The organism is Marinicella pacifica, assembly GCF_014636635.1.
GTDB classification, from domain to species: Bacteria; Pseudomonadota; Gammaproteobacteria; order Xanthomonadales; family Marinicellaceae; genus Marinicella; species Marinicella pacifica.
Window position 1 is genome coordinate 1 of sequence record NZ_BMEO01000012.1, and the last position, 57,671, is coordinate 57,671.

A 57,671-nucleotide genomic window follows, 5' to 3' on the forward strand; every position below is an offset into this window, starting at 1 on the left:
TTACATAAAATAAATTTTAAAACAAAGTATACATATTTGGTATAGATAACATCATATGAATAAAAATGACTTTGTTGATACCTCGTGCCATGTATTTTTCCTGATTGAATTGCGGTTAATTATAGGTGGATTATTATAGCGCTTCAAGCGACAATCAACCATCTAATTAGTCGCTTTTATTGACAACTGTAAGAATTTATTGACATCGGTATCAGAAAATCACGGCAGAAAATATCAAGCCGGCCTTGCACAATACAGGCTCTTACCATCAATAAAGGGAGACTTTATGTCACATAAGCAAACAGGTATGACCCTGATAGAAATGGTCATTGCTCTGGCCGTTATCGGAATTTTAACCGGGTATGCGGTCCCCAATTACCAAACGTTTAAGCACAATAAAATGATGACCACTGAAATTAATCGCCTCATCAGCAGTCTTTATTTTGCGCGCAACCAAAGTATTATTTTGGGACACCATGTCATTCTGTGTCCGAGCCAATCATTGACAAGTTGTGACGCCTCCAGTCAGTGGCACAAAGGCTGGCTGGTGTTCAGGGATGACAACCAAAACAAAAAACTCGACAACAATGAAATTGTATTAACCACAGAACAAGCCATGCAAGGGACTTTGCAGGCGGTGGCTTCGGTGTACCGGCAAAAGATTCGTTATGACCGACTGGGTGCGTCGCCCGGAACTAATTTATCTATTCGGTTTTGTGATTTTCGTGGGGCTGAATTTGCCAAAGCCATTATTGTTAACAATGTAGGGCGCCCGAGGGTTGCGGACACAGGACACTGTTAAGTCCGACGGATAAAGTGGGTTAATTCGTGGTAAAACTCTCACCACAACCACAGGAACCGGTGGCGTTGGGGTTGTTATACACAAATATCTGGTTAATGCCCTGTTTTTCGTAATCAATGGTGGTGCCTTTGACTTTGTCCAGGTCTTGTTGTGGCACAATGAGGGAAATACCCTGATCTTCAAAAACGACATCATCCTTCTGTTTATCATGGGCAATGCTGACATCATATCCCCAGCCGGAGCAGCCCATTTTTTTTACTTTTACCCGAAAACCGATGGCATTGTTGTCTTGTTGTAAAAAATAGCGGATGCGATTGGCCGCTTGTTCAGTGAGTTTTAAGGACATTCTATTGTAAAAAATTAAACTGAGTTGAAGATGATGCTTATTGTAGCATTTTTCAAGTGTGATAATAGCCCGGCAAGGCATTCAGAATGAGAACTATTGAGGCCATTGTATAAAACAATTCCCAAAAGCAAAAAAAAAAACAGCAACCATCCCTGGTTACTGTTTTGGGGGACACGGTTAGAACCGTTGCAGCTGTTTAAGCTGACTTTTCTAATTTTTTGATTTCTTTGGTTAAGGCATCGATCTTTTGACTGAGTTTGTCCATGTCTTCGCCGGTTGGAATGTCCAACTTGTGCAAAGCATTTTCAACCCGGGCTTCGAATAACCTTTCGATTTTTTCAACTTGCTCGTTGGCATACGCTTTTAAGCCTTTGACTTTCTTTTCCGCCATTTCAGTGGTTTCATTGACTGATTTCTTGGATTTCTTTTCAAATTTTTTGCCTTCTTTGATCAGTTGATCATAGAATTTTTGGCTTTCTTTGCTGCCTTTTGTATATAATTTCACGGCTTCTTCCTGGGCCATTGATACGGCACCCATACCGGCTAAATAGATATTTTTGGCTGATTCTTTCACTTGGTTTGTTACTTCGTTTGTGTTCATTTTTTAGACCTCTCTTAATTGTGTTTTTCAGATTATGTGGGTATCATATCCAGATAAGTTAGAGCAAACACACTAAACAACAAAAAAATATGAAATTTAACGATTGGCACGACACAGACCCCGAATTTACCCTGTCTTTAAGTAAAGCTGACTTAAAAGACCGTTGGCAAGAACTGCATCAGGCTGATTTAGCACAATTGCCCTCCGGTGACTTACTGGATGCCTGGCTGGCATTTCACAATGGTGATTTTGCGAAAGCCGGCAAAATGGGACGTGGTCTGGGTATTAAGGGTCTGCCGGTGGTCCTCCGTTGTGTGGTGGCCTACACAGATTATGTGTGCGAAGATGATAAAGTATCCACTGAACTATTACATGATGCGTATTTATATGGTGTTAAACTCTGTGAAGACAGCCATTTTGATATGAACTGTGAATTCACCACCGCACTCACTATGGGACGTTATTCTCAGTCCATTTCAGTGACCAAAGCCCTGCACCAGGGTATGGGCGGTAAAATCAAATCACGTTTGACGGCGGTTCTTGAGCACCAACCGAAACACGCAGAAGCCCATGTGGCGATGGCGTTGTACCATGCCGAAATCATTAACAAGGTGGGTGCGACTTTGGGCGGAATCACCTATGGCGCCAAAACCAAATCAGCATTACAGCATATTGAACAGTCTTTGTCTTTAGCGCCAACCGCCATTAATCTCATTGAGGCCGGAAACGCCTATATTTTACTGAAAGAAAAAGATGCGGTGAGCAAAGCCACAGAGTTGTATCAACAAGCGGCGAATTTGAAGCCTCTGGATGCTTTACAGGCTATGGACATTGATTTTGCGAAATCACAACTGGATTGAGTAATACTAAACCGTCAGATACGCCGGTAACATGGCGGCGGGACGGTCTTTTTTGCCTTCAAAAGTAACGATTTCGTAAGCAGACTCATCTGCCAGCAAAGCCCGGGCCAACTCGTTGTTTAAGGCATGACCTGATTTATAACCGTGAAACTGTCCGATAATGGGGTGACCCAATTGATAAATATCCCCGATGGCATCCAACAGTTTATGCTTCACAAACTCAGATTCATAGCGCAATCCGTCATTATTTAGCACTCGGTAATCATCGAGAACAATGGCGTTGTCCATACTGCCACCCAGCCCCAGGTTATGGCTTCGCAAAGTTTCAATATCACGCATGAATCCGAAAGTACGGGCACGCGAAACTTCTTTAACAAAGGACTGACTGTTTAAATCGATTTCGGCATAACGGCAATGGTCTTCAAAAGCCGGATGATCGAATTCAATTTCAAATGAATAGTGGCTGCCGCTGCCGGGTTTAAGCACGGCATATTTATCATCGACAGTGATTTTGACTTCTTTTTTGATTTTTATAAATCGACGGGGGGCGTCCTGCTCCCGAATTCCCGCGGATTGAATCAAAAACACAAACGGTCCAGAAGAGCCATCCATCACCGGTACTTCAGAAGCACTCAGATCCACATAGCAATTATCAATATTCATACCGGCAAAAGCCGCCATTAAATGCTCAACGGTACCCACTTTGACACCATTTTTTACCAGTGTCGTAGACATACTGGTCTCGCCCACATTAAGCGCATTGGATGCAATGGTCACGGGTTGTTTGTAATCCACTCGCCGAAAAACGATGCCGGTATTCACCGGGGCAGGCTGTAAAGTGATAAAAACCTTTTGTCCCGAATGGATACCCACGCCGGTGGCGCGTACTGTGTTTTTAAGTGTTTGTTGTGCAATCATAAATGACTGATTTAAACCGTATTTGGTCAATTTTTGCCGATTGTATCACAAGTTTATGCCTAAACAAGGGTTTTGTTGTTTTTAAACAACGCTTGTGTCTTTTTTAAGACAGCCGGAAAATTAGGGGCGGCGGGAGGTTCGCCGCACCCTCTTTTCTTGATTTGACCGGTGTGATTGGCCGATCATGGTCACTTCGATTAATTAATCCAACTGGTTTCTTAAAAAAGTCGGAATGTCCAAATAATCATCGGCTTCCTGGGTTTTGTCATCACTTCTGAGCTGATTTATCACCGCACGGCCACTGTCTTTTTCATTCAAGCCTTCATCTCGACTGGCACGCAGTGGCTGATCAACTTGATTGTTGGTGGCTTCGCGCACAATTTCCACTGATTTAAATTGCTTTTTCTTGGCGCTTCGATTTAATCCGGTGGCCACCACAGTCACCCGGATTTCATCTTTCATCTCCATATCAATGGAGGTACCCACCACCACCGTGGCTTCGTCTGATGCGTATTCTTTGATCAGATCACCGATTTCATCATATTCCCCGATGGTTAAATCCATGCCGGCGGTGATGTTCACCAGGACACCGTTGGCACCATGCATATCAATGTCTTCAAGCAAAGGTGAATTCATCGCTAATTCAGTGGCGGCCGCGGCGCGGTCATCGCCTTTACCTGAACCAGAACCCATCATGGCCATACCCATTTCACTCATCACGGTGCGCACATCGGCAAAGTCAACATTCACCAGCCCCGGACAGGTAATCAGTTCAGCAATGCCTTGCACCGCACCCTGCAATACATCATTGGCGGCTTTAAAGGCATTTAATAATGTCACATCGCGGCCAAAATGGGTCAGTAATTTACCATTTGGAATGGTTATTAACGAGTCCACATGTTGCTCTAAATCCTGAATGCCCTTATTGGCCACATCCATCCGCCGTTTGCCCTCAAATGGAAATGGTTTGGTCACCACGGCTACGGTCAAAATACCCATTTCTTTGGCAATCTGGGCAATCACCGGTGCCGCACCGGTGCCGGTACCACCGCCCATACCGGCTGTGATAAACACCATGTCAGTATCCTGCAGGCTTTCTTTTAAACGTTCGGTATCTTCCAAAGCGGCCTGACGACCGACTTCGGGATTGGCACCGGCACCGAGGCCTTTGGTGACATTTTGGCCAATGCGGATTACATTTTTGCAATTGGTTTTTTCTAATGCCTGCATATCCGTATTGGCACATATAAATTCGACACCATCAATATTGGCATCAACCATCTGTTGGACGGTGTTGCCACCGCCGCCACCGACGCCAATCACCTTGATGACTGCGCCAATGCTGTCGTTTTCCATTAATTCAAACATATCAATATACCTCCAAAATAAAATCTCATTTCAGCGATCAATAATCGCCCAGAAACCACTTTTTAAATTTATGAAGCCAGGTTTCTGACTCCGTTAAATTATCGGCAACATAATCACTGTTGCTGCCGTATTGCAATAAACCGACGCCCGTGGCATGGACCGGATTATTGACAACCTCTTTTAAGCCGGTAACGCCCACCGGCACACCCAGACGAACGGGCACATGGAAGACCTCTTCGGCCAGTTCCACGGCGCCTTCCATTCGGGCGGCACCACCGGTTAATACGATACCGGCGGCAATTAAATCAATGTAGCCGCTGCGCTGCAGATCGGCCTGAACTAAACTGAACAATTCTTCATAACGCGGTTCCACCACTTCAGCCAGTGTTTGTCGCGCCAGACGCCGTGGCGAACGGTCACCTACACTGGGTACAGAAATGGTTTCTTCGGCTGACGCCAGTTGCCGTAAGGCACAGGCATATTTCAGCTTAATGTCTTCGGCATGTTGCGTTGGGGTGCGCATTGAAACCGCAATGTCATTGGTCACTTGATCACCGGCTATGGGGATGGTGGACACATGACGGATGGCGCCCTGGGTAAACACGGCAATGTCCGTTTTACCGGCACCAATATCAACCATGCACACACCCAGTTCTTTTTCATCTTCGGTCAGTACTGCGGTGGCCGAGGCCAGTTGCTCGACTATCAGCTGATCCACAGACAATCCGCAACGGGCAACACATTTATTGATGTTTTGTGCGGCGCTGTCAGAGCCGATGATCAAATGCACCCGCGCTTCTAAGCGCACACCGGACATGCCCACCGGATGGCGGATGCCGTCCTGGCCGTCAATCACATATTCCTGCGGCAACACATGCAATACTTTTTGATCATTGGGAATCGCCACCGCCCGCGCCGCATCCAGGACTTTCTCCACATCCAGTTTACTGACCTCTTTGTCCTTAATGGCGACAATGCCATCTGAATTGATGCTGCGGATATGACTGCCGGCAATGCCGACAAAAACCGACTGAATTTCACAACCGGCCATCAATTCCGCTTCCTCTATAGCCCGTTTAATGGATTGTACGGTGGATTCAATGTCCACCACCACGCCACGTTTCAAACCACGCGAGGGTGAGGAGCCGATACCCACCACTTCCATGGAGCCATCGGTGTGTACCTCACCGACAATGGCCACCACTTTGGAAGTACCAATGTCCAGGCCGACTTGTAGCTGGCTGTCATTTTTTTTCACTTTCATCAGCTGACCTCCTGTTTCTGATTGGATTTAGATTGTGGCTGAGGGGTTTTTTCTTTGGGACGCCATTGCACCACATAACCATTGCTGTAACGCAAATCAACACGTTGCGGCGTTTGCTGACTGGATCGCAATAAATTCTGCCAGGTATCGGCCAAACGCAAAGCGCGTGACTCCTGTTGTTCAGTACCCAAATTAATGTCCAAACCATTGCGTAAAGTCAATTGCCAGCCACCGCGCTGGCTGACTTGGGCCACAGATATTTCATGGCCCAGTGGTTGCAACAAACGATTAAACCGGTTAAACAGTTTATACAGCGCCTGCACCTGATTATCAGGACCATATAATTTTGGCAAACCAGCGACATCATCCATGCGTTCGACGTTGAACAGTTCTCCACGCTGGTTAATCAGTTGTTGCTCATTCCAAATCGCAGTCGGCTGATGTTCAGTCAAGGTGACTTTCAGACTGTTGGGCCATTGTTTAACCACATGTGCTTCACGCACCCAGTTCAGGGACTTTAAGCTCTTTTTAACCTGATCCGTGTCCAATCGGAAGAAAGATTTCTCACTGGTTTTTTTAATCGCAAAACGCACTTGCTCTGCGGACACCCGCCGGTATTCAGCCGCCACTTCAACCTCACTGATGGTCCATCGCTCAGATTGAATCAACCCACTCATCAGGGCCGACACCAATAACAGGGCAAGCAAACTGACAATCATCATTAATTGAGCAAATTTATTCATTCCGCTCTCCGGTTTTGATGATTTCAGCCACCAGTCGATTAAAGTCCCAGCCATGAACCTGAGCCGCTTTGGGCAACAGACTGGTGGCAGTCATACCGGGCGTGGTGTTGGCTTCCAAAAACCAACGCCGTCCGGCTTCATCAACAATAAAATCCACCCGGCCCCAGCCTTTGATCTGCAACACATCAAAAATCAATTGGGTGTCACTTTGTAACTGACGTTGCATGGCTTTACTCAATGGTGCCGGGCACTGATAGCGGGTTTTCTGACTGTTATATTTGGCTTCATAATCATACAGTTCACCCGCCGGTTCTATACTGACTACCGGCAATATGACCTCACCCACCATGCCCACTGTGCATTCGACACCGGCCATAAACTGTTCCACCAGTACCTGATCCGTGAGATTAAAAGCCTGCCGAACAACCTCAGATAAATCATCCGCATGATTAACCTTGGTTAATCCGACACTGGATCCTTCGCTGGCCGGTTTGACAATCCAGGGGCCTTCGGCAGCATCCACAATTAACTGCTCGGGTTTGTCTAATAACTGAAACGGTGGCGTGGATATGCCGTGTTGTGCCACCAAAGTTTTGGCCATGTGTTTGTGCCAGCTCAAGCAACCGCCCACATAATCACAGCCGGTGTAGGGTACGCCTTCTAAAGCCAGCCAGGCGGCCAGGCGACCATCTTCTCCGTCCGCCCCATGCAATATGTTAAACACCAAATCAATGCCATGCCGACTGAGTGCTTTGAGTTCCTTGAGATCATTGGCACAAATAACTTCATGACCCAGCGCTTTAAGGGCCTTGGCCACGGCATGACCTGAACTTAAAGACACGTCACGTTCTGCACTGTGCCCGCCCATTAACAAAGCAATGCGTTTAGCCATGATTAACCTCCGCTTGGCTGATCATTGTCTGGATAACCGATCCGATGGAACCGGCACCAATCATGAGCACCACATCATCTACAGATACAATATGTGATAAGGTTTCAGGCAGTTGATACACATCCTGAACAAAAATCGGATCCAGCTTGCCCCGGTTGCGAATGCTTCGGCTCAAGTCCACGGCAGTCGCCCCTGAAATTTCTGACTCACCGGCGGCATAAACTTCACTTAACACCAACACATCGGCATCATTCAGTACGTCACTGAACTCATCAAATAAATCCCGGGTACGGCTGTATCTGTGGGGCTGAAAAACCACCACCAAACGCTGATCCGGCCAGCCGTCCCGACATGCTGCGATCACCGCCGCCACCGCGGTCGGGTGATGGGCGTAATCATCAATCAGCGTGAATTGACCGCCTTTGGGCGCTGCTATTTTATGGATATTAAAACGCCTGCCGACACCGGTAAATCCGCCCAGAGCGCGTTTAATGACGGCCGCCGGCACATCCAGCTCCAGCGCCACCGACAGGGCCGCCAGGGCATTGAGCACATTGTATTCACCGGCAATGTTCAAGCGAATATCCTGTAACAAAGGTAGGCCATCAACCACCACGTCAAATGTCATAAATTCATGGTTTTGTCTAATATTGACGGCCCTGACCTGCGCTTTTGACGATAAACCAAAAGTCACTTTATGGCGTGAAACCCGAGTGGCCAGTTCAGCCACCCGTTCATCATCAACACCCAGCACCGTTACGCCGTAAAACGGTACCCGGTGAATAAAATTATTGAAGGCCTGATTCAATACCTGAATATCATTGTCAAAAGTCTGCATGTGGTCTTCATCGATGTTGGTGACCACCGCCATCACCGGCTGCAATAGTTCAAAAGAGCCATCTGATTCATCCGCTTCGGCCACCAGATATTCTCCGGCACCCAAGCGCGCATGTGAACCGGCGGCCGTCAATAAGCCACCAATCACAAAAGTCGGATCCAAACCGGCCTCTGCCAAAATACTGGCAACCAAACTTGTGGTGGTGGTTTTTCCGTGGGTTCCGGCCACCGCAATACCCACCTTAAAGCGCATCAATTCTGCCAGCATTTCAGCCCGCGTTAACACCGGTAAAGCCGCCTCCCTGGCCGCTTTTAATTCCGCATTGGCGGCACCTATGGCCGATGAATACACCACCACATCAGCTTCATTAATCAAGGCCGCATCATGTTGATAGAAAACCTTGACGCCCATGCCGGTCAGGCGTTCGGTGGTTTTACTGCGTTGCTGATCAGAACCGCTGACCTTAAAATCCAGGTTATGCAGCACTTCGGCAATGCCTGACATGCCCGATCCACCGATACCAATCAGATGAATGCGTTGCATGCGGCGGGCGAATTTATGTTCCGGGGTTAAATAACTCATGCCACCACCTGTTCGCAAATATCGGCCATGCGATTGACCACATCCGGTTTTGAGAGTTGTTTTAAAAACTGACGCATCTGCTGTTGTTGCTGGTCATCCAACAATAAACCAATCTGTGCAGTCAGTTCTTCTGTTGAACCCTTTTCTGCCCAAATTAATGCAGCATTCTGATTCACCAGATACATGGCATTTTTGGTTTGGTGGTCATCCACGGCTTGCGGAAAGGGCACCAGTAAAGCCGGCAGATGCATCGCCGTAATTTCCGCCAGGGTTAAAGCGCCGGCACGGGCAATACACACATCGGCCCAGCGGTAGGCTTTGGCCATGTTGTGAATGAATTCATCAATGCGTACCTGTGACCGATACGTGCCATAGGCTTCAGCAGTTTTTTGAGTGTTGTTTTTGCCGCATTGATGCCACACCTGAACCACACCTTGTTCAATCGGTTCTTTCAGCGCATCAGGCAAAATCCGGTTAAGACTTTGCGCACCCAGTGAACCACCCATAATCAACACATGAAAGGGGGTATCTGAGTGATCCTTTTTGGGTGCATCCACAATGGAACCTCGCACCGGATTACCCACCCACTGGGCGCCATACAATCCACCCAGGTCAAAGCCGGTCAGTACTTTATCGGCATGTTTGGCCAACAAGCGATTGGTCATGCCAAACAAACTGTTTTGCTCATGTACCACCAGTTTGGTGGCACAAAAACGGGTTGCCAGACCGCCCGGTGCAGCCACGTAACCGCCCATAGAAATGGCCACATCAATGGCTTCTTTTTTCATAAAACGGCGTGCTTGCCAGGTGGCTTTTAACACCACAAACGGTGTCACTAATTTTCTGATAATGCCTTTGCCGCGTAGGGGTTTGACTTTTAACAGTTTCAGGCGAATACCGTACTGACGCACAATGCGCTCTTCCATGCCGCCTTTGGCACCCAGCCAATACACCGTATGTCCGCGTTTTTGTAGCGCTTTGGCCACGGCAATACCCGGAAAAATATGTCCACCAGTGCCACCGGCCATGATCACAAATTTCATGCTTTTGCCTCCTGCTTGGTGAGTCTGAAATTAATCCTGCGATTTTCATAGGACACCCGAAGCACCACCGCTATGGCCAATATATTCATCATAATGGCACTGCCACCCGATGATATAAACGGCAAAGTTAAGCCTTTGGTTGGCAATAATCCGAGGTTGACGCCCATGCTTAAAAACGTCTGTAAAGCCAGCCATACCACAATACCTGAGCACAAAAATCCTCCATAAATCTGGCCATGAATAAAAGCTTGCCGGGAAATTTTAAAAATCCGAACGAATAACAGCAAAAACAAGGCCACCATCACCAGTACCCCGATAAATCCTGTCTCTTCGGCATAGACCGCAAAAATAAAATCCGTGTGAGCTTCAGGCAGATAAAACAGTTTTTGAATGCCGGCACCGATGCCGACACCGTTAAATTCACCACGCCCCACGGCAATCAGCGCCTGTACCAGTTGAAAGCCGGCATTAAAAGGATCCTGCCAGGGATCAGTAAAATTAACCAGCCGCTTAACCCGATAAGGTTCTGCCCAGGCCATCACCAAAATGGCCGAGGCGCTGATTAAACCAATCAGCGTCATATCACGGTAACGGGCACCGGCAATAAACACCATAATCAAGGTAATGGCCATCAACAATACGCCCGATCCAAAGTCAGGTTGCAACAACAGTAAAACAACAATCACTGCGGACAAGACAATGGGCCGCAACACCCCCAGCATGGATTGCCGTATGACTTTTTCATGTTTGACCACATAGGCTGCCAGTGACATAATAAGTGCCAATTTCACCGCTTCCACCACCTGAAAACGTCCCAACCCTAAATTCAGCCAACGTCTGGCGCCATTGACTTCAACACCAATGCCCGGAATCATCATCACAATCAATAGCGCCATGGCTAAAATCAATGCCGGACGGCTTAATCGCTGGTACCAGTTCACCGGAATGTTCAGTAACAGCCAGGCACCCAATAAACTGATAACAATAAACGCCAAATGTTTCTTTAAATAATAAAACGCATCACCGGTGGTGTTTTCAGCCACTGCCACCGAAGCGGATGCCACCATCACAACGCCGATAAACAGCAAACTAAAAAAGGCCGCACACAGCCATCCGTCAACACCGACCTGGTACCAATGAATGTGCTTTTTGTTTGTGGACTGTGCACCCATAAATTATCGTATCTTCAAAGTGGCCAGACCCACCAAAACCAAAATAATCGCGATAATCCAAAAGCGCACAATCACTTTGGGTTCGGCCCAGCCTTTTAATTCAAAATGGTGGTGAATCGGCGCCATTTTAAATATGCGTTTACCGCGCAATTTGAAAGACGCCACCTGTAACATCACCGAAGCGGTTTCCATCACAAACACCCCGGCCATAATAAAAAATACAAATTCCTGTCGGGTGATAAAAGCCACCAGCCCAAGTGCCGCGCCCAGTGCCAAAGCACCGACATCACCCATAAAGACTTGTGCGGGATAGGTGTTGTACCACAAAAACCCCAGCCCTGAGCCAACGATGGCGGCACAGAAAATCGCCAGTTCACCGGCACCGGGCACAAACGGTATAATCAGATAATCACTGATGACGGCGTTGCCCGCCACATAAGCAAAAACACCCAACGCCGAGGCCACCAAAACAGTTGGCATAATCGCCAGACCGTCCAGTCCATCCGTTAAATTCACGGCGTTACTGGCACCCACAATCACAAAATATCCCAGCGGTATCGTTAACCAGCCAAGATGCCAGTTGAAATCAGTGATCATCGGTATCACCAGTTGTTCTCGAATGCTGCTGTCACCCCAAAAATACAGGTACAGCACCGCTGTTAAACCAACCAGAGACTGTAAAGAATATTTATAACGAGCGGCTAAGCCATCAGCATTTTTACGGTGAATTTTTTTAAAATCATCGAGCCAGCCAATCAGACCAAAGCCAACAATAACAAACAATGACAGCCAGATATAGTGATTGCTTAAATCAGCCCATAACAAAGTTACCAGGGCAATAATCACCAGAATCAGACTGCCGCCCATGGTCGGTGTGCCTTGCTTACTTAAATGACTTTCAGGTCCGATTTTTCGCACTTGCTGACCGATTTGTTTGGCCTGTAACCAGGCAATAAAACGTCCGCCAAACATCAGCGACAGGATTAAGGCGGTCAATGCCGCCACCACCGCGCGAAAGGTTAAATAACCAAATATATTCAACCATGAAAAATGCGCTTGTAATTGTTCTGCCAACCAATAAATCATGCCGCCAGTACCCCCAATAAAGCGTCCACCACACGCTCTAATCGCAACCCGCGTGAAGCCTTGATAAGAACACTTTCTTGTCCTGTCAGACAGGCTTTAACATCAGCGATTAGCTGATCACTGTCTTGATAAGCCTGACATTGCGCACCACCAAAACCTGCACATACATTTGATGCCCAATCCCCCAACGCGTAAAGTTGGTCAATGCCGTGGAATTTGGCCTGTTGACCCAGTTGCCGATGGGCGGATTCTGCCTTGTCACCCAATTCCAGCATATCTCCACAAATAAAAATTTTCGGCTTAGGCAAATTTGATAACACCGTTAATGCCGCTTGCATCGATGCCGGATTGGCATTGTAGCTGTCATCAATCAAAATTCCGCCCTGTTTAAAGGTATGCTTTTGTAAACGTCCTGCTTCGGGTTTAAAATGAGCCAAACCCTGTTCAATCAAATCAACCGGAACGCCCAGTTGATCGGCCATTGCCACCACCGCAGTTGCATTCATTAAATTATGATCACCTGCCACCGGCAGCCGCAAGGGTATTGATGCACCAACCGCTAACTGCACTGCAGATTGGCCGTTATCGTCCTTAATAAGCTGATAGTCCGCGCCGGGCTGACTACCATAGCGTACAGATGACGCGGCGGCGGGAATCTGCCAGAAATCATTAAAGTGATCATCGTCATTGATCACAGCCACACCCGCGGCTTTTAAATGTCGGTATATCTCACCTTTGGTTTCGGCAATCGCCTCCAAACTGCCAAAACGACCCACATGGGCGGCACTGATGTTATTAACCAGCGCCATATCAGGCGGTGCTATTTCACACAAATAAGCAATGTCACCGGGCTGACCAGCACCCATTTCCAATATCAGGTACTTGGTATCAGGCTTAAGCGCCAGTACCGTTAAAGGCAAGCCAATTTCATTGTTAAAATTCCCCTGCGTGGCTTGCACCGAACCCTGTCTCTTAAGCACACTGTAAAGCATGTTTTTAACGGTGGTTTTTCCATTAGATCCGGTGATGGCAATCACCGTGGCCTGATTTTGTTGTAACCAGGCGCTGGCCAGCGCTGCCAGCGCTTTTTGCGTATCAGAACAAATAATCTGGGGCACCTGAACATCCACTGGTCGCGCCACCAAAACCGCGATGGCACCTCTTGAGACTGCCTGCTGACAGAAATCCGCACCGTCAAAATTTGCTCCGCTCAAAGCAATAAAAAGCTGTCCTGTCTGAACCTGCCGCGAATCGGTACTGATCCCCTGAATGCGCACATCTTTACCCACCAGACGGGCACTGAGTAATGTCGCGATTTGGTGCAACTGCATTTTAATCATGCCGCCGCCTCCTGCCAGTCCTGCACCACCTGAAAATCATTCATTTCAATAAAATCTTCCCTAATTTGCTGGGTGGTTTCATGGCCTTTGCCGGCAATCAACACCACATCACCGGTCACTGACTGCGCCAAGGCCTGCTCAATGGCGGCTTTGCGGTTATGAATAATCAGCGGCTTTGATGTCATTCCCTTCACGATGTCGGCAGTTATCTCTGTCGCTGATTCAAAACGCGGGTTATCGTCGGTAACGATCACATGGTTCGCCAACTTTTCGGCAATACGGCCCATTTGCGGGCGTTTGCTTTTGTCGCGATCTCCACCACAACCAAACACACACCACAATTCATGTGAGCAGTGAGCTGTCAAAGCGCTGAGCACCTGCGCCAGGGCGTCCGGTGTGTGGGCAAAATCGATGACCACGGTCACCTCTTTATGACTCAGCCGAATGACGTTCATGCGCCCGGGAACCGGCGTCAGTTTTGTCACCGCTTCGCTGATTTGAGTCGGCGTAAAATTCAATTCTGTGAGCACCGCCATCACCGCCAATAGATTATCCACATTAAAGCGTCCCAGCAAAACGCTGTTTACGGCATCGCAGCTTTCGTTGTGGTGCCACTGAAAAGCCAGACCGGCTTGATGAAGCTCAATATTGCGTGCCTGGTGATGATGTTGCACACCCTTAAATGGCTGACCGTAAACACTGACCACCGGTGCCTTGATGCCCGTTTGTAACCATTGCCGGCCGTAACCGTCGTCGCTGTTAATCACCGCATGTCGCAGGTCAAAATCTGTGAACAAACGCTGCTTTGCTTCGGCATAAGCGGCCATGCTGCGATGATAATCGAGGTGGTCCTGGCTGATATGGGTGAATACCGCCGTATCAATGCACAAGTCATTGAGCCTTCCCTGTACCAGTGCATGGGACGAAGCTTCTAAACACACCCAGTCATAACCGGCGTTGACCCATGCCGCCAGGTGCTTTTGTATGTGTAAGGCCGAAGGCGTTGTGTTGGCTAACGGCACAAGGGCATTCAAGTCTCCCGCGCCCAGAGTGCCCATATAAGCCGCTTTTTGTCCCAACTGCGTCAAAGCCTGCACCAGTAACCAAACAGTTGAGGTTTTTCCATTGGTACCGGTGACCGCAACCACTTTGATTTTTCGGCTTGGATTATCATAAAAGGCAGCCGCCAGAGCTCCCAGTTTTTGGCTTAATTGTTTGATTTCATAAATTGGGATATGGGTTGCTTGTCGGTTTAAGTCCTGTGTCAGTGGCATTTCTGCAAAAATCGCCACCGCGCCCTGTTTTTCAGCTTGCTCGGCAAATTCAATACCATGGTGTTGATGACCCGCTAAAGCCACAAACACATGACCGGCCTGAATATCACGGCTGTTAATCGCCAAGCCGGTTACAATCGGGTCCTGATCTGCCGAATCCGTAACACCGACAACCGCCAATAACACAGACAGACGCTTGGCTTCAGCCATGATTCTCCTCCGTGGTTTGCGGTGACTTTTGTTCAGCCGTCAAGGGCGCTTCATCGGCCGGTACGTTTAATAAACGCAAGCCAGTTTTCATCACTTCGGCAAACAAGGGTGCGGCCACCTGACCGCCATAATAGGCTTCTCCCTGGGGACTGTTAATATTCACTGCCACCACCAGACGCGGCCGGCTGACCGGCGAAAACCCCACAAAAGACGCCATGTAATTGTCCGAATAGCCACCGTCTTCAGCAATACGGGCGGTTCCGGTTTTACCGGCAACACTGTATTTGGATAAACCCGCCCGATGTCCTGCATTGTCTGTCACCACATGTGACAGCATTTCAGAAACCGTGGCGGCCATGGCCGGGTCAATAATCGCCCGTTCTTCGTTGAGGCTGTTTTTGATAAAAGTCGGTGCCCGATAACGACCCTTGTTGGCAAACACCGAGTAAGCAGAAGCCAACTGCAAAGTGGTCACCGATAAATTATAACCCCGTGATAAGGCCGCATGATCGACGGTGCGCCAACGGTTGTAAGGTGGCAGATAACCCGCTGATTCACCGATAAAACCACTGCCGGTGGATTGACCAAAACCGAAGCGTTGGTAAACATCCCACAAATGTTCTTTGCCTAAATCAAGCACCAACTTGGCGACCCCGATGTTACTTGATTTAACCAGGATATCCACCAGATTCAGTTCACCATAGTCTCTGAAATCATGAATCACAAAGCCATCCACCTCATAAACGCCCGGTGAAGTATCAATGGTTGAGGTGCGGCTGTATTGACCGCTTTCCAGCGCCGCCACAATGGCAAACGGCTTCATCACCGAACCCGGCTCATAAATATCCGTCACCGCACGGTTGCGCCAACCATTGTTGTCCTCTTTGCTGCCGTTGGGATTAAATGACGGCATGTTGGCCATCGCCAGCACTTCGCCGGTACTGACATCCAGCACCACCACTGAACCTGATTTAGCGCGGTGCTGATAAACCACTTTCTTTAACGCCAGATAAGCGGCGTACTGCAAACGCCGATCAAGACTTAAATACAAATCTTTGCCCGGCTTGGGGGCTTTGATTTCATCCACGTCAATATCGGCCACGGCATGACCCAGCAGGTCTTTGACCACAGTCTTCTTACCTGAAGTACCGGTCAGCCAATTATCATAGGTGCGCTCCAGACCTTCCTGACCCTGATCTTCGACATTGGTAAAACCCACCACATTACCGAGAATTTCTCCGGCAGGATAAAAACGTTTGTATTCTGTTCTGAATTCCACGCCGGGCATATTCAGCGCTCTGACCGCATCGGCCATCATAGGCGTAATCCGACGTTTGATAAACAAAAACTGACGATCGGTGCGACTGGTGATAATTTGTTTGAGCTCTTTTGCATTCAACTGCAAAACCTCTGCCAACTGTTCCACTTTAGAAAACTGATCTATGAGCTGTCCCGGCACAATACCCACCGACGGCATCGCCGTACTTAAGGCCAAAGGCTCACCGTTTCGATCATAAATAGCCCCGCGAGACACCGGCATTTCCACTTCCTTTACATGGCGCATTTCACCCTGTGCCTGATAAAAATCCTTGCCTTTAACCTGTATTGCAAAGGCCCGCACCACCACCACCATAAAACCACACAGCAACAAGGCCATCACCGCCAACATCCGCAATTGGGTTCGACTGATTTGTGCGCCTGATTGTGTCATCGTTTTATGACCATAATATGTTCATCTTCGGGCAATTTCATGCCCAACTCCGTTTTCGCCAAATGTTCAATGCGGCTGTTGCTCACCAGCGTGGACAGCTCAATTTGTAACCGCGCCCACTCACCGTTGATCCGGGTTTTTTCCTGTTCAGCCTGTTGTAAAGTGGCAAAAACTTTTCTGGTTTCATTCTGGCTGTACACATACGCAACCAACACAGACGCCAGTAAAACCGATAAAATCATCGTTATCAGCGACTGCAGGTTCATAAGCGTTCTCCCACCCGCATCACCGCACTGCGGGCTCGGATGTTGTCATCCACTTCATGGGCTTTAACCGCCTGACCAATTATTTTCAGCGTCGCACAGGGCATGTCATCAGGCAACACCGGCATCCGCCGATCCACTCTCACCGGCCGCGCCTGTTGCTTCATAAACCGTTTCACCAGTCGGTCTTCCAGCGAGTGAAAACTGATGACCACCAACCGACCACCTGGATTCAACAAATCCAGCGCCAACGGTAAACTGCGCTCAATTTGACCCAATTCATCATTAACATGAATGCGAATAGCCTGAAAAACCCGTGTCGCAGGATTTTTTTTGGTGAACACTTTATTCACCTCTGCCACCAGATCAGCCAATTGTCCGGTTCGGGTTAGCGGCGTGTCTTGTCTGGTGTCAACAATCTTCTGAGCAATTCTGCGGGCAAATTTTTCTTCGCCATAACGCCAAAACACTTTTCTCATCTCATCCATGTCAGCGGTCGCCAGCCACTGCGCCGCCGTTTCACCCTGACGGTTGTCCATGCGCATATCCAAAGGTCCGTCTTGCTGAAAACTAAAACCCCGCTCAGCCTGATCAATCTGCGGTGATGACACCCCAAAATCAAACAGCACACCGTGATAAGTTCCCGGACTTAGCTGTTCGCTCATGACGGTTTCAAAATCGCCTGAATAAACAGTCACGCGACTGTCCTCAGCTGCCATCTCATGGGCCACTTTCAAGGCCTCAGGGTCCCGATCAATCACATCCAGGCGTCCCTGCCCGGAGAGGTTTTCAAGAATTTTTAAGGCATGACCACCGCGTCCGAATGTGGCATCTAAATAGTGACCATCCGGTTTGACAGCGAGGGATGCTGTGGCTTGCTGCAACAGAACGCTTTGGTGCATTGACTGATCCATCACAACACCAATGACTTCATATCGTCAGAAACGTCTCCGCCCATGGCCGGCACCTGATGCCGTTGTTTATGCAAGGCATCCTCATTCCAAATCTCAAATTTTTTGCCCAAACCCAACATCACAACACGCTTTTCCATCGACGCCACTTGCCGCAAAGTCACCGGCAACAAGATCCGCGAACCTTTATCGGGACTGACATGATAAGCACTACCCACCAACCGCCTTTGCAACGCGCGGTGCATCGGATCAAATGTACTCAAGGCCATCACACTGTCACGCACCTTTTCCCACTCGGCTTGCGGATACAGCCACAGGGAGTCATTTTCATAGGCGTTATAAGTGAGCACCAGGGCATTATCACAGGCGCTGGCAATCGGATCGCGGTACATTGATGGTATCGCTAACCGTCCTTTTGCATCTAAATTAAGCGCCACTTCGCCGTAAAACACTACTTTATCCCACAATTATGTTACTTTTACCCACTTTATTGCACTTTAGGGCGAATTGGGTTTTAAGTCAAGCGGGAAATCACAAAAAATGTTTGATTTTCAGTAAGTTAAAGAATTTTTCACTTTAAGAAGTATTGCTAAGTGATTGATTTAAAAGGATAGAGGCATTGAACTTAATACTGAAGAACCACAATAAATTGCGCCAGGCCGAACAGGCCATGCGCAAAGCACAGTTAAGCATTAAAAAAAACGGGAACATGCAGGCGGTTACCCCACGGTGCGCTGGTCAGCAGCACGCCATGGGGCAACTATCTGACCGGATTACTCCACCACCACATCAATAAAGTATTCTTTTTGACCGTTGACTTTTTTGCTGATCAGGCCATGAACATCGGATTCAAAGCCCGGGAATTGGGCGTTGAAAGCCTGGATGTATTTAAGATAGCCGATGACTTCAGGGGTGAAACGTTCTCCTGGCACCATCAATGGAATGCCCGGCGGATAAGGGGTAATAAGGCCTGCGGTGACGCGACCGTGCAACTGATCCACCGACACCCGTTCAACTTCACCATGGGCCATTTTGTCCCAGGCATCAGCCGGAATCATGGCCGGTTCGATATTGGACAGGTACATGTCTTTGGTGATACGGGCGATGTCATTTTGCTGGTACATGGAGTGAATTTGTTGACACAAGTCATACAATCCAACCCGCTCATAGATCGGGTATTTGGCAACAAATTCCGGCATAATGCGCCACAAAGGCAGATTATTGTCGTAATCGTCCTTAAATTGCTGTAATTCGGTCACCAGTGAATTCCAGCGGCCTTTGGTGATGCCGATATTGAACATAATGAAAAACGAATACAGGCCCGTTTTTTCCACCACAATACCGTGTTCTGACAGGTATTTGGTTAACAGTGTGGCCGGAATACCGGTTTTTTCAAAATGGCCTTTGATGTTCAGACCGGGCGTCACCAGGGTGGCTTTAATCGGATCCAGCATATTAAAACCGTTGGACTGGATGTCAAAGTCATGCCATTCTTCATCGGGATTAATCAGCCAATCGCTTTGCACCGGCACCTCATCCTCGCTGATGTGATCAGGCCCCCATACTTTAAACCACCAGTCATCATCCCCGAATTCGTCATCCACTTTGCGCATGGCTTTTCTGAAATTCAAGGCCTCAACCAAAGACTCTTCCACCAGGGCACGACCGCCGGGTTGCTCCATCATGGCGGCAGCCACATCACAGGAAGCAATGATTGAATATTGCGGACTGGTGGAGGTGTGCATTAAAAAGGACTCGTTAAAACGGTGTCTGTCAAACCCTGAATCCTGAGATTCCTGCACCAGAATCTGCGAAGCTTGCGATAAGCCCGCCAGCAGTTTATGGGTGGACTGGGTAGAAAAAACCGTGGCCTTGTCCGCGCGACTGCGACCGGCGCCACCCATGGCATGCATGTTTTGGTAAAATTCGTGAAACGACGCATGCGGCAACCAGGCCTCATCAAAATGCAGTGTATCCACTGTATCACCCAATAGGGACTTAATCTCTTCGACATTGTATATAACACCGTCATAAGTGCTTTGGGTGAGGGTTAAAATCCGTGGTTTACGGCCTTGAATGCGGTCTGCAAAGGGATGGGCCGCTATTTTTTTCTCGATGTATTGCGGGGTAAATTTTTCTTTCGGAATCGGCCCGATAATGCCGTAATGATTGCGCGTCGGCATCAAAAACACCGGAATGGCACCGGTCATAATAATCGAATGCAAAATCGACTTATGACAATTGCGATCCACCACCACCACATCGCCGGTGGCAACGGTCGAATTCCACACAATCTTATTCGAGGTCGAGGTGCCGTTGGTGACAAAAAACAGGTGATCGGCACTGAATATACGCGCTGCATTTTGCTCACTGTCCGCCACCGGGCCATTGTGGTCCAGTAACTGACCCAGTTCTTCCACCGCATTACAAACATCGGCCCTGAGCATATTTTCACCAAAAAACTGGTGAAACATCTGACCCACCGGACTTTTCAAAAAAGCCACGCCGCCGGAATGTCCGGGGGTATGCCAGGAATACGAACCGTCTTCGGCATAATGCATCAACGCCTTAAAAAACGGCGGCGCCACATGCGACAGGTATTTATTGGCCTCACGGATGATGTGCTTGGCCACAAAATCAGGCGTGTCCTCAAACATATGAATAAACCCATGCAGTTCACGCAGAATGTCATTGGGTATATGCTGGCTGGTTTTGGTCTCTCCATATAAAAATATCGGAATATCCGCATTGCTTTTACGCACCGCTGCAATAAATTGTCTGATTTCCGCGATCGCCTGATCCACTTCCTGCTCGGTGCCCTGACCGATTTCTTCATCGTCAATAGAAATAATAAAACATGACGCCCGACTGGCCTGCTGCGCAAAAGACCTTAGATCCACATAACTGGTATAACCCACCACCTCAACCCCATTGTCCGTGATGGCCTCGGCCAAATTACGGATACCGGAACCCGACACATTTTCAGAGCGAAAATCTTCATCAATCACGACAATGGGAAAATCAAATCGTTTAGTCATAACAGTTTAAGGATTAAAAGCCATTTATTATCGCTGGTTTAAAGCCACTGTCAACTCTTCCGTTTTCAGCCATAAAAAAACCCACGGTTTTTAAATACCGTGGGTTTTGTCGGTTGGCTTAATGATCACTCAAAACCATTCATAAAAATCAAGTCCACAAAACTGCATTGAGTGGGTGCAGTGACTGATATGTTGTCAATATACCAACCCTCATCTCCCACAGAGCCATCACAGGACATGCGCCATCTGAACTGAACAGTTTCACCGACAAAATCATCCATGGAAACTTCAACTTGCTGCCAGCCGGCACTGTCTCCTGTCCAGGCATTCCGTCCATTCATGGGGCCGCCGCGCAGTGAGGCCACGTAACCATTTTGAACAAATCGATTACTGTTGGCCGGCACAGATCCGCCATTGCCGGCTAAAATATCATGCCAGGTGGAACCACCGTCTGTGGAATATTCCAGCGCACCCCCATCCCATGTGGATTCGGTGTTGTAGTTTTGTTGGAATTTCAATGCGTATCCGACACTTGTGATGTTAACGGCTTGATCGAGTAGCAACAATTGATCTTTGGTTTTATTTTCATCTTCAACAAACCATGAATTCGGCGCTGAATAGACCGTTGTGGTATTGACTTCCCAGGGTGAAGTATTGCCGTTACCGGGACCCGGTGCCGTGCTCCAATTGGCCGTGCCTGAATCAAGATTATCTGTAAACAGAACATTATCAGGCCCTGTGGCGGCCACGGCCAAATCGGCCAAGCCGGTATTTTCATTCCCGACGGCGCAAACACCTGATCCATTGGCACTGTTGTCTTCGGCTTGAACGTTATAGTAGAAGGTTTGACCCGAGGTCATGCCGCTGTCAGTAAAGGACGTACCGGTTTCACAGGATGAAATTAAGTTCCCGGGTGCCGGGGTGAAATCCTCAACAACGGATCGATAAACATTATAAACCACATCATTTCCACAATTGGCTGTGGCTTGTGACCAATCCAACTGCACTGAGCAGTACCCTGCTTTGAGGTTAGTGGCTTGTTGCACACCACTGAATGAGGGCGGCAAAGTACATACACCGGTGGCCGTGGCATCCGCGCAATTTGAAAACATGGAACGACATGCTTCAACACTGTCATAGGTTTTGATCTGATAAGAATAATCTGAACCACCGGAAACATCTGTATCCACATACGTTGTGCCACTTACCCCAGCGGCTATCAGCTCATAACTGGCGCTGCCACACCCGCCCAAACCTCGATAGACATCGTACTGGAACGGACCACCGGCCGGTGCTGTCCAACTGACGTCAATTTGGTTGCTACCATTGGCCACGGCATTGACATTGGTTGGTTCAGCCGGTGCATTACACACCGCACCATTAGGCAAATTGGCACCAAGATCAGCAATCACCAGTTCGATGGGAATACCTCGATTGGGATCATCTCCACCACCACCCGTGTCACAAAAATTAGTACCACGACAATGGTGCAACGCCACTATTTTATGATCGCTGTAAGCCACCACAGGTGAGCCTGAAGAGCCGCCTTGGGTGTCTAACCAATAACCAATATCCGGACCGGGTCCGCTACACCCAGCTTCATTAACGCTGTTGACCTGACCTAAGCCATTGTTGTTATTCACATCATCCGGATAGCTGGAACTAAACGCCACCCGCTTGCCCCAACCTGCAGGATGCTGGGGAATATATATCTGTTCATTGAGAACCGCACCTGTGGCCCTTAATTGCATATAGCCATAAGTCACAGGTAAATTATTCACTGTACTGTTGGGCAATAATAAAGCATAGTCATAAGGTTCACTGTTTTGTACCAAAGTGGGGCCGGTGGCTTCAATAATACCGGGGCAACCGAGTGCGGAGCCACAATTGGTGGCACAATCAGGCCCTTCCGCCATCAATTCAAGGGTCAGATTATTGGCCTCATTTTGATCAGCCACACAATGCTCATTGGTCAAAATATGCCCTTCATCACCCACAATCCAGCCGGTACAATGGGCATTTCCATTTTTTAAAATTCGCACAACCGCGCGGGCTTTGTCATAAACCTCGGGCTCAGAATTCATAAAACACTTGGCTTCTTGGGTATCGTCTGCTGTACAAACAGCTTCCGTGTCATAACCCATTTCAGCCCGGGTATAGCCGCGGGCAAACTGATCGATGGCCACACCTTTGCCACCTGAAGCTGAATTGACATATAATTCAATGATGGCTTTATTGCCATGAATCGGAATACCCCAAAAACCTTCTTTTACACCCAGACCATTAATGCCCTGATTGCGGTAAGTCCATTTTCTCGTACCATCGGGTGAACGCAATACCACATAATCATCCGGACCCAGGTCCATCAAACTGAAGCGTGGAGCGATATAAGTGGCAGTGGGGTAATGAATGACTTCTGACCACACCAGGGTGTTGGCACCTCTACTGGCACCTGGGTAAGGTGATGGTGAGGCAAAGCTGTTATATACATATTCACCGACAATGGCGGCTTCGTTGGCCGCTGATTGACTCGGAAATGTTTTCAGTTTTGTTTGATCCGATAGTATTGAATGACTGTTTTGAGGTGTTTCTAATATTTTTAATTGCGCAAAGCTTAATGAAGTTAACGCAAGTAATGTACAGAAGATAAGTTTTTTCATGCTGAACAAGCTCCCTTATTTATAAATTATGTGAGACCCGTTTATCATTGTTTTTGCTACCATTAGCAGGTCTCCACCAAAAAGAATGAACACAGACTCCACAGAAGTCATTATTGTGTATTCTTTAATGCGAAATAGAGGTTATCAGCTATGAAATGATTTGAAAAGAGAAATTTAAATTTACTGAGTATTTAATCAATCTGCCTGATCACTCAAAACCATTCATAAAAATCACATCCGGGGTACGCACCCGAAAAGCGGCACTGATCGGCGAGGTCAGATCTAAAGTCCGGGCATTGTCTCGCTCACCATCAATACCGGTTGGCAGTCCAAGATAATTCACATCGGGATTGGAAAAATACTGCCGACGCGTGCAGCCACCGGTACAGGGATTGGAATACGACATCACAGTGCGGTACTGACCGCTGTGGTAATGACCAAAGGACCATGCATAAGAAGCTGTGGTGCTTGTGGCACTGGAATTTTCAGGATTGTGCTCCAAGCCCATATTGTGCCCAAACTCATGGGCAAAGGACAAATTTCCCACGGCACAACTGCGTCTTGTCACTTGCACCGCCCAATCACGAAAACCAGCTCCCGGACTGCGCATCACATAGCCGCGTCCGCAGCCGCCCATACTTTCCACCAGTAAAGCCGTCATATCCGCACCATATAAATTCTTCAGGGTTTCTACTTCGGCACTGTATCTGAGCCAGTTTAAATCTGCAGAAGAATCACCTGAATCGTTGTAATTCACCTCACCGGCATATAACAAAACAATTTCCGTATTCACCTGGCTGTTAATCAAAGAGCTGTTCATGGCGTTCACCGCTGCCTGGGCTGTGGCTTTTATGGCATTGTGTCCACCGGCGCCAACTCTGGCTTCCGGGGTGTAAACCACAATCACATCCACCGTATGGGTCGCCCGGCTGACAGCCGCAGGTAACGATTGAGGCGGATTATTCACTAACGCTTTTGACACCGGCACAGCACCGTCACATTCAGGAAAAGAGCGGCTATTCAATTCAACCAGTTTAATCTGATAATTGCCCATCGGCTGAATTTCATACACCGCCTTATCGGTATGGATGCTGCCGGCAATGGCATCCTGATAGACACTAATGGTCACTGCCTGCGAATCATCTCCTTTGCGGTGGCCCTGCCAGGAATATCCCTGTAAATGATTGCGTTTTAAGTCTTTAAACAATACAGTCATGTTTTGTCCATCCGGCAACATCAACGCAAACTGAGGGCTTCGATGGGTCAGCACATCAACATTGACCGCGGCCACCAAAGCATTCATTTCGGTGTGTTTTAATTGCGCTGCATCGACCGGGACTACATCGCGCAATAATTCAGCGCATAAAACTTGAGATGAGCCCAGCAGCATCATTGCAAATAAAATATATTTATTCATTAATCACTCCCATTGACCAACACATAAAGCTGTGTTATTGACACTTTATTCTACAGGAAGTGAAAAAGCCGCTGAATTAAAATATGCAGTTGATTTTTGAAAGTGTGAATTTGGTCTGAAAAAACCGCCGATTATCGAGAAAACAATCGACGGTTTATACAAACAGGTTTAAATAAAAAGGTGTGTTCTTGGGACTTACGCTTCCGCTCCCAGCTCGCTCACGGCCTTAACGGACATTCCGTCACGCTTCGATCTCTGAACCAATCTCGCCTCCATGGATGGCGGTGTGCCTTGTTAGGCCGGACCGGTAAAGACCAATTCTAACTTCTCCGTCCATGGAGTCGTCTTCGCCTGCGGCGAAACCGCATGACTTCATTGACCTGGCCTAACCGGCTCGGCGGGTCGTGCTGCTCAGCAGCACTCCATTTACGCTTTCATTAAACCATTAATAATCGTATTGAGCGCTTTGCTGGGGCGCATGGCCGCAGCGGCTTTATCATTGTCCGGTTCGAAATAGCCGCCTAAGTCCATCGGTTTGCCCTGGGCATCAATCAATTGTTGCAAAATGGTGTCTTGTTGGGCGTTTAATTGCTCGGCCACCGGTTTAAAGGCATCTTGCAGAGCCGGACTGTCAGTTTGTTCGGCCAGGGCTTCGGCCCAGAATTTTGCCAAAAAGAAATGACTGCCGCGATTATCAAGCTCATTGACTTTACGTGAGGGTGATTTATTTTTCAGCAGGTATTCTTCGTTGGCTTTATGCAGGGCATCGGCCAGCACTTGTGCGTCTTTGTTGCCGGTTTTTTCGGCATAGGCTTCCAAAGAAACCGCCAATGCTAAAAATTCGCCTAAAGAATCCCAGCGCAAGTGACCTTCTTCGATAAACTGCTGCACATGCTTCGGCGCAGAACCACCGGCACCGGTTTCGAATAAACCGCCACCGGCCAGTAAAGGCACAATCGACAGCATCTTGGCACTTGTACCCAGTTCTAAAATTGGGAACAAATCGGTCAGGTAATCCCGCAACACATTACCGGTCACGGAAATGGTGTCCTGGCCGGCACTGACCCGCTCGCAGGTGTAGCGCATGGCGGCTTTGGGGTTCATGATTTTAATCTCTAAACCCGTTGTGTCGTGTTCAGGTAAGTAAGCGTTGACTTTTTCAATCAGATTACGGTCATGGGCACGGTGTTCATCGAGCCAGAAAATTGCCGGCTGACCCGTGTTACGAGCACGACTGACGGCCAGTCTGACCCAATCTTTTATCGCCACATCTTTGGTTTGACAGGCACGCCAAATATCACCCTGCTCGACCTCATGCTGCAGCAACACCTCGCCGTTTTCACCCATAATGCGGATTATACCATCGGCTTCCACTTCAAAGGTCTTATCATGAGAACCGTACTCTTCGGCTTTTTTCGCCATCAGACCCACATTGCTGACATTACCCATGGTGGTGACATCAAAGGCACCGTTTTCCTGACAGTATTTAATAATTTCCTGGTAAATGCCCGCATAAGAACGGTCCGGAATCACCGCATGGGTGTCCTGTAATTCACCGGCTGCGTTCCACATTTTACCGGAGGTTTTAATCGCCGCCGGCATCGAGGCGTCGATAATCACATTATTGGGCACGTGCAGGTTGGTGATGCCTTTGTCCGAATCCACCATTGCCAGCGATGGATTGTTTTGGTAACAGTCAGCGATGGCGTTTTTGATTTCTGTTTGCTGGCTTTCGGGTAAGGATTCAATGTTATCGTACACCGCCTGAATGCCGTTGTTGGCATTAACATCCAGCTCATCGAATAAATCACCGTATTTCTCAAACAGCTCGGCATAATACACTTCCACCGCATGGCCGAACATAATCGGATCGGACACTTTCATCATGGTGGCTTTTAAATGCACTGAAAACAGCACACCGGCCGCTTTTGCTTCTTTAATGGCTTTAGACAGGAAGCTTCTTAAGGCTTTTTTGCTCATCCGTGAGGCATCCAGAACTTCACCTTTTAATAAAGCCAAATCCTCTTTTAATACTTTGACATCGCCGTTGCCACCGACCCATTCAATGCGCACGGTTTGGTCTTTGGGCATCACATAGGATTGCTCGGTTTCATAAAAATCACCGCGTTGCATATGCGCGACTTTGGTTTTCGAGTCTTTCGACCAGGCACCCAATCGGTGCGGATTATTCTGCGCATATTTTTTCACCGCCGCCGCCACCCGACGGTCTGAATTGCCTTCACGTAACACCGGATTCACCGCTGAGCCCAGCACTTTGCTGTAAGCGGCTTTGGCCTGTTCCTGCTCTTCGTTTTCAGGGTCGCTGTGGTAATCAGGCACAGCATATCCAGCTTGCTGCAGCTCTTTGATGGCGGCATTTAATTGCGGGATTGAGGCGGAAATATTCGGTAACTTAATGATATTGGCATCGGGCGTTTTCGCCAGCTCACCCAATTCAGCCAGGGCATCATTGTGCTTCTGCTCATCGGTTAAGCGATCAGGAAACTGCGCCAGGATGCGCGCCGCCAAAGAAATGTTTTGGGTGGTGAAAGGCACGCCGGCCTGGGCACCAAAGCTCTGCACAATCGGCAATAATGAATAGGTGGCTAAAGCGGGTGCTTCATCAGTGATGGTATAGACAATGGTTGGCTCAGTCATGACAACTCCTGTGGGTAAAATAATTGCTTAAAGGCGAATAAAACAAAAGCCAGAATTATAACAAATTCATTGTTTAACATCAGCATCAATAACATCGCCCTGACACAATAAATATCAGCCATAAAAGCCACAATTTAGCAGCAAATTAAAAAGGCGGTTCTCAAAGGTAACATTAAGACTTATAATGAGGCCATCGAAGATAGGATCACCCATGTCAACATTAAGCCAAAAAGAAATTGCTGAAATAAGAGACCATTTTGATTTTTTTGACCGTGATGGCAGCGGTCTCATTGATCAAGATGAATTTATAGCGCTATTAAAAATATTGGCACCCAGTGCCGACCGGGCCAATGCCGTTCGTGGCTTTGAAACCATAGATGGTGACCACAACGACCAGATTGATTTTGATGAATTTTTAGAATGGTGGCAAACAAATTGGACCGTTTTCTGAACGCGCGCCGCGCCATCACCAGCACGGACAGGCCATTTTTACGCCTACAGACACCATAATTTCAGCCAAAACCTGCTTTTTTGCTTTGCTTTAAAGTGCAAAACCATTAAAATACGCGGTCTTTTCAGCCCACCCGTGGGCTTTTTTACTATTTAATTGGAGTTAAGATACATATGCCAAGCGTAAAAGTTCGCGATAACGAACCCTTTGATTTTGCATTGCGCCGTTTTAAACGGGCCTGTGAAAAAGCCGGTGTCCTGGCCGAGTCACGTAAACGTCAGTATTACGAAAAACCCACTCAGGAAAGAAAACGCAAAAAAGCCGCCGCCGTAAAACGCCGTCAGCGTCGTGTGGCCAAAGAAGGTATTCCACGCAGAATGTATTGATGCATGTCCATGTCATTAAAACAACAAATCACTGAAGACATGAAAAACGCCATGCGGGCCAAAGACAAACCGCTGGTGAGCACATTGCGTCTGCTTAATGCTGAAATCAAACAGGTTGAGGTGGACACCCGCAGTGCGTTGAATGACGCGGACATCATTAAAATTATTGGCAAGATGATTAAACAGCGCAAGGATGCCGCTGAACAATATGATCAGGCTGAACGGCCTGAACTGGCCGCCCGGGAACGGGCTGAATCAGCGATTTTGGTTGAATACTTGCCACAACAACTGACCACCGAAGAAATTCAGGCACTGGTTGATAAAACCATCACCGAAAGCGGCGCCAGCGGTATGCAGGACATGGGTCGGGTTATGGGTCAGTTACAGTCAGCAATTGCCGGCCGGGCCGACATGGGCGAAGTCAGCGGCATCGTTAAATCCCGCTTGTCTTAATTGCACACTGTTGTACAATCTCTTTTTTTAATCGTGGGTTCACTTAAGAACCTGTCGTGATTTGTGGCTGCCTCCATACCCAATGACTTTATTGATGAATTATTAAATCACATTGATATTTATGATGTGGTATCGCCGCGGGTCAGTTTAAAAAAAGCCGGCAAAGACTATGCCGGTTTGTGCCCTTTTCACCATGAAAATACCCCATCTTTTACGGTCAGCCAACAAAAGCAGTTTTTCCACTGTTTTGGTTGTGGCGAAAGTGGCAGTGCGATTGGTTTTTTGATGGCATTTGAGGGTTTGGATTTTGTCGATGCCGTTAAAGATCTGGCGCAACAGGCGGGTCTTGAGGTACCGCTTAAGCAGGTCAATAAACACCGCCAGCATGACCGCAACAACCTCTATGCCGTTACCGAGAAAGTCACACGCATTTATCAGCAACAACTTAAAAACAACCCCAAAATCATCGATTATCTAAAAAACCGCGGCGTGGACGGCCAGACCTGCCGGACTTTTCAAATTGGTTTTGCCGAAGACCGCTGGGACGGCATATCAAAGCGCTTTGATGCAGACCAACAAGGCCTGCTTGATCGTTGTGGTTTACTGTCTCACAGCAACCATAAAAGTTATGACAAGTTCCGCAACCGCCTGATGTTCCCTATTCATGACCGGCGTGGTCGGGTGATTGCCTTTGGCGGTCGGGCGGTGGATGATGATCAGCAACCCAAATACTTAAACTCACCTGAAACCGATTTATTTCACAAAGGCGGGGAGTTGTACGGTTATCATCTGGCGCGCAAACACAGTGACGAGGACTTTGTGATTGTGGTGGAGGGCTATATGGATGTGGTGGCTTTACACCGGCACGGCATTAAAAATGCGGTGGCCACCCTGGGCACCGCCACCTCACGGGACCACATTGCTTTATTGTTTAAAACCTGGCCCAAAGTGGTGTTTTGTTTTGACGGTGATCGCGCCGGCAGACAGGCCGCCGAAAAAGCTCTAATGACAGCCCTGCCGATGTATCTGGACGACAAAATTATTGAATTCTTATTTTTACCTGATAAACACGATCCGGATTCTTATGTTAATCGGCAAGGCGCAGAGGCATTTTCACAAGCATTGAAAGCCGCTCAGCCTTTGTCGCAGTTTTTACTCGACACCATCAGTCGCGGTATTGACATCCAAACGCTCGACGGTAAGGCGCAATTACATGAACGGGCCAAAGAATACCTGATGCAGCTGCCTCAGGGCGCTTTTCGTCAAATCATGCAAGACAAAGTCTCACAAATAACCGGTATCACAGCCATCCACCGTGCCGTGACGCAGCAGAAGCACCGGTCAGGCCAGCCACCGCTTAATCCGATGCGACGCCTTCTGGCTTTGATTCTGAATAAGCCCGCATTATGTGAAGACATACCCGACAATCTGGAATTCGATCTGTTGCCATTTAAAGGCGCACAAATAATTAACAAAGTGATTGAAATTCAGGCCGATTACCCCCAAATTAATTCCGCAGCGTTATTAGAGCACTTCAGAGACCGTGATTTTAGCAGCCACCTCAATCAACTGATGGTGGTTTATGATCACATGGACGAAGCGGAACTGGACTCTGAGATGGCGGATTTAACCGCCCATCTTGAACAATTGACCACCACGGCAAAAATCAACCATTTGCGTGAGAAACAATTGCAAGGCGGTTTAACTGACAGCGAAAAAAAGCAGTTAATAACCCTGTTAACCAAGAAAATCAAGTGAGAAACAACATATCATGGCATCAGAAAAACAAACCACACAAATAAAAGTCTTACTGGCAAAAGGAAAAGAGCAAGGTTATTTAACCTATGCCGAGGTCAATGACCACCTGCCCGATGACATCATTGAGACTGACTCAGTGGAAGACATCATCCAACTGATCAACGACATGGGCATCCAGGTTTTGGAAGAAGCGCCTGAAGATGACAGCATCATTCTCAATGATGACACCGCCAAAGAAGACGACGACACCGCCACCGAAGAAGCCGTGGCCGTACTGTCCGCAGTTGATCCCAGTATCGGCCGCACCACCGATCCGGTGCGTATGTACATGCGGGAAATGGGTTTGGTTGAGTTGCTGGAACGCAAGGATGAAATCGCCATTGCCAAACGCATCGAGCATTGCGACCATCTGATCATGGAGTCCACTTTTTTATTCCCCAAAACCATTAAAACCATTTTGGAATATTACCAGGATGTGCTCGATGGTGATTTAAAAGAAGAACTCTTTATCACCGAAATTTACGACCCGCACACCGAAGCCGTGATTCCAAAAGTGAAAAAGCCCACTGATCCCGTGGATGAAGACGAGGATGAAGAGACCGAGGAAGAGGTTGAAAAAGGCCTGGATTTTGAAGAAGTCACCAAACGCATTAAAGCCGTGGAAAAACTGTTTAATAAGTTTCAGGCTTCAGTTGAGAAAAACGGCATCGGCGATGTTAAACAGAAAAACTACATGAAACAAATTTCTGAGGTTTTGGTGGAGTTCAAATTCCATCCAAAAACCATGGAAGACATCCTCAATGATATTCAGTGGATACAATTTGGTCATTACATTGAAGAAACCGATCATTATGAACCCGGCATTCGCGATTACGAACGCAAAATACATGACATTGCGATTGATCAATGCAAAATGAAGCGCAAAGATTTTATCCGTTCATTTATGAACAAAGAAACGGATTTGTCCTGGGTGGATGAGCAAATCGGCAAAGGCGGTGACTGTGCCTCTTTGCTTGAAATGTTCAAAGAAGACATCATTGGATACCAGCAAAAGCTTCAACAGATTGAACAGCAAAACAGCCTGACCATCCCTGAGATTAAAAAAATCAACCGCCGGATTACCGTGAATGAAGCCAAATCACGGCGCGCCAAAAAAGAAATGATTGAGGCCAACCTGCGGCTGGTGATTTCGATTGCTAAAAAATACACCAACCGCGGATTACAATTTTTGGATTTGATTCAGGAAGGCAATATCGGACTGATGAAAGCGGTAGAAAAATTTGAATACCGCCGTGGTTATAAGTTTTCAACCTACGCCACCTGGTGGATTCGTCAGGCCATCACCCGCTCGATTGCCGATCAGGCCAGAACCATCCGTATTCCGGTGCACATGATTGAAACCATTAACAAACTCAACCGTGTGTCCCGTCAGCTGTTACAGGAAAAAGGCCGTGAAGCCACCCCTGAGGAAATTGCCAAAGTGATGGAAATGCCGGTCAATAAAGTGCGCAAAGTCATTAAAATTGCCAAGCAACCGATTTCCATGGAAACCCCGATTGGTGATGACGAAGATTCGAGTCTGGGCGATTTTATCGAAGATGGTAACATTTTATCGCCGTTGGATTCTACCACCGCCAATGGCCTCACCAATACGGTGACCAATTTACTCAGCGGACTGACGCCGAGGGAAGCCAAAGTACTGCGCATGCGTTTTGGTATTGATATGAATACCGATCACACCCTTGAGGAGGTCGGCAAGCAATTCGATGTGACCCGTGAGCGCATTCGGCAAATTGAGGCCAAGGCCTTACGTAAACTGCGTCACCCAAGCCGTTCCGAGCTGCTGCGTAGTTTTATGGATTTAAAATAAGTCACTAATAACGCCGCAAAAAAGCCCGATACAATTTATCGGGCTTTTTTGTGTCCTGCTTGTTTTAAGGTGTGGTATTGATATCTGCTTTGAATTCCAGCAGTTGCTTAAAACGGCTGATTTGACGTTCCTGCAAACTGCGTTTGATGCCCTCTTTGGCTTCTTCAAAAGTGGGCGGTGCAACCGTTCTTTGGTCTTCCAAATAAACCACATGCGCCCCAAACTGAGAAATCACCGGTTGTTGATAATAATGACCGGGTTGTAGTTCCTGCAGTGGCGTTGCAAACGACTCAGGTACCTGCTTGATGTTCACCCAGCCGATATCACCCACATTGCTCATTTGGCCGTGACTTTGTAAGTAAGCCTGTTCCAATTTCGCATAATCAGTCCCGGCAGCCAATTCGTCCAAAGCCGCCAGTGCATCTATTTCATCTTTAAACAGTAAATGGCGCACATGGAACTGCTGGTCTTTGACTTCTTTAATGACCCGCTCATATTCGGCCTTCATATCCGCTTCGGTGATTGGATTATCAATCAGATATTGTTGCAGAGCCTGTTGCGCCAACGCTTTTTGTTTTATTTGCTGGTAACCAATGGTCTGTTCCAGGCTCAGGGTAATGCCCTGCTTTTTGGCATAGTTCACCAACAGTTGCTGTTCAGTCAATTGTTTGATAGCCTCACTGATCTGGGTTTCATTGGGTTGATCAACACCCTGATTTAACCAAAAAACCCGCACCATTTGCTCGGTAATCGGTTGATCATCAATGGTGACTAAGGTGCGTGAATTATCCACAACCGTGTTATCCGCACCATTGTGTTGCTGACACGCACTGATCAGCACAAAAAAGCTGATAAATAATAAAATTCTCATGGTTGTTCCTCCGGGGTTAAGGCCTCGACTTCCAAGGCATGAATGCGGCCATTATCCCACAGTTCTTTAACCTGCTGGTGTACCAATCGATGGCGCTTAAGGCGGTTCATGCCGGCAAATTGTGACGACACCACCATGGCTGCGAAATGCCCGCCACCGGATTTCGCGCCTTCATGGCCGATATGTAAATGACTGTTATCCGTCACCTTCACGGACTGAGCACCCCAATACCTTAGGGTTTGTTCAATAAGTTCACGGGTTTCCTGATGCTTTTCCATGTGAGTAGATAATGTCATTTAAGTGGTTATGCAAAACCACTTATTATAACGTACAATGTGCCTTTTTAAATCTAACCGACCTATGAGCCAAGCCATTATTTATCATAACCCGCGTTGTTCTAAATCAAGAGCCACACTGGCTTTACTGGAAAGCCGGCATGTGGACACGCACATCATTAAATATTTAGACAACCCGCCGTCGCCGCAGACTTTGAGAAAAATCACTGCCATGCTGGGTGTTTCGCCACGCAATATACTGCGCACCGGTGAGAAAGAATATAAAGACTTTGGCATGGATAATCCGGACTTATCCGATGATCAATTATTGCAGTTGATGTCCGCTAATCCAAAAGTAATAGAGCGACCCATTGTGATTTACAAGGATCAGGCTGTGGTTGGCAGACCGCCTGAAAATGTATTGGATTTAATCGAATGAGCGACACCGCCCAAATTCTGATTTTATATTATTCAAAGCACGGCAACACCCAAAAAATGGCGCGCTTAATCGCCCGCGGTGTATTGAAAGTGGCCGGTTGTGAAGCCATCATCAGAACCGTGCCGGTGGACGGCGTGGATGAAGCGATGGCCGCTGATCCGTATATCACCGAACAAGAACTGGCCGATTGTGATGGCTTGTTACTCGGCAGTCCCAGTCATTTTGGCAACATGGCGGCACCTTTGAAGGCCTTTATCGACAGCACCTCACAAATCTGGCTGAATGGCGGATTAGAAGGTAAACCGGCCGGCGTGTTTGCTAATTCTTCGTCAATTCACGGTGGTCAGGAAACCACTTTAATTAATATGATGATTCCGCTGCTACACCACGGTATGGTGCTGGCCGGTCTGCCTTACAGCGAAAAAGCCTTGTTATTCACAACAACCGGCGGCTCACCTTATGGCGCCACCCATTGGGCACAAACCGGCGACCAGCGTGGATTGGACAATAACGAAAAACAGTTATGCATGGCACAAGGACAACGCATTGCACAATTAGCCAAAGCCCTAAAACACAGTTAAAAACCCAGACCAACCCGGGCAGTACCCAGTACATGTTCCGGCATGGTCTGGTAAAACAACAACGCCAGCAGCGCATGGGAAACAGTATTGGCGTATATGTTGTGATAACGCAGCCAGGCATAACTCCACAGTACACCGCCGATAAAAGTGGCCAGCATCAGCATTTGATTGGGCGTATGCAACATGGCAAACAAAACACCGCATAACAGCACCACCGTTATCTTAGGAAGACCGGCTTTTTGGTGTAAATAATCACTGACCCACGGGCCTAAAATAACCTGTTGCGCCAGCGCCCAAAATAAATATAAGGGCAAGTCTGACGCAAACCCCCAATTATTCTCACCGATATATACCAGAACAAGCGCCGTTATAATCGTCAACAGCCACACCGGCAATGCGCCATGTTGAGGTCGAATCCAGCGTTTAAATAAAATCAAAACAGGCGTTATAAAAATCATCATAACCAGCCAGGGCCAGTGCTCAAAAACTTCCCACATAAACACCGTTTGCATCAAAAAAGCCAACACACACACCAACACCACCAAAGCCAGTCCACCTTGGGCTTGAACAGTTGTCTGTTTGGAGTTATGAGGCAGTGGCTGATTGAAAATTACGGCCGGTATTAATAACAACCCTGACAGACCAAATAATATCCAGGGTGACATCTGCCAATACGGCTGCAACACCGGGGGCGTATCAAGAACCAACCCCTGACTTAAACGCTGGCTGTGCCAGGACTGCCTTAATGTATTATTCAGCAGCGCTGCCAGTGGCACCGTCTGATTCACACTGTTTAAAGCAGTGGTTTGGGGCAGTTTAATAGCCTTTAATAGCCCTGTATTTTCACCGTTTTGGGCTTGCGAAAATCGCCAAACGAGGGTGTTGAGAAGGGGTAAATCCTGCCAGTTTGCCGGCTTGTTCTTGTCCCCTTGTCTGGCCGTCCAGACCAATTCAGCCAGGTTAATGGAATTGTGCCCGGGGCTAAGTTCAATAGTCGGTGAGTAATAATAGACACCTGAATCGACCTGTGAAAATTCTAATTGTAGCCGGGTGTTTGGGTTCTCCGACACGTGTTCAGCCCATTCAAAATTTAGGCGAGGGTAATTTTCCGGGACAATAAAACTATTTTCAAACGCCAAAGAAATTTCGGCCTTTTGCGTCTTTATCTCCAATCCCTGAGGCTTTATACGCCAACCGGATCCAAAACCGCTGACCAAATCACGCTGTGATTTCAGCGCCCAGCTTAAGTGATGGTGCCCTGCTTTAAGTGACTGAACACGGTTTTGTTGCTGCTGATTTATCCGAGAAACATACAAATCGTGTGCCGATAACCACATCAAAACCATCGCCAAAATAATCAACCCACATGAAAAGAATCGGCTGTACCGGCGCATTAATGAATACCCGAACGGTTAATCGCTGTAAAAATATACTTACGGTAACTCAACACCCAACTCCCTTAAAAAAGCACACAATTGTATCAAAGGTAAACCCATTAAAGCAGAGGGGTCATCACTGCTCACCGAGGCCATTAAACTCAAACCCAAGCGCTCCATTTTAAAGCCACCGGCACAGTCATAGGCTTGTTCTTTGTCCACATAACGGATGATTTCGGTTTCACTCAAGCAACGAAATTGTACCTTTGTTTCGTTGATGTGAAAGTGCTGATGATCATCTGCACCAAGAACACACAATGCGGTATAAAATACCACTGTTTGCCCCGAAAAATCCCTCAATTGCTGTAAGTTATTTTCTCGGTTTCCCGGTTTACGATAGATGCGGTGTCCCAACGCACAAACCTGATCGGACCCAATGACAATGGCGGCTTTGTGTTGGTTTTTGACTTTATTGGCTTTGGCGATGGCCAGCCGTCCGGCACGATCCGGCGGGCTTTCGTTAAAAATCAGCGTTTCGTCCACGCCGGCGGTTTGTGTCTGAACATCTAATTGAAGCTGTTGCAACTGCCGTAGTCGGTACGCAGATCCGGACGCTAAAATAATGGGAATCATGTTATTGTTGGGCTTTGGATAGTTGTTCAATCATCTGCTGTAAGCCGGGATCATCCATACCATGATCTTGTACCCGGTCTTGAACGATTTTAAGGTGTTTTTCAGCGGCATCAAACTGCTGATTTTTTTGTAAAATTTCAACGTATTTTAACTGTTGACTGAGGGTTCTGATTGCATCATCACCCAGCAAATTTTTGGCCACCTGCCAACTTTTTTCTTTATAAATCAAGGCGTTTTTCAGATCTTCTTGTGCCATATATAAATCACCCAGGGTATTATAAGCCGTAATGATTCTTTCATTGTCTTCAGTCAAGCGGTTCTTGGATGGGTCCACGATACCGGTGATCAAATCAATGGCATCACTTAGACGGTCTTGTTTCTGATATATTTTAGCCAGGGTAAAATAACTACCAACGGTCAGCGGATGTTGTTCTCCAAGCGCTTCTTTGGCACTGTTTAAAACGGATTCTCCCAATGGGGTCGCCTGATCAAAATCACCCACATCACCGTACAAGCGGGCTAAAATCGTTTGTGAGTAAATGGTCGATTTATGATCCGGACCCAAGGCTTGTCGCTGGCTTTTGACCACGGACTTCAGCAGTTTGATGGCCCGCTTAAATTCATGGTTCATATTGAGCAAAGCCGCTAAATTGGTTTTGACTTCCCAGGTATCAGGGTGGTTTTCACCCAGACTCTCCGCATACATGTCAACCGCCTTTGAGATGTCTTCGATGGCCTTATTAAGATCACCCCGAACATACGCCATGACGCCCATGGAATTAAGCACCCTGGCCGTCAGGGCACTTTGAGTTCCATGCTGTTTTAATGACAACCGGTAGGCTTTTTCCACATATTCTGTGGCCTGATCCATATTACCGGTGGCCCGATAAGTGCCCGATGTCGCCACATAAGTATCAATTAACAAGGGATGTCGTTCGCCAAACACGGATTCAATTTGGGTGGTGAGTTCTTCACTGATGGCTAAGGCCTGTTCAGACGCACCCACATCATTATACAAATCCAACAAATTGTTTTTAATCGCCAGAATACGCGGATGGGTGGGCGGCAATTTCTGAGCACCGGTTTTTAAAGCTTGCTCTAAAAATTCAATCGCTTGTTTCGATTCAGAAGCATTATACAGTAAATCCGCCACCTGAAGTGCCGCTGTTAATTGCTGTTGAATGAAATCGTTTGCTACAAAATAATTATACGCCTGGCGTGCCAGACTTAAGGCCTTATCGGTTTCACCGTTTAATGCCACCATAGCTGATTCAATCAACCATATGTCAGCCGATTGACCGGCCTGCTGCGTTTCTTGAACGCTTTGCTGAAACTGTTGCAACCGCTGTTGAGCCGATTCGGCATCGCCGTTAATAACCGCAATTCTGGCCAGTCCCAGTAAAGCCGAGCCATCACCCTCTGCTTGTTGGATGGCTTTTTGCCATAAGTCATTGGCCCGATCATACAGTCCCAATTGGAAATATGCCTGGGCGATGGCATCCAATAATTCACTTTTATCGGCCGCTTGATCGAAAGTCGCATAATCAATGTTTTCGGCCGCCTGTGCCAATAAAATGCGTGCATCAATGGCCCCACTTTGGGCTTCTTCAGGTTTGGCCGCGGCAAAAATATTCAGTAAAAATTGTTTAAATTGACGACTTTTTTCGACTTCAACACTGATTTTTTTATACTGCCAGCTAAATACCACCAGGCTGCTCAAAGCAAACAAAACCAGCGCAACGCTGGTGACAAACAAAGCGGTGCGTCGTTGTGCAAACTTACGAATTCGATAGACATAAGAATCTCTGGATGCCGTAATCGGACGCCGCTCGATCCAAGCTTGCAAATCATCAGCGAATGAGTCCATATGCCGGTATCGTCGGTTTGGATCTGACTGCATCGCCTGGTACAGAATTTTTCTTAAATCAGTGTCTTTAACCGCTGATTTGAGTAACTTATGGACATGCTGCTCATCATTTTGACAGGCATCAAGCAATCGGTTCTGACTCAACGGTGGCTCGCCGGTGATTAATTGTAAGCACACAGCGGCCAATGAAAAGATATCGGTGCGAACACTGATGGACTCAGACTTAATCTGTTCAGGTGCGGCATAATTAGGGGTTAAGGCGAGTAAAGTGGTTTTTTGCGGGTCTTTGGGTTGGTTGAGTAATTTGGCGATACCAAAATCCACCACTTTGAGGGTGCCTTGCCGGTCCAGTAAGATATTGGAAGGTTTTATGTCTCGGTGAACCACCAGATTGCTGTGGGCATAAGCCACCGCCCGGGCCGCCTGAATTATTAACCGTATAATGGCACGTGTTGAACATTTTTGATCAGCCACAAACTGATCAATGCTGCGGGCGCCTTCCACCAATTCCATGACCATATAAGGCACCCCATCTGGGCTGTGCCCGCCATGATACAGCTTCACAATATTGGGGTGTGATAAGCCCGCCAGTATTTTTTGTTCTATTTGAAAACGGTCGCTTAAATGCGATAAATAACCGGGATGATTAAAGAGTTTAATCGCCACCGGTTTTTGTACTTCAGATTCAATTTTTTCAGCGGCAAAAACGTCTGCTGTCCCCCCCTGATCCAATGATTGAGTGAGTCGGTAATCACCCACTTGTTGACCCACTTCAAAACAGCTGTGCTTGATCGCCCGGCGATAACTGTCAGCCGCTTCATCAAAATAATGGCTGGACTGCTGTCCGGCACTGATCAATGACAGTACCAGGCTTTTGACCTGGTCATCAACATGTGGCAACAAATGTAATTGAGCAATGGCTTCAGAAACCGACAGATCGGTTAAATCGGCATATATTTCATTCGCCTGTTGCCAGTGTTGTATGTCTTGATCAACCACCGTCCTTTCCCGTGTTGTGAATCGCCAGTGCCATCGCCTTGGCTTGTTGCCAACGCCGCATCACCTGACGTTCCGATAAATCAATCACCTCACTGATTTCACCGAATGTTAAACCGAGCAAAACTTTCAGCTGAAGGATCTCTGACAAACCGGTATCAATTGCTTCAATTCGCTTGAAAATGCTTTCCATTTCCATCACTTTGAAGTTGAGCTGACTGTCGCCGACACAATCAGATAAGCTGCGATCAGATTTAATGTGTTGACGCTTCGCCGTGGCTTTGGCACGCAGACAATCGATCAAATAAGCCCGCATGCTGAGACTCAAGTAATGTAAAAAGTGGCGTTTATTGTCAAGGTGCAAATCTTCGTTATTGACCACTTTCAGATAACATTCATGAGCCAATACGGTGGGGGTGATGGTTTGACCGGGTGATAGTTGATTAAGTTGATAGCCCGCGATGTTTTTTATTTCGGCATATAAGAGTGCAAACACTTCATCCACCAAATCTTTACGACCGGCTTTTATTTCAGATAACAGCGCTGTGATGGCTTGTTGAGGCATGGGTTTGGCGACTCAGAATCAGGTTTATTATAACAGCGCCTTACCTGAATTCCCTTAACTATCTAAAACAAGTCATCGTAGTCAATTTTTTCCTGTTCATCTTTAGCAGGCGGTAATCGGCCCACCATAAAATATTCAAGCCGTCCACCGCTGGCCCCCGGGGGCAATAACTCACCGCTATCAGGATCAATGCGAGCTGATACCACGCCGGCGGGTATGGTACGTGTCTGTTCAGGCAAATCCTGCAAAGCGGTTTGCATATAATCTATCCAGATTGGCAAAGCCACCCGACCGCCTACTTCACCGCGTCCCATGGGTTCGGGTGTATCAAATCCAACCCACACATTGGTCACCACGTGCGGATGATAGCCGTTAAACCAGGCATCCATCTGGTCATTGGTGGTGCCCGTTTTACCGGCCAAATCATTGCGGCCCAGGCTTTTGGCTCGGACACCGGTACCGCGCTGAATCACTTCCTGCATAAAAGAATCAATAATAAAGGCATTTTCAGCACTGATCACTCGTGGCGCTTTGATTGCCTCGGGTTCGGTCACAACCGGTACATTATTGTCATCATTGTGTTTCACCACATCCTGATCTTGTGCATTGACCTGTATAAGCGGCGGTTGTTGCGGTTCATCAGCGGGGGGGTCAACTTCAATATCGGCAGCGTCTTTGGCACAACGATCACAAGCCAGCACATCCCGGTGTAAGTATACCGGTAAGTTTTGCTGATTATAGATGGCATCTATAACATAGGGTTTAATTAAAAATCCACCGTTGGCAAACACCCCGAAAGCCCGGTTCATATCAATGATGGGGACATTGGGACTGCCCAGTGAAATGGATAAATCACGGGGCACATCATCCGGATTAAAACCAAATTTTATGATGTGCTGGCGACCCTGCTGAATACCAATGTGGCGCAGCACCCGAATCGAGACCAGATTACGCGATTTAACCAGACCTTCTCTTAATCGGGTCGGCCCAAAGATTTTTTCACTGTAATTTTCCGGGCGCCAGGCACGTTCCAGATTGTCGTCTTCAAATACAATCGGCGCATCATTAATCAGACTCGCCGCGTTCAGACCGTTTTCCAGCGCTGCAGAATAAATAATCGGTTTAAAACCAGAACCCGGTTGGCGTTTAGCCTGAGTAACACGGTTAAATTTACTGATTTGGTAATCATAACCGCCCACTAAGGCATAGATTTGACCATTTTTAGGATTGCTGCTGACCAGCGCACCTTGAACATTGGGTATTTGGCTCAACAAAAATTCGCCTTCATTATCACGCGCCACCATCACCACATCACCGGTTTTAAGCACTTCTGTCATGTTTTGCGGTTTATTGCCCACCCGGTAATTGTCCACATAGGGTGCTGCCCAATCACTGTCCTCAAAGTTCAGTAATATATCCTGACCATCACCGAGTCGTGCCTGGGCTTCGCGCTCATCTACCGACAAAACCAAAGCCGCCTGCATACCGGCGGGTTTGGGGAACTCATTGAGTTGTTCAGTTAACTGGTCTAAATCCTGTAACGCCTCAGCATCATAATGTTGAACCGGTCCGCGGTAGCCGTGGCGTTTATCATACGCTTCTAAGCCTTTTTGCAGCGCTGTCTGTGCCGAAATTTGCAACGCACTGTCTATGGTGGTGACCACCCGATAACCATCGGTGTAAGCATCATCGCCAAACCGTTCCAACATTTCAATGCGCACCATTTCCGCCACCCACGGCGCCGATATTTCTATTTCAGGCTCATGCAATCGCGCTTCATCCGGTTCGTTGACAGCCTGTTCGTATTCCTGCCGGCTGATAAATTTCAACTCAAGCATGCGGGCCAAGACATAATTTCGACGTTGTAAAGCGCGTTCTGGACTGGTGATTGGATTAATCCGGGAAGGTGCTTTGGGTGGAGCAGCCAACATAGCCATCTGAGCTAAAGTGAGCTGATCCAATGTTTTTCCATAATAAACATCAGCGGCCGCCGCCACACCGTAAGCGCGGTGGCCCAACAATATTTTATTCAGGTACAGTTCTAAAATTTCATCTTTGGAAATGGTCCGTTCCAGTTTCACCGATAAAAACAGCTCCTTGATTTTTCGGCTCCAGGTTTGATCCAGAGAGAGAAACACATTACGGGTTAACTGTTGGGTGATGGTGCTACCGCCGCTTTGTTTTTGACCGGTGGTAATGATTTGCCAGGCTGCCCGCAGTATACCCTTGATATCAAAGCCGTGATGGTCATAAAAATTGGCGTCTTCTGCGGCAAGATACGCCTGCTTCACCCGAAGAGGAATGTCTTCAATGGCCACCGGAATGCGCCGTTTTGTCCCAAATACGGCCATCAGTTTTTCATCCTGGCTGTACACCCGTAAAGGCACCTGTAACCGATATTCTTTAATCGATTCAACGGATGGCAATTCCGGTTCAAAATATTTATACATCCCATAAACTGTGATAATGCCCAATAGCAAACAGACCAATCCGAGTTTGGTCAAAAACCACAGTACTTTAAGTGTTTTATGCATATTTTTTATCCTTAAGATGGGATGATGGTTTGTAATTACGGTGTCACATTATACAATGAATCACTTGCTTAACCGGCTTTGACCGAAACAGAGAACCAAAAATTTCATGAAAACCCAAAAACACATTGTAATTGTTGAAGATGAGACTGATTTGTTGGCCAATTACCGTGCCGCTTTAGAACAACACGGTTACCGTGTTACCGGACTTAACAGCCGCCAACAGGCCGACACATTCTTTCTGCAATCATTACCGGATTTGGCCATTTTAGACATCGGCCTCGGTGATGAACCCGATGCCGGTTTTGATTTGTGCCGAAATTTACGCCAGCAATCTGACAGTCTCCCCATTCTCATCCTCACCGCCCGCGACCATGAAGTGGACGTGGTGTCCGGCTTACGCTTGGGTGCCGATGATTACCTTAGCAAGGATATATCGATGCCCCACCTGCTGGCGCGGGTGGCCGGTTTATTTCGCCGCAGCGAACTGCGTGATAACAAACAACAGCAAAAGCAATGGCAACAAGGCCCCTTAACCGTACTCACCGACAATTTACAAGTACAATGGCACAATCAAACCGTGCCCTTGACCGTGACTGAATTTTGGATGGTGCAATCCCTGGCGCGTTATCCGGGCCAGGTCAAAACCCGTGATCAGCTGATGCAGGATGCCAATATCTATGTGGACGAAGGTACCATTACCTCACATGTCAAACGCATCCGCAAAAAGTTTATGGCAATAGACCCTGACTTTGATTGTATTGACACTGTTCACGGTATGGGCTACCGCTGGCAATCATGAAACTCAAATGGCAAATTGGTATCACTGCCCTGTTAAGCCTCTGTTTTCCAATTTTAATGTGGCTTACATTGTCACGATTAAACCTCAGTTACCAAAATAATTTACTCAACGCCGGTCGCCAGCAAGCCAACCTCATCGCCAACAGTATCGAGCAATACCTAAGCGACTTTGATCAGCCTATCTCAGGTCTTATCGCAGAGCCCCTGACACCCCCGATTCAGCTCAACGGCTTATCCGATGAATGGCTATCTTTAACCGCTTATGAAGCGGATGAACAGTTACAATTTAAATTAGGCCAACACCGGCAACAGCTTTATTTATGGGTTTTGGTGAAAGACACCACACGCCGCGCGGAACCCGGCGGTGACCAAATTTCTATTGCGTTCGGCGACGACGATAATATTGCGCTCACACATATCCAAAGACAGGCCGAAGGGCCTGTTAACGACATCGCGCCACTCAAAGCTTACTGGCATGAAACCGCCGGCGGTTATCAGCTGGAACTCCGACTGCCCGACCAGCATTTGACTCGGCTGGGCGTGGTGGCCACGGACCAAAATTTTTCCAGTAACACACGCTATTACGGTCATTATGCCAACAACAACATACAACTCAAAGCCCTATTTAAACCCGTTCAGGCATGGCACAAACGCCTCAGTCAAATCACCCCGAACAATGCCCGACTGCTGGTCACTGATGACCACAAGCGACCTTATTACGACATCAACAAAACCACCACACAAGCAAGCGATAATGACTGGCTGACCCATGTACTTTATCCGCTGATTTTTGCCAGTAAAAACAATGGCTCACAACATAATCTCGACCGACAAGTGATTCACAGGGACTTTCAGGGCGGACAAATAACCCTAACCCTGACCCACCCGCTGACCCACCGCAACTTAATTCGCACCTTTATTCAAACCATCGGTTGGCTGTTCGTCATCGCTTTGATGTTACTGCTGCTGTTTTTTGCCTATGCCGCCGTGTTGGCCTGGCGCATCCGCCGCTTAAGCCGTCAATTGCGTCATGTATTAGATGAATCGGGCATTATTCATAAACATTTACCCTCGTTAAAGGCTGCGGATGAAGTGGGTGATTTGTCCCGCGATTTGCATCAGTTGCTGAACCGCATGGACCAATACACTGATTATTTAAAACAACTGGGCAGTCGCCTAAGCCACGAAATGAAAACCCCGATCGGGATTATCCAATCGTCCCTGGACAATGTCAGTCATCAACAACTGCCGCCCCAGCAACAAACCTTTATTGATCGTGCCGCCAAAGCCAATACCCGTCTAAAATTCATCCTCAATCAACTCAGTTCATTAAGCCGTTTACAACAAGCCATCAATGAAAACGAACAACAGACTTTTGACCTCAATCAGTTATTAGAAGACTTGTTGCCCGCATACCAAAACCAATTAAACAAGATTCAATACCTTAGCCCCAATCAAGCCGTTATGATAAAAGGCAACCCGGACTTGATGGCACAACTTTTGGATAAAGTGATGGATAATGCAATGGATTTCAGCCTCTCCAATCACCCCATCCAGGTCGAATTAAGCCTTCACCCCGATAACCGACATTATCAACTGACCATTCGCAATCAGGGCCCCACCATACCGACAGAGAAATTAACCACCGTATTTGAATCATTACATTCCTACCGGAGTGAGTCTAAATCGGGACATTTAGGCATTGGCCTCTATGTGGCTCAACTGATTGCTCGTTTCCATCATGCTGACATCCACATCAACAACCAATACCAACCTGATGGTGTGGTGGTCACCCTGGCAGGAATGTGCGCAACTGATATCAGATAACGGCAAAGACTGACTAAAAAAGTCAAGCCAAGCTGAACAATGATTGATAGAATAAGCGGGTTTTTGAACATAATGAGTCCATCAGCATAAACTACGCCATGACCAAACACATCCCCAATTTCCTCACCATTCTCAGGGTCCTTTTGATACCGGTCATGATTCTGTTTTTTTATCTGCCCTTCGAATGGGCGCGTTTCGTGGCCTGCTGGGTATTTGTGCTGGCCGGCATCACCGACTTTTTTGACGGTTACATTGCCAGAAAATACAACGTATCATCCAAGCTTGGTGCTTTTTTAGACCCGGTGGCCGATAAATTAATGGTCACCACTGCACTGGTGGTTTTGCTCCAGGATCACCCCACCACCCTCATGATGATAGCCACAGCCGTTATTGTCGGTCGTGAAATCACCATCAGCGCCTTGCGCGAATGGATGGCCGAACTCGGCTCCCGCAGTGCCGTTAATGTCGCCATGGTCGGCAAAATAAAAACCGTCTTCCAAATGATGGCCATCGGTTTTTTACTCTATGAAGCCGACTTATGGTTTATACCCGTACAACAGATTGGTTTAGGCCTGCTTTACATTGCCGCCACGCTCACACTTTATTCCATGGTGGTCTATTTACGTGCCGCCTGGCCCCTGATGCGCGAATAATGACTTTTTTATCCAAAAATGGATTGACAATAAAAACATTACGGCTAAAATAGCCAACCTCAAAGCGGGAATAGCTCAGCGGTAGAGCACAACCTTGCCAAGGTTGGGGTCGGGAGTTCGATCCTCCTTTCCCGCTCCAAATAATAAAAGGGCTGATTAAATCAGCCCTTTTTTGTTTTCAGCCCAAGCGCTCGTCAAAACCCAAAACGAAGCTTGCACTGACAACAAATAAAAGCGAGAATAAAAACGCGAAGAAGATAGGCATATTTCCGGCTGGATGGCAGAGTGGTGATGCAGCGGATTGCAAATCCGTGTACCCCGGTTCGATTCCGGGTTCAGCCTCCATCTTCAAAACAAAAAAGGACCCAAAAGTCCTTTACAGCTTCAAATTTTTAACTAAAATGAAGCACTTCGCCAAACTGGCGAACGAAAACAAATTTGCTAAATTTATGGTTTCATAAAGTTGGCAAAAACAAGAAGATAACTTACGAATGCACGCTAATGCTTGAGCAAGTTTCGACTTAACAATTGATGATCTCACCAAGATTGAGGCATCAAATAGGATTTTTTTGCTAGTCTTATGGTTTCATGAGGTTAGCAGAGGCAAGGAAGGCGTTGTGAGTGCACACCTGTGCTCGAACAACAACTGACGCAGAATATGCTGACCTCATGGAAGCATAAGACAGCAAAAAAGCCCGGGTGGCGAAATTGGTAGACGCAGGGGACTTAAAATCCCCCGGTAGAAATACCGTGATGGTTCGATTCCATTCCCGGGCACCATTCTCTGGTTCCAACTCCCAAAACAATACTTCCGGCACTCAAAAAACCCGCCCCCCTATGCTATTTTAAATAATTAGCAACCAACGGAGATTAGTATGTGGATTTATATCAAATCACTTTTCATGGTTAAAGATCGACAGATTGCCAAAGAAATGGTGAAACACTTAAATCGCGCACCCAAACCAGCCGGCTTTAAACTCGCCAGACTAATGCGTCGCCGTGCCCGCAGAAATCGCTTTAAAGCTGATAACAGTACAAATCTTAAATATAAAGTAAAATAATGTGCTTGGTTACCCACACCTGAACCCAAACCAACCAAACACAAGCCCGAATCTGCGACCCAAACCTCAAATTATTGATAATAATCAAATAGCCAACCAAATTAAAAACCCGATACGCTACAATCATTCCATTCAATTCAAAAAAGAGAGTTTTTATGAAACGTATTTTATTAGCAGCTGTATTAACCGGCAGTCTTTTACTACTAAGCGCTTGTGATGCCCCATGTACGGAAGATGTTTTGCAAGATAAACTGGAAGAAGTGTCAGCCAAAATGCAGGAAATTGTGGAATCGGGTGATATGGGTAAGCTGATGTCCATTGCGGCTTATTCGCAGAAGTTAAACAAGTTACGTGATGTTAACAAAGATAATTTGGAACCAGCCTGTGAAGCGGTTGATGAATTATTGGCTGAATTAGACAATCTTTAATATTTTTGTGGTTAAGGCTGTGAACCAAAACACAGCCTTAATCGATCAACAGCGAAAAATCTCGCAATAAGTCTGTCATCGTTTTGTCTGTCAATCGTTGCTCACAAACAGGCTTGATGGCTTTATGGGCTTTTAATAATGTGCCGAATTGAGCCGTAGTATAATGTTTTTGGTTTTGACATTGGCCACAAAAACCATGGCAGGTGTTGCGTCCCGATAACGGACTGCCTCCGGCACCGACAATATGAAAGTCACCACAACAGACACTGCTCTCCATCCAATCACCGTTCATGTAATGCTGTAACAACAGTCCCAGATTATAGTTCGGTACCTGCAAGTAAGCCACGCTCAGATACAAACCCGGAAAAGAAACGTTGGCATAATCCGGATGTCGCACAATCATTTTCCGGTGTGACCATATCTGATTAAAGTGACGAATAAATAAAGCCAACTGCAACCATTGATGGTCACTGTGCTGCTGTTCAATCTGTTCGATATCGGCCTTATTCAGACCCAATACCTGAATGATTTTTTGGCGGTATATGGGTGCTAATTGCCCGCTACGCTCAAAGTGATGCAAGCGTCGCATGGCTTTGTTGGTATTTCGAAAACCCATGCGTTTAACTAACTCAAGATTGCTAAAACCGGCATTATTTTGTGCTTGTTTGATAAAATGGATTAAAGCCTGATTGCTGTTAGTGGGTTGATGCCATTTTTTGAGGTGGCTGACTTTGAAGTCTAAAATCATGTCTGTATTCCTGTTTAGTAGTGATTTATCTAACGCCCTACAATTTGGATTAAATGGCGTTTCAGCTTTATTATAAAATCAGCTCGGATCAATTAAAAGATTCAAGCGGTGCCTTCAGATTTCTATGCGACACGCTTTGACGCGTTCCCTGAGTTCAGGAATCACCTCTTGTTCAAACCAGGTATTTTGCATGCGCCAATAACGGTTGCGAGGCGAGGGGTGCGGTAACGGGAAATAGTCCGGTAAAAAATTATCGCGGTTGCGCACCGTTTCCGCCAGTGTTTTGGGTTTGTCTTTTAAATAGTATTTCTGGGCATATTGACCAATTAACAAAGTCAGTTCAATATTCGGCATCAGTTTGAACAAGGGTTCATGCCATAGAGGCGCACACTCCGGACGTGGTGGCAAATCACCGGACCGGCCACGGCCCGGATAACAAAATCCCATCGGCGCAATCGCAATAAGGCCCGAGTTATAAAATAAGTCACGCTCCATATTTAACCATCGGCGCAGTTCATCACCACTGGGGTCATTCCAAGGAATACCGGTTTCATGAACTTTGGTACCGGGCGCCTGGCCGATAATCAGGATTCGACTGCTACCTGAGGCCTGCACCACCGGCCGTGGTCCCAGCGGCAAATGATCCTCACACACCCGACACTGTCTGATTTTGTGTAATAATTGGTCCATTAATCTGTCGTTTTAATCAGTCGGGCCCGTCTTTTTTGCAATTGCGATTCACGGTGCGCAATGTAGGCACCTGAGGCGAAAACGACAACAGCACCGATCAATGTCCAGCGATCAACACGTTCATTAAAAAACAACCAGGCCAGCACGATAACAAATGGTAAACGGGCGAAATCAAAAGGCATCACCAATGACACCTCGCTGCCACGAATGGCGTGGGTAAACAATAAGTGCGCCAGACTACCGCTAAACCCCAACAAAACAAGTAACAGCCACCCCCAGGCATCCGGCCACTGCCACACCGTTAAAGCCACCGGCAATGACAACGGGGTCATCAACAAAACCATAAAAATAACAATGGTGTTGGGGTTTTCTGTGCGTGATAAATCTTTAATAATCAGCACCGAGGCGGCCATGGTTAAGGCCGAAAACACCACCACCAAAGAAGGGATTAAGTCACCATCCAGTGAAGGTCTAAGTATAATCAATGTACCAATAAAGCCAACAATGACCGCAGCCCAGCGCCGTGCATGGACTGCCTCTTTTAGAACCACCGCAGCACCTACAGTGACAAACAAAGGAACGGTAAACCCCAAAGCCACGGCTTTGGCCAGCGGCAAAACCGTTAAACCCCAAAAGAAACAGAACATGGAAACAATCCCAAGTACAGCGCGAACCATAAATAAAGGCAGGCGGTCGGTTCTGATAACGTTTAAACCGTGTTTAAAAAACCACGGCAACATAAACAACAAACCAAACACATTGCGAAAAAAGGCAATTTCAAAGGCATGTAACTGAACCGAAGCGGCGCGTATCAATACATTCATCACGCTAAAAGCCAATGCAGCCAACAGCATAAGCCCGATTGCACGGAGTAAACCTTGGGTGGTGCCTTGTGGGAACATACATGATTATGTAAACAGGATAATCAGGCATTGTAACAAATAAAACAGCTTCTCTTAGAGCACTTAAATAGATTTATTTCTAATATTTTTGTATGCGAATAAATCTCACTTAGACCCCGGTCAAACCAAGTGCTGACTTAGGTTTAAGCCTATATATCAATAACTTAGATGCCATAACCGCTAACCTGTTTTTAACAATTGAATAACTTTGAATTAACGGCGCATCGCTATAATGGAAGCCATCATGTCATTCGGCATGTGGTTTAACTTAAATTTTATGAGGACAATAATTATGAAAAATTATAAATCTAACAAGTTAAGAAATGCCATTAGAACGACAATTTTAGCGGCATCTATTGCTGTTACCCCCATCGCACTGGCCGATAACTCCCAGTACGATACGGACGATAAACTGAAAGATGCCTGGTTAGATGGTAAAGTGGAAACAGCTTTATTGGTTAACCGTCATCTCAATAATTTCACCATCGACACAGATGTAAAAGCACGGACAGTGATGTTATCAGGTACGGTCAACTCTGAAATTGATAAAGAGCTGGCCGGTGAAATCGCCAAAGGCATTGAAGGTGTAGCAAAAGTGGAAAATAACCTCACCGTTGAAAAGCCTGAGAAAATGAATCATGGCGAACACGCTGATCATGATTCTGAGCGCTCTTTCAGTAACTGGTATAACGACGCCACCACCACAGCAGCCATTAAATCAAAACTCCTGTGGAATGGCGAAACATCCGGATTAAAGGTGAATGTTGACACCATGTATGGTGAAGTCACTTTAAAAGGAAACGTCAGCAGTTCAGCTGAGAAAGATCTGGTTGAAAAAATTGCTGAAAATACCGACGGTGTTCGCAGTGTTGATAATCAATTACAGGTTGTCAAAGATTCATAAATAACCGTCAACAGGCTGACGGGGACTTGTCCCCGTTGGCATCCTTTAACCAAAAACGAGGGTTTTTATTATGTTATATTGGGCATTAGTTTTTTTAGTCGTCGCACTGATTGCAGCCGCCTTAGGTTTTGGCGGAATCGCCGGTGCCTCAGCAGGAATCGCCAAGATTATCTTCTTTATTTTCTTGGTGTTACTGGTACTTTCATTACTCGGTCACGTACTCAGGTAGTTGTGATCATAACCTAGAAAAACCCCGCCTTTATCGCGGGGTTTTTTATGGTTCAACTTATTTTTTTAGCAGTAAAACAATCCCCACCACCGCAGCAACAGCACCACCAATCAGGTAATACATGGTTTCGTCACTGTAACGACCGGTGAGGGCTTCTGAAGCTTCCTCTAAAGGGGCATCCGCGGCATTTAAACCAAAAAACACCAACACAGCACCTAAGACCAATAACACCAAACCAATAATTTTATTCGTACTCATACAATTCACATCCTCTTTTCATATTAAAAAAATACGTTTAAATAAACGCAACCAATCCGCTAATCGGAGTCGGATTTCTTCACTTCATCTTTTTCACAGCCGCCATTATTTTTCACGATTTTTTTGGCGTTATAACCAATGCGCAAAATCAGAAAATTAATCACGGCAATAATGATGGCTATCTCAAAACGTTGCCAGGCCACCGACATGCCTATGGCACCGGTGTTCCAGATACTGGCCGCATTGGCTAACCCTGAAACCCTTGAATCATCTTTCATTTTTAAAATGGCGCCGCCGCCGATAAAACCAATGCCGGTAACAATACCGGCCATAAATTTACCAATGGCTTCATCATTGCTTATGACATCCAGACAGAGCAAGGTATAAGAACAGGTGGCCACCGCCACCAGAGGAAAGGTGCGCACACCGCCGCCTGAAGAATTGGCTTCACGATTAACCGCCACCGGCAAAGTCAATAACAAGGCAAAACCTATCAAAACCAGGTGGCGTAAGATAACGCTCCACTCAATGTAATGTTCAACGTTAATGCCAAGGAAATCCAACATGGTTAATCGCTGTTTTTACGGGCATCATTGATGGCATTAAGGTACTGATCACCCATTTCTTCAGATTGTTCATCACTCAGCACTTTATCGGCTTTGGGAAAATAATCCTGTTCTTCCTCTTCTAAATGATGCAGCACTTTATCGGCTAAATTCCTGGCGTGTTTTAACCACCCGGAAGAATCAAATGCGGTTTGTTCAACCTGCTCGACCAGTTCATCTATTTCATGGTGTTCGGCAATACCATGGCGGGCATCCTCCTGGGTGCGGTCGATTTCAATTAAAGGCACATAAAAATGCCGCTCTTCGGCATCTGCATGAATCGATAGTTCCTGTTTCAGCTGTTTAAATAAACCTCGCCTTTCTTCAGAATCGCCCGTTGTATCCAGTAATTGCTCAATTAAATCTCTTTGAATGGCATGATCCAATCTAATGGCCTGATCAATTTTCATGGGGTTACTGCTTATAAAACCTAATTATTTTAAAGCAATTACCTCAAAAAAATCAATAATTTATCGACGTTTAACTGTTCATTCTAATGGGCTTTGTCCGCCTTACCGAAGCCACATAAATACCAATCATAACAGCCACAAAGCCAAGGATATCGAGCATGGATGTGGGGCGACTGAAAAAGACAATATCCCATAACATGGACAGCGCCGGTTGTAACAATAAAATCAATCCGACCAGTGAAGTGGCCAACAAAGGCATCGATCGGGTAATCATCACCCAACCAATCACCTGGCAAAACACCCCCAAACTAATCATTGAAAATAAGGTTTGATTATCGTGAATTACAAAAGAATCACCTTCTAATACAGCTAAAATCGCCAAAATAACGGCACACATGAGTGACACCATGCCTAAATTGGACATTGGCGACAAGGCACTGTGCATGCCCTGCACTTGTCGCAACACCAGCATAAAACCGGTGTAAGCCACCGCTGTCAATAAACCGTAAACCACACCGATGCGATAATCGGCGTCAAAATTGGCCCAATCAACACCCACCAGTAAAAACAAACCGATAAAAGCCAGCCCCAAACCGGTTATGAAACGCCAACCGACCCGTTCACTTAAAAACAACACACCGAACAGGGTCATAAAAAACACCTGAAAATTACCTAAAACCGTGGCCAAACCCGGTCCTACAAACAGAATACTGCGGTGCCACAGCCACAAATCCACAGCAAAAAACATCGCCGCAAATAATAATTTAAGCGTATAGGCACCACTGTGCCAAAGTTGTCGGCCGGTGATTAAACAAACCACAATCAACAAGCCGCCACCAATGGCCATGCGATAAAAACCGCTGACTGTGGGGGCTAAATCTGCCAATTTAACCCAGACGCTGGAGGTACTGATTAAGATGGCGCCAAACAGCAAAGCGAAGGCCGCTGTTTGTCGTTGCTTTGCATGATTCATTGGCGTCGCTTACATCGCTTAACAAAAGGCCATTATTGTTATCTTTAGCGTCGGATTCAATCATTTTTTTGACCCAAATCAACCAAATAGTTTTTATCTCTGCCTATAATGCCTCCATGAAAAATATACAGTCAGATTTACCCCGTTCTTATTACGGTTTGTTTGCCTTAGGCTTTCGGTCTTTATTTTTTATGGCCGGACTCGGTGGTTTGGGGCTGATTTTGGCCTGGTTATTATTTCAGCACCACGGTGTGATTTTTTCAGGTCTTAGCTACTACACCCCGAATTTATGGCATGCCCATGAAATGGTGTTTGGATACACCATGGCGGTCATCGGTGGTTTTTTATTAACTGCTATCGGCAACTGGACCCGCCGCCCCACATCCACACCGGTGACCTTGGCTGCACTGACGTTTATATGGCTGTCAGGCCGACTGGTGGCCTTTATACCGGGCTTACCCGGATGGTTGATTGCCTGTGTGGATGTTTTATATTTAATCATGCTGGTGGTCATGATTGCCATTCCCTTGATTCAGGCCGGCAATAAACGTAATTATTTTATGATTGGTCTGGTGGGTTTATTTGCCTTTATCAATATTTCAGTTCATGTCGCCATTCTTTCCGGCGAATACACCTGGGCGCGGGCTTTAACCAATTTTGTGCTGTTCTGGGTATTGTTATTAATTATCATCATGGCCGGCCGGGTGTTCCCCATGTTCAGCCAAAATGGTGTGCCTGAGCGCTATGTGGCTAAACGCTATCAGGTAATTGAATTATTAATTCCGCCCATGATGATTGCCTGGATTTTTGCTTTGAGTTTGGCACCGCACATCACCTGGCTTTGGGGTGGCTTAACAATCATTAATATTATTTTGCACAGTATTCGTTTATTTGGCTGGTATAACCGGCAAATCTGGCTTAAGCCGCTGGTGTGGGTATTGCATCTGGGGTATGCCATGCTGATTATTGGTTTTATCATGATGTTTGCCATGATATTTAAACCCGGTATTTATTACCTGGCGTTACATATGCTGACCATCGGCTGTTTAGGTATTATTACCGTCGGTATGATGACCCGGGTCAGTTATGGCCACAGCGGCCGGAATTTACACAGTCCACCTAAAGTGCTGGCACCGATTTTTATTTTACTGGTTCTGTCAGTTCTGGTTCGCTCTGTTTTACCGCTGTTCGGTATCATCGGCCACTTTAACGGTATGCTGATATCCGGCGGTCTGTGGGCACTGGCCTTTTTATTGTTCACTGTGCGATATATACCGGTGTGGTTTAAACCCCGGGCGGATGGCCAACCGGGCTGATTTCTAACCATAAAAAAGCCCGGCATATTAACCGGGCTTTTTATTAACTTTATGAGACCTCTGCATAAGTCTGGAGCTTTGGAAAAAAGAATTGAAAAGCTAAAGTTCAAGGCAGGAAACGCGAGTAATAGCAGGGCTATTGATTAGTTTTCTAACGCAGAAATTTAGCTTTTCAAACTTTTTAACATGATTCACGACTTCTGCAAAGGTCTCTTTATAATGGTTTTAATCAAAACCATCTTTAAAAATCAAATCCGAACAGGCCGCCACCTGCTCAGGGCTCACCACCACATGAAAAGCCGCATCCACAGGCATCGCAGCTAAATCCTGGTTATAAACACGCCAATAGCCCCCAGAATAATATACCCCGACAGGATGGGCATTATAAACACCTTGAGATACACTTTGGGTCACATGTACCTGGGCACAGGGCACACCGTTAATGATGGGATTATCTAAAGTGGTTCGGTTGGAAACAATGTTAGCCGCAGAAGCCACATGCTCCCAGGCACTTTTACTGGGTTCCTGGAAATAAACATTATAATTGGCGCCATTGGGGATGTTGACCAAATCCAGATTACTGATGTTCCACTTGCCAAAACCGTACCAGACACCGGGCGGATGGTCGTTATAGGTGCCGGTCCAATGTTGCGTGACTTGCAAAATACGTTGGGATTGACCATCTAAACCTGATTTATTGATATTGGTATAATTATTGCCCGCAGCCGTGACCTCATGTTCAAAGGTGTTCGATACCGCAGCAAATTTAGCCACATTAAAAGCCGCATTGGGTTCAATATCGACTAAACCCTCATTAAAGACGCGCCATTTTCCACCGGTATAATAAATACCCTCATTATCATTATTATAAGGCCCAACAGCGCCATTGTGGGACCAGTTTGAGGTGATGTGAATTTCATCCGCACCACTGTCGCCGTTCAAATCCGGATGATCCAAAGTGCTGATATAAGAGCCCGTACCTTTATTAACATGGGTATAAAACACATCGCCCGATTCATAAGCACCGATATCTAATTGCGCGGCACCACTGCCTTTTTTCTTCATGCGAATGCCACCGTCGGCATCAATAAACGGGCTGCCACCCAAAGCCAATAAGGCTATGGATTGCGCACTGTCAATTGCTGGTGAGCCGGGTCTTAAACGGGCATTTTGTAAACCCACAATCTGTGGATTAATTGACAGCGCATTGGGACCCGGTGTATAACCCGTGTTGCTAGTGACATCGTAGACCAGATTATAGTCATGGGTTACGGTAGCGGCTGCAGGAAAGTAAAAACCGGTAATGCCATATGCCACCAGATTGTTATAAACATAGGCATCCACCATGGCACCGGGCACCTCAATAATATCCACGCCATAGCGGGATTCAATCATACTGTTATTGACGATTTCAGCTTCAATATCACCATCCAGCGCCTCAAGATGTACACCCGAAGGGAAATAAAAATCATCATGCCGATAAAAGGCATTGCTGCCAATTTTGGCATGAATATCGCTGTTATTATGTTCGCTTAACACATAAACGCCTCCCTGGGTGGCTCCATAAATCTCATTGCCAATAACATTCATATCGATACCGCCACCGACCCGTTCATTCAACATAATACCCCGAGATTCAATGCCCACTGCCGTCACTGTATTACCGTACACGCGGCCGGTGGCGGTGCCGTTACCAATTGTTTTATAAACGCTGATGGCACCGAACTCATCAGATGGGCTGTTCAAAAAGTTGGTATGAACCCTGTTGTAACTGACATCAAAATGAATGTCATCATAACTGGTGTTATAGACCCGAATACTGGCAACATTGGCATTGGTGTGAGTGACATCATTATGAGTCACATAAATACTATGCGGTGCACCGGCACCCACCACCTGCATACTGCCACCAAGCAACGTAAGACCCTTGACCCGAACCGTATAAGCCCCGTTGGCATACACCTGAACATTATTACCTACTGAAAATTTGGGCTTATAACCGTTAGCTGCCACCAAAGAGACGGCTTTGTTGGCAAAAATGTTCTCATTTATGGTGCTATTGGTGCGTATTTCGATGTACTCACCCACCGGACTACCATCGATACAGGCCTGTAACGTGGTGTTACAGGGTGCCGCCCCACCCGGCCAGAAACTAAAGGCTGCCGCCGGCAGACTTATCACTGTCATGATTAAAATTAAAATGTTCTTCATAGCTTTACTCCTTATAAAAAGTCAGCACCCAAACAGGGTGTCTGACTTATTGATTCGTAAAAGCACAAAAATTTATGACATCAACTCTGAAAATTATTTATTTTTCAGACTGTTTCAATGTGTTTTCAGGCTTTTCAGACTTCAAAAACGTGTAATGAAGCCTCCTAACAAAAAAAGAGCACACATGAAAAAAAGTCTATATACCTTAATAATGGTCATCGCCGGTTTATGGCAGATACAATCACACGCCTTTGTCACTGTCGGCAGCGATGCGGCCTGTGATTACAACAATCTGACCGATGCCTATAATGATAATGATGTCTTCGTCCGGGTCACCACACAAGGTGCTTTCAGTAACCAATTTGAAATCACCAAACCCAAATGGTTTACCGGTGGCTATTTGAACTGCACCGATGCCGCCAACGGTGATCGCAGTGCGGAGAAATCAAAATGGCGGTCAGTGTTTAATAACAATGTCGTGCGCATTAATGCCCAACAAGCAGCCAAAGCCCTGATAGTCATTGACGGTTTTGAAATTTTTAATGGCCTGAATAACGATCCTGAGGGCGCCGGTGGCATTCAAATCGAAGGTAACAGTCAATTGTT

At 46.8% G+C, this 57,671-nt stretch carries 53 protein-coding genes and 3 tRNA genes (1 of these 56 running past the window's edge); 20 read left to right on the forward strand and 36 right to left on the reverse strand.

Going from position 1 to position 57,671, the window contains the following annotated elements:
* Positions 1 to 286: 286 nt before the first annotated feature.
* Positions 287 to 802 carry a GspH/FimT family pseudopilin gene (locus tag IEV16_RS11190; protein WP_188365802.1) on the forward strand — a complete coding sequence of 172 codons (516 nt, stop codon included), beginning with the start codon at positions 287 to 289 and terminating at the stop codon, positions 800 to 802.
* 19 nt (positions 803 to 821) lie between these two features.
* Here IEV16_RS11190 and IEV16_RS11195 read toward each other — a convergent pair whose 3' ends face one another.
* Positions 822 to 1,148, reverse strand: a complete 327-nt coding sequence (locus IEV16_RS11195; protein ID WP_188365803.1) for a HesB/IscA family protein — start codon at positions 1,146 to 1,148, stop codon at positions 822 to 824.
* Between the two features lie 196 nt (positions 1,149 to 1,344).
* The gene (locus IEV16_RS11200) at positions 1,345 to 1,749 is read right to left on the reverse strand and encodes a phasin family protein (RefSeq protein ID WP_188365804.1); all 405 of its coding nucleotides are present in this window, start codon (positions 1,747 to 1,749) and stop codon (positions 1,345 to 1,347) included.
* Positions 1,750 to 1,838: 89 nt separating this feature from the next.
* On the opposite strand from IEV16_RS11200, the gene IEV16_RS11205 reads away from it, so the two are divergent.
* Positions 1,839 to 2,609, forward strand: coding sequence for a hypothetical protein (locus tag IEV16_RS11205; RefSeq protein ID WP_188365805.1), 771 nt, complete (start codon positions 1,839 to 1,841; stop codon positions 2,607 to 2,609).
* A 6-nt stretch (positions 2,610 to 2,615) separates the two neighbouring features.
* On the opposite strand, the gene lpxC is transcribed toward IEV16_RS11205, so the two are convergent.
* The 19 genes from lpxC to IEV16_RS11300 all read right to left on the reverse strand — a co-directional run bounded on the left by lpxC (position 2,616) and on the right by IEV16_RS11300 (position 27,997).
* Positions 2,616 to 3,527, reverse strand: coding sequence for a UDP-3-O-acyl-N-acetylglucosamine deacetylase (lpxC, locus tag IEV16_RS11210; RefSeq protein ID WP_188365806.1), 912 nt, complete (start codon positions 3,525 to 3,527; stop codon positions 2,616 to 2,618).
* A 201-nt stretch (positions 3,528 to 3,728) separates the two neighbouring features.
* A complete protein-coding gene (ftsZ, locus tag IEV16_RS11215) occupies positions 3,729 to 4,901 on the reverse strand; it encodes a cell division protein FtsZ (RefSeq protein ID WP_443093964.1) in 1,173 nt (390 codons plus the stop codon).
* A 31-nt stretch (positions 4,902 to 4,932) separates the two neighbouring features.
* Positions 4,933 to 6,159 carry a cell division protein FtsA gene (gene ftsA, locus IEV16_RS11220; protein ID WP_188365808.1) on the reverse strand — a complete coding sequence of 409 codons (1,227 nt, stop codon included), beginning with the start codon at positions 6,157 to 6,159 and terminating at the stop codon, positions 4,933 to 4,935.
* Positions 6,159 to 6,902: a cell division protein FtsQ/DivIB gene (locus IEV16_RS11225; RefSeq protein WP_188365809.1), complete on the reverse strand. Its 744-nt coding sequence runs from the start codon at positions 6,900 to 6,902 to the stop codon at positions 6,159 to 6,161. The genes ftsA and IEV16_RS11225 overlap by 1 nt, the downstream gene beginning before the upstream one ends.
* Positions 6,895 to 7,794, reverse strand: a complete 900-nt coding sequence (locus IEV16_RS11230; protein ID WP_188365810.1) for a D-alanine--D-alanine ligase family protein — start codon at positions 7,792 to 7,794, stop codon at positions 6,895 to 6,897. The genes IEV16_RS11225 and IEV16_RS11230 overlap by 8 nt, the downstream gene beginning before the upstream one ends.
* Positions 7,787 to 9,214: a UDP-N-acetylmuramate--L-alanine ligase gene (murC, locus tag IEV16_RS11235; RefSeq protein ID WP_188365811.1), complete on the reverse strand. Its 1,428-nt coding sequence runs from the start codon at positions 9,212 to 9,214 to the stop codon at positions 7,787 to 7,789. Before murC ends, IEV16_RS11230 begins: the two co-directional genes overlap by 8 nt.
* Positions 9,211 to 10,257, reverse strand: coding sequence for an undecaprenyldiphospho-muramoylpentapeptide beta-N-acetylglucosaminyltransferase (gene murG / locus IEV16_RS11240; protein ID WP_188365812.1), 1,047 nt, complete (start codon positions 10,255 to 10,257; stop codon positions 9,211 to 9,213). Before murG ends, murC begins: the two co-directional genes overlap by 4 nt.
* Positions 10,254 to 11,429, reverse strand: a complete 1,176-nt coding sequence (gene ftsW, locus IEV16_RS11245) for a putative lipid II flippase FtsW (RefSeq protein WP_188365813.1) — start codon at positions 11,427 to 11,429, stop codon at positions 10,254 to 10,256. Before ftsW ends, murG begins: the two co-directional genes overlap by 4 nt.
* Before the next feature lie 3 nt (positions 11,430 to 11,432).
* Complete coding sequence (mraY, locus tag IEV16_RS11250; RefSeq protein WP_188365814.1) at positions 11,433 to 12,515, reverse strand: phospho-N-acetylmuramoyl-pentapeptide-transferase; 1,083 nt, start codon at positions 12,513 to 12,515, stop codon at positions 11,433 to 11,435.
* Entirely contained in the window at positions 12,512 to 13,855 is a 1,344-nt protein-coding gene (locus tag IEV16_RS11255; RefSeq protein WP_188365815.1) for a UDP-N-acetylmuramoyl-tripeptide--D-alanyl-D-alanine ligase, read from the reverse strand. Before IEV16_RS11255 ends, mraY begins: the two co-directional genes overlap by 4 nt.
* Entirely contained in the window at positions 13,852 to 15,339 is a 1,488-nt protein-coding gene (locus tag IEV16_RS11260; protein ID WP_188365816.1) for a UDP-N-acetylmuramoyl-L-alanyl-D-glutamate--2,6-diaminopimelate ligase, read from the reverse strand. Before IEV16_RS11260 ends, IEV16_RS11255 begins: the two co-directional genes overlap by 4 nt.
* On the reverse strand, positions 15,332 to 17,050 hold the full coding sequence (locus IEV16_RS11265; RefSeq protein WP_188365817.1) for a peptidoglycan D,D-transpeptidase FtsI family protein: 1,719 nt from the start codon (positions 17,048 to 17,050) through the stop codon (positions 15,332 to 15,334). The genes IEV16_RS11260 and IEV16_RS11265 overlap by 8 nt, the downstream gene beginning before the upstream one ends.
* Positions 17,047 to 17,316, reverse strand: a complete 270-nt coding sequence (gene ftsL / locus IEV16_RS11270) for a cell division protein FtsL (RefSeq protein WP_188365818.1) — start codon at positions 17,314 to 17,316, stop codon at positions 17,047 to 17,049. Before ftsL ends, IEV16_RS11265 begins: the two co-directional genes overlap by 4 nt.
* Complete coding sequence (gene rsmH / locus IEV16_RS11275; protein ID WP_229728337.1) at positions 17,313 to 18,215, reverse strand: 16S rRNA (cytosine(1402)-N(4))-methyltransferase RsmH; 903 nt, start codon at positions 18,213 to 18,215, stop codon at positions 17,313 to 17,315. Before rsmH ends, ftsL begins: the two co-directional genes overlap by 4 nt.
* 11 nt (positions 18,216 to 18,226) lie before the next feature.
* Positions 18,227 to 18,691, reverse strand: a complete 465-nt coding sequence (mraZ, locus tag IEV16_RS11280) for a division/cell wall cluster transcriptional repressor MraZ (protein ID WP_229728338.1) — start codon at positions 18,689 to 18,691, stop codon at positions 18,227 to 18,229.
* A gap of 306 nt (positions 18,692 to 18,997) precedes the next feature.
* Complete coding sequence (locus IEV16_RS11285; protein ID WP_188365820.1) at positions 18,998 to 21,262, reverse strand: arginine/lysine/ornithine decarboxylase; 2,265 nt, start codon at positions 21,260 to 21,262, stop codon at positions 18,998 to 19,000.
* A 125-nt stretch (positions 21,263 to 21,387) separates the two neighbouring features.
* The gene (locus tag IEV16_RS11290; protein WP_188365821.1) at positions 21,388 to 23,922 is read right to left on the reverse strand and encodes a trypsin-like peptidase domain-containing protein; all 2,535 of its coding nucleotides are present in this window, start codon (positions 23,920 to 23,922) and stop codon (positions 21,388 to 21,390) included.
* Between the two features lie 208 nt (positions 23,923 to 24,130).
* Complete coding sequence (locus tag IEV16_RS11295; protein ID WP_188365822.1) at positions 24,131 to 25,339, reverse strand: M12 family metallo-peptidase; 1,209 nt, start codon at positions 25,337 to 25,339, stop codon at positions 24,131 to 24,133.
* Between the two features lie 426 nt (positions 25,340 to 25,765).
* Positions 25,766 to 27,997, reverse strand: a complete 2,232-nt coding sequence (locus tag IEV16_RS11300; RefSeq protein ID WP_188365823.1) for an NADP-dependent isocitrate dehydrogenase — start codon at positions 27,995 to 27,997, stop codon at positions 25,766 to 25,768.
* A gap of 211 nt (positions 27,998 to 28,208) precedes the next feature.
* On the opposite strand from IEV16_RS11300, the gene IEV16_RS11305 reads away from it, so the two are divergent.
* The 5 genes from IEV16_RS11305 (at position 28,209) to rpoD (ending at position 32,915) form a co-directional block, all read left to right on the forward strand.
* Positions 28,209 to 28,448, forward strand: coding sequence for an EF-hand domain-containing protein (locus IEV16_RS11305; protein WP_188365824.1), 240 nt, complete (start codon positions 28,209 to 28,211; stop codon positions 28,446 to 28,448).
* Positions 28,449 to 28,621: 173 nt separating this feature from the next.
* A complete protein-coding gene (gene rpsU / locus IEV16_RS11310) occupies positions 28,622 to 28,834 on the forward strand; it encodes a 30S ribosomal protein S21 (protein ID WP_188365825.1) in 213 nt (70 codons plus the stop codon).
* A gap of 9 nt (positions 28,835 to 28,843) precedes the next feature.
* Complete coding sequence (locus IEV16_RS11315; protein ID WP_188365826.1) at positions 28,844 to 29,287, forward strand: GatB/YqeY domain-containing protein; 444 nt, start codon at positions 28,844 to 28,846, stop codon at positions 29,285 to 29,287.
* 63 nt (positions 29,288 to 29,350) lie between these two features.
* Positions 29,351 to 31,045 (forward strand): DNA primase, encoded by a 1,695-nt coding sequence (gene dnaG, locus IEV16_RS11320; RefSeq protein WP_188365827.1) that lies wholly within the window; start codon positions 29,351 to 29,353, stop codon positions 31,043 to 31,045.
* Between the two features lie 13 nt (positions 31,046 to 31,058).
* The gene (gene rpoD, locus IEV16_RS11325; protein WP_229728339.1) at positions 31,059 to 32,915 is read left to right on the forward strand and encodes an RNA polymerase sigma factor RpoD; all 1,857 of its coding nucleotides are present in this window, start codon (positions 31,059 to 31,061) and stop codon (positions 32,913 to 32,915) included.
* Between the two features lie 64 nt (positions 32,916 to 32,979).
* Here the strand turns inward: rpoD and IEV16_RS11330 are convergent, their stop codons facing one another.
* A complete protein-coding gene (locus IEV16_RS11330; protein ID WP_188365828.1) occupies positions 32,980 to 33,786 on the reverse strand; it encodes a peptidylprolyl isomerase in 807 nt (268 codons plus the stop codon).
* Positions 33,783 to 34,082, reverse strand: a complete 300-nt coding sequence (locus IEV16_RS11335; protein ID WP_229728340.1) for a BolA family protein — start codon at positions 34,080 to 34,082, stop codon at positions 33,783 to 33,785. Before IEV16_RS11335 ends, IEV16_RS11330 begins: the two co-directional genes overlap by 4 nt.
* Before the next feature lie 64 nt (positions 34,083 to 34,146).
* Here IEV16_RS11335 and arsC point away from each other — a divergent pair, with 64 nt between their 5' ends.
* Both arsC and wrbA read left to right on the forward strand, forming a co-directional pair.
* The gene (gene arsC / locus IEV16_RS11340) at positions 34,147 to 34,500 is read left to right on the forward strand and encodes an arsenate reductase (glutaredoxin) (RefSeq protein ID WP_188365829.1); all 354 of its coding nucleotides are present in this window, start codon (positions 34,147 to 34,149) and stop codon (positions 34,498 to 34,500) included.
* Entirely contained in the window at positions 34,497 to 35,081 is a 585-nt protein-coding gene (wrbA, locus tag IEV16_RS11345; RefSeq protein WP_188365830.1) for an NAD(P)H:quinone oxidoreductase, read from the forward strand. Before arsC ends, wrbA begins: the two co-directional genes overlap by 4 nt.
* Here wrbA and IEV16_RS11350 read toward each other — a convergent pair.
* The 5 genes from IEV16_RS11350 to IEV16_RS11370 all read right to left on the reverse strand — a co-directional run bounded on the left by IEV16_RS11350 (position 35,078) and on the right by IEV16_RS11370 (position 43,052).
* Positions 35,078 to 36,475, reverse strand: a complete 1,398-nt coding sequence (locus tag IEV16_RS11350; RefSeq protein ID WP_188365831.1) for a CPBP family intramembrane glutamic endopeptidase — start codon at positions 36,473 to 36,475, stop codon at positions 35,078 to 35,080. The two genes, wrbA and IEV16_RS11350, sit on opposite strands and share 4 nt — an antisense overlap.
* A 39-nt stretch (positions 36,476 to 36,514) precedes the next feature.
* Positions 36,515 to 37,090, reverse strand: coding sequence for a Maf family protein (locus IEV16_RS11355; protein WP_188365832.1), 576 nt, complete (start codon positions 37,088 to 37,090; stop codon positions 36,515 to 36,517).
* Between the two features lies 1 nt (position 37,091).
* On the reverse strand, positions 37,092 to 39,956 hold the full coding sequence (locus tag IEV16_RS11360) for a serine/threonine-protein kinase (RefSeq protein WP_188365833.1): 2,865 nt from the start codon (positions 39,954 to 39,956) through the stop codon (positions 37,092 to 37,094).
* Complete coding sequence (locus IEV16_RS11365) at positions 39,949 to 40,518, reverse strand: ECF-type sigma factor (protein WP_188365834.1); 570 nt, start codon at positions 40,516 to 40,518, stop codon at positions 39,949 to 39,951. The genes IEV16_RS11360 and IEV16_RS11365 overlap by 8 nt, the downstream gene beginning before the upstream one ends.
* 62 nt (positions 40,519 to 40,580) lie before the next feature.
* On the reverse strand, positions 40,581 to 43,052 hold the full coding sequence (locus tag IEV16_RS11370) for a penicillin-binding protein 1A (RefSeq protein WP_188365835.1): 2,472 nt from the start codon (positions 43,050 to 43,052) through the stop codon (positions 40,581 to 40,583).
* A gap of 106 nt (positions 43,053 to 43,158) precedes the next feature.
* On the opposite strand from IEV16_RS11370, the gene pdsR reads away from it, so the two are divergent.
* The 7 genes from pdsR to IEV16_RS11405 all read left to right on the forward strand — a co-directional run bounded on the left by pdsR (position 43,159) and on the right by IEV16_RS11405 (position 47,819).
* On the forward strand, positions 43,159 to 43,851 hold the full coding sequence (pdsR, locus tag IEV16_RS11375) for a proteobacterial dedicated sortase system response regulator (RefSeq protein WP_188365836.1): 693 nt from the start codon (positions 43,159 to 43,161) through the stop codon (positions 43,849 to 43,851).
* Positions 43,848 to 45,677: an ATP-binding protein gene (locus IEV16_RS11380; protein WP_188365837.1), complete on the forward strand. Its 1,830-nt coding sequence runs from the start codon at positions 43,848 to 43,850 to the stop codon at positions 45,675 to 45,677. The genes pdsR and IEV16_RS11380 overlap by 4 nt, the downstream gene beginning before the upstream one ends.
* Positions 45,678 to 45,775: 98 nt before the next feature.
* On the forward strand, positions 45,776 to 46,330 hold the full coding sequence (pgsA, locus tag IEV16_RS11385) for a CDP-diacylglycerol--glycerol-3-phosphate 3-phosphatidyltransferase (RefSeq protein ID WP_188365838.1): 555 nt from the start codon (positions 45,776 to 45,778) through the stop codon (positions 46,328 to 46,330).
* A 64-nt stretch (positions 46,331 to 46,394) separates the two neighbouring features.
* Positions 46,395 to 46,469: transfer RNA gene (locus IEV16_RS11390), tRNA-Gly, on the forward strand.
* A gap of 132 nt (positions 46,470 to 46,601) precedes the next feature.
* Positions 46,602 to 46,675 (forward strand) — tRNA-Cys (locus IEV16_RS11395).
* Between the two features lie 348 nt (positions 46,676 to 47,023).
* Positions 47,024 to 47,110: transfer RNA gene (locus IEV16_RS11400), tRNA-Leu, on the forward strand.
* A gap of 436 nt (positions 47,111 to 47,546) precedes the next feature.
* Entirely contained in the window at positions 47,547 to 47,819 is a 273-nt protein-coding gene (locus IEV16_RS11405) for a hypothetical protein (RefSeq protein WP_188365839.1), read from the forward strand.
* Between the two features lie 37 nt (positions 47,820 to 47,856).
* On the opposite strand, the gene IEV16_RS11410 is transcribed toward IEV16_RS11405, so the two are convergent.
* The 3 genes from IEV16_RS11410 to IEV16_RS11420 form a co-directional block, all read right to left on the reverse strand.
* Entirely contained in the window at positions 47,857 to 48,567 is a 711-nt protein-coding gene (locus IEV16_RS11410; protein WP_188365840.1) for a hypothetical protein, read from the reverse strand.
* Positions 48,568 to 48,681: 114 nt separating this feature from the next.
* Positions 48,682 to 49,257, reverse strand: a complete 576-nt coding sequence (locus tag IEV16_RS11415) for a uracil-DNA glycosylase family protein (RefSeq protein WP_188365841.1) — start codon at positions 49,255 to 49,257, stop codon at positions 48,682 to 48,684.
* Positions 49,257 to 50,159 (reverse strand): DMT family transporter, encoded by a 903-nt coding sequence (locus tag IEV16_RS11420; RefSeq protein WP_188365842.1) that lies wholly within the window; start codon positions 50,157 to 50,159, stop codon positions 49,257 to 49,259. The genes IEV16_RS11415 and IEV16_RS11420 overlap by 1 nt, the downstream gene beginning before the upstream one ends.
* A 292-nt stretch (positions 50,160 to 50,451) precedes the next feature.
* On the opposite strand from IEV16_RS11420, the gene IEV16_RS11425 reads away from it, so the two are divergent.
* Positions 50,452 to 51,063 (forward strand): BON domain-containing protein, encoded by a 612-nt coding sequence (locus IEV16_RS11425; protein WP_188365843.1) that lies wholly within the window; start codon positions 50,452 to 50,454, stop codon positions 51,061 to 51,063.
* 70 nt (positions 51,064 to 51,133) lie between these two features.
* Positions 51,134 to 51,292, forward strand: coding sequence for a DUF1328 domain-containing protein (locus IEV16_RS11430; protein WP_188365844.1), 159 nt, complete (start codon positions 51,134 to 51,136; stop codon positions 51,290 to 51,292).
* A gap of 57 nt (positions 51,293 to 51,349) precedes the next feature.
* Here IEV16_RS11430 and IEV16_RS11435 read toward each other — a convergent pair whose 3' ends face one another.
* From IEV16_RS11435 to IEV16_RS11450, 4 genes are all read right to left on the reverse strand, one after another.
* Positions 51,350 to 51,550: a DUF3185 family protein gene (locus IEV16_RS11435; RefSeq protein ID WP_188365845.1), complete on the reverse strand. Its 201-nt coding sequence runs from the start codon at positions 51,548 to 51,550 to the stop codon at positions 51,350 to 51,352.
* Between the two features lie 59 nt (positions 51,551 to 51,609).
* Complete coding sequence (locus tag IEV16_RS11440; protein ID WP_188365846.1) at positions 51,610 to 52,116, reverse strand: MgtC/SapB family protein; 507 nt, start codon at positions 52,114 to 52,116, stop codon at positions 51,610 to 51,612.
* 2 nt (positions 52,117 to 52,118) lie between these two features.
* On the reverse strand, positions 52,119 to 52,565 hold the full coding sequence (locus IEV16_RS11445; protein WP_188365847.1) for a hemerythrin domain-containing protein: 447 nt from the start codon (positions 52,563 to 52,565) through the stop codon (positions 52,119 to 52,121).
* 70 nt (positions 52,566 to 52,635) lie between these two features.
* A complete protein-coding gene (locus tag IEV16_RS11450) occupies positions 52,636 to 53,538 on the reverse strand; it encodes a DMT family transporter (RefSeq protein WP_188365848.1) in 903 nt (300 codons plus the stop codon).
* A 116-nt stretch (positions 53,539 to 53,654) separates the two neighbouring features.
* On the opposite strand from IEV16_RS11450, the gene IEV16_RS11455 reads away from it, so the two are divergent.
* On the forward strand, positions 53,655 to 54,854 hold the full coding sequence (locus IEV16_RS11455) for an NnrS family protein (protein ID WP_188365849.1): 1,200 nt from the start codon (positions 53,655 to 53,657) through the stop codon (positions 54,852 to 54,854).
* 225 nt (positions 54,855 to 55,079) lie between these two features.
* Here IEV16_RS11455 and IEV16_RS11460 read toward each other — a convergent pair whose 3' ends face one another.
* Positions 55,080 to 57,065 carry a DUF7452 domain-containing protein gene (locus IEV16_RS11460; protein WP_188365850.1) on the reverse strand — a complete coding sequence of 662 codons (1,986 nt, stop codon included), beginning with the start codon at positions 57,063 to 57,065 and terminating at the stop codon, positions 55,080 to 55,082.
* 184 nt (positions 57,066 to 57,249) lie between these two features.
* Between IEV16_RS11460 and IEV16_RS11465 the strand changes: the two genes are divergently transcribed.
* Positions 57,250 to 57,671 carry the start of a hypothetical protein gene (locus tag IEV16_RS11465; protein ID WP_188365851.1) on the forward strand. 1,309 nt of this gene lie beyond the right edge of the window, so the window shows 422 of its 1,731 coding nt (coding positions 1-422); the start codon lies at positions 57,250 to 57,252; its stop codon lies off the right edge, out of view.

What these genes read in the sequence shown, in the direction of transcription:
- IEV16_RS11265 (WP_188365817.1), bottom strand. Translation starts at nt 17,050, where the DNA reads ATGACACAATCAGGCGCACAAATCAGTCGAACCCAATTGCGGATGTTG.
- murG (WP_188365812.1), bottom strand. Translation starts at nt 10,257, where the DNA reads ATGAAATTTGTGATCATGGCCGGTGGCACTGGTGGACATATTTTTCCG.
- IEV16_RS11450 (WP_188365848.1), bottom strand. Translation starts at nt 53,538, where the DNA reads ATGAATCATGCAAAGCAACGACAAACAGCGGCCTTCGCTTTGCTGTTT.
- IEV16_RS11300 (WP_188365823.1), bottom strand. Translation starts at nt 27,997, where the DNA reads ATGACTGAGCCAACCATTGTCTATACCATCACTGATGAAGCACCCGCT.
- ftsL (WP_188365818.1), bottom strand. Translation starts at nt 17,316, where the DNA reads ATGAACCTGCAGTCGCTGATAACGATGATTTTATCGGTTTTACTGGCG.
- IEV16_RS11205 (WP_188365805.1), top strand. Translation starts at nt 1,839, where the DNA reads ATGAAATTTAACGATTGGCACGACACAGACCCCGAATTTACCCTGTCT.
- IEV16_RS11440 (WP_188365846.1), bottom strand. Translation starts at nt 52,116, where the DNA reads ATGTTGGATTTCCTTGGCATTAACGTTGAACATTACATTGAGTGGAGC.
- IEV16_RS11365 (WP_188365834.1), bottom strand. Translation starts at nt 40,518, where the DNA reads ATGCCTCAACAAGCCATCACAGCGCTGTTATCTGAAATAAAAGCCGGT.
- IEV16_RS11445 (WP_188365847.1), bottom strand. Translation starts at nt 52,565, where the DNA reads ATGAAAATTGATCAGGCCATTAGATTGGATCATGCCATTCAAAGAGAT.
- arsC (WP_188365829.1), top strand. Translation starts at nt 34,147, where the DNA reads ATGAGCCAAGCCATTATTTATCATAACCCGCGTTGTTCTAAATCAAGA.
- IEV16_RS11435 (WP_188365845.1), bottom strand. Translation starts at nt 51,550, where the DNA reads ATGAGTACGAATAAAATTATTGGTTTGGTGTTATTGGTCTTAGGTGCT.
- IEV16_RS11225 (WP_188365809.1), bottom strand. Translation starts at nt 6,902, where the DNA reads ATGAATAAATTTGCTCAATTAATGATGATTGTCAGTTTGCTTGCCCTG.
- ftsA (WP_188365808.1), bottom strand. Translation starts at nt 6,159, where the DNA reads ATGAAAGTGAAAAAAAATGACAGCCAGCTACAAGTCGGCCTGGACATT.
- IEV16_RS11430 (WP_188365844.1), top strand. Translation starts at nt 51,134, where the DNA reads ATGTTATATTGGGCATTAGTTTTTTTAGTCGTCGCACTGATTGCAGCC.
- IEV16_RS11405 (WP_188365839.1), top strand. Translation starts at nt 47,547, where the DNA reads ATGAAACGTATTTTATTAGCAGCTGTATTAACCGGCAGTCTTTTACTA.
- mraY (WP_188365814.1), bottom strand. Translation starts at nt 12,515, where the DNA reads ATGATTTATTGGTTGGCAGAACAATTACAAGCGCATTTTTCATGGTTG.
- IEV16_RS11200 (WP_188365804.1), bottom strand. Translation starts at nt 1,749, where the DNA reads ATGAACACAAACGAAGTAACAAACCAAGTGAAAGAATCAGCCAAAAAT.
- IEV16_RS11295 (WP_188365822.1), bottom strand. Translation starts at nt 25,339, where the DNA reads ATGAATAAATATATTTTATTTGCAATGATGCTGCTGGGCTCATCTCAA.
- IEV16_RS11350 (WP_188365831.1), bottom strand. Translation starts at nt 36,475, where the DNA reads ATGCGCCGGTACAGCCGATTCTTTTCATGTGGGTTGATTATTTTGGCG.
- IEV16_RS11230 (WP_188365810.1), bottom strand. Translation starts at nt 7,794, where the DNA reads ATGGCTAAACGCATTGCTTTGTTAATGGGCGGGCACAGTGCAGAACGT.
- IEV16_RS11380 (WP_188365837.1), top strand. Translation starts at nt 43,848, where the DNA reads ATGAAACTCAAATGGCAAATTGGTATCACTGCCCTGTTAAGCCTCTGT.
- IEV16_RS11315 (WP_188365826.1), top strand. Translation starts at nt 28,844, where the DNA reads ATGTCATTAAAACAACAAATCACTGAAGACATGAAAAACGCCATGCGG.
- IEV16_RS11330 (WP_188365828.1), bottom strand. Translation starts at nt 33,786, where the DNA reads ATGAGAATTTTATTATTTATCAGCTTTTTTGTGCTGATCAGTGCGTGT.
- IEV16_RS11355 (WP_188365832.1), bottom strand. Translation starts at nt 37,090, where the DNA reads ATGATTCCCATTATTTTAGCGTCCGGATCTGCGTACCGACTACGGCAG.
- rpoD (WP_229728339.1), top strand. Translation starts at nt 31,059, where the DNA reads ATGGCATCAGAAAAACAAACCACACAAATAAAAGTCTTACTGGCAAAA.
- wrbA (WP_188365830.1), top strand. Translation starts at nt 34,497, where the DNA reads ATGAGCGACACCGCCCAAATTCTGATTTTATATTATTCAAAGCACGGC.
- IEV16_RS11455 (WP_188365849.1), top strand. Translation starts at nt 53,655, where the DNA reads ATGAAAAATATACAGTCAGATTTACCCCGTTCTTATTACGGTTTGTTT.
- IEV16_RS11335 (WP_229728340.1), bottom strand. Translation starts at nt 34,082, where the DNA reads ATGACATTATCTACTCACATGGAAAAGCATCAGGAAACCCGTGAACTT.
- IEV16_RS11290 (WP_188365821.1), bottom strand. Translation starts at nt 23,922, where the DNA reads ATGAAAAAACTTATCTTCTGTACATTACTTGCGTTAACTTCATTAAGC.
- IEV16_RS11260 (WP_188365816.1), bottom strand. Translation starts at nt 15,339, where the DNA reads ATGGCTGAAGCCAAGCGTCTGTCTGTGTTATTGGCGGTTGTCGGTGTT.
- murC (WP_188365811.1), bottom strand. Translation starts at nt 9,214, where the DNA reads ATGAGTTATTTAACCCCGGAACATAAATTCGCCCGCCGCATGCAACGC.
- IEV16_RS11195 (WP_188365803.1), bottom strand. Translation starts at nt 1,148, where the DNA reads ATGTCCTTAAAACTCACTGAACAAGCGGCCAATCGCATCCGCTATTTT.
- pgsA (WP_188365838.1), top strand. Translation starts at nt 45,776, where the DNA reads ATGACCAAACACATCCCCAATTTCCTCACCATTCTCAGGGTCCTTTTG.
- rsmH (WP_229728337.1), bottom strand. Translation starts at nt 18,215, where the DNA reads ATGCACCAAAGCGTTCTGTTGCAGCAAGCCACAGCATCCCTCGCTGTC.
- IEV16_RS11305 (WP_188365824.1), top strand. Translation starts at nt 28,209, where the DNA reads ATGTCAACATTAAGCCAAAAAGAAATTGCTGAAATAAGAGACCATTTT.
- ftsW (WP_188365813.1), bottom strand. Translation starts at nt 11,429, where the DNA reads ATGGGTGCACAGTCCACAAACAAAAAGCACATTCATTGGTACCAGGTC.
- IEV16_RS11190 (WP_188365802.1), top strand. Translation starts at nt 287, where the DNA reads ATGTCACATAAGCAAACAGGTATGACCCTGATAGAAATGGTCATTGCT.
- rpsU (WP_188365825.1), top strand. Translation starts at nt 28,622, where the DNA reads ATGCCAAGCGTAAAAGTTCGCGATAACGAACCCTTTGATTTTGCATTG.
- lpxC (WP_188365806.1), bottom strand. Translation starts at nt 3,527, where the DNA reads ATGATTGCACAACAAACACTTAAAAACACAGTACGCGCCACCGGCGTG.
- pdsR (WP_188365836.1), top strand. Translation starts at nt 43,159, where the DNA reads ATGAAAACCCAAAAACACATTGTAATTGTTGAAGATGAGACTGATTTG.
- IEV16_RS11410 (WP_188365840.1), bottom strand. Translation starts at nt 48,567, where the DNA reads ATGATTTTAGACTTCAAAGTCAGCCACCTCAAAAAATGGCATCAACCC.
- IEV16_RS11285 (WP_188365820.1), bottom strand. Translation starts at nt 21,262, where the DNA reads ATGACTAAACGATTTGATTTTCCCATTGTCGTGATTGATGAAGATTTT.
- IEV16_RS11420 (WP_188365842.1), bottom strand. Translation starts at nt 50,159, where the DNA reads ATGTTCCCACAAGGCACCACCCAAGGTTTACTCCGTGCAATCGGGCTT.
- IEV16_RS11425 (WP_188365843.1), top strand. Translation starts at nt 50,452, where the DNA reads ATGAAAAATTATAAATCTAACAAGTTAAGAAATGCCATTAGAACGACA.
- IEV16_RS11370 (WP_188365835.1), bottom strand. Translation starts at nt 43,052, where the DNA reads ATGCATAAAACACTTAAAGTACTGTGGTTTTTGACCAAACTCGGATTG.
- IEV16_RS11255 (WP_188365815.1), bottom strand. Translation starts at nt 13,855, where the DNA reads ATGATTAAAATGCAGTTGCACCAAATCGCGACATTACTCAGTGCCCGT.
- IEV16_RS11415 (WP_188365841.1), bottom strand. Translation starts at nt 49,257, where the DNA reads ATGGACCAATTATTACACAAAATCAGACAGTGTCGGGTGTGTGAGGAT.
- IEV16_RS11460 (WP_188365850.1), bottom strand. Translation starts at nt 57,065, where the DNA reads ATGAAGAACATTTTAATTTTAATCATGACAGTGATAAGTCTGCCGGCG.